A 44259-nucleotide genomic window follows, 5' to 3' on the forward strand; every position below is an offset into this window, starting at 1 on the left:
CCTCCTCTCCCCCCCCTCTCCCCCCCTCCCCCTCCCCCCCCCCCCCCCCACGCTGGGCCGCCCGGTGCAGTTCCGCAGCTCAATCGGCGCGGCCGGCAACGACCAGGCGCTGGACATCCTGCATACCGCCGCCATCGCGGCAGGCTTCGACAGCGTCGATTTCCTTGAGGAGCCCGCCGCCGCAGCGATGCATTACCACGCTGAAAGCGCACAGGAACACGACGCGGTGGTGGTCGACATCGGCGGCGGCACCACCGATGTCGCCCATGCGCGGGTCGGCGGGGTACAGGCTCCGAAAATCCATCGCGCCTGGGGTATCGCGCGCGGCGGTACCGATATCGACCTCGCCTTGAGCCTGGGCGCGTACATGCCGCTGTTCGGTCGCGGCCACAGTCGCGTGCCGGCACACCATTACGTAGAGGCGGCGATGGTGCAGGACATGACCCGCCAGCGCGATTTCCGCCAGCACAACTACCGTGAGGCCGAGGCGCCATGGGGCAAGCGCCTGCAGGCCCTGCAGGACACCGGCAACACCGCGCGCCTGTACCGCGAGGTGGAGCGCTGCAAGATCGCCCTGAGCAGCGCACCCACCCATGCAAGCGCACTGGACTTCATTGAACGCGACCTCGGCGTGGACGTTGACCCGTCCCGCCTGGAAGCCGCCGCCGGCAGCTATCTGGGCGAGCTGACCGGATTGCTGGAACAGGTCCGCGCCGATATCGGGCGCGATCCGGCGGCGATCTTCCTCACCGGCGGCATGTCGCGCGCCGGCTATCTGCAGGCGGCGGTGGCGGCTGCCTTCCCCGGCGCCACGCTGGTGCGCGGCAACCCATCGTTCGGCGTGGTGCACGGCCTGGCCCTGGCCGCCGCAGGCTGAGTCCGTAATCCCGAAGTCCTTGCGGCGCAAGGGATTCAGCCCGTGGAACCTTGGTATTAACAAAACGTTACGCCGAAAGCGCTATCATCTTTCCGCGTTGATGCGCAATGCGCATGTCGTACCCAGCCTCTTCGAGGCCATCATCCTCACCGATACCGCCGCCGTCCGGATCCGTCCGTGGCGCTGGGATCGTCTATCGCTGTGATCCGGCTCGTTCCCAGCACGCAGCATCCCTGAGCCGCCAAGAGAGATTCGATTGGGCGAAATCGCCAAGCCCGACCCCATCGACTGCCGCCGCTGCGACGCGGTCTGCTGCCGGCTGTCGGTCACTGTCATGCCCGACGATGCGGTACCCGGCTACCTGCTGGATACCGACGAAGCGGGCCGCACCGTGATGGCGCGCAACGACGAGGGTTGGTGCGCCGCGATCGACCCCTATCACCTGCGCTGCACGATTTATTCGCAGCGCCCTGCGATCTGCCGCCAGTTTGCGATGGGCGGCGATGACTGCCGCAGCGTGCGGCAGGACTACCGTCGACAACAGCATGATGCGTCGACGATTTTTTCCACGTTACACCCATGACAGGAGCATCCATGGCCCGTTCGCCAAAGACCTCCCCCAAGGCAGGCAACACCGTTCGCGTTGACCGCAAGCAGGGTTCCAATACCGCACTGAGCAGCGCCAGCATCGCTGCCGATCTGGCTGCATTCCGCAAGAGCGGCGGCAAGATCGAAGTACTCGGCAATACCCTGGCGCTGAAAAAGGCCGGCTGACGCCGCTGCCGTCCGCACCGGCCCCAGGCCGGTGCGGGGGCCGCACTCAGCGGCCGCCCAGAGACACCCGCACGTTGCCCGAATGGGCATTGATCGAAATATCGCCGTCGCCGCCCCCCAGGCGTGTGTCCAGGCTGCGACCCGGCCCGTAACGCGGCCGTTCTACCTGGCCGGCATCGGACTGGATGTCGCCACTGAAGGTCTTCACTGCCAGCCGCGCCGATACCTTGGCCGGCAAACGCAATGCGATCGACCCACTCACCGTCTGCAATGTCACCTTGCCGCCCGGCGCCAGGCCGGACGATGCAACCGTGAGGCTGCCCGACACTGCTTCGGCGGCCAGGCGCTGCACCTGCGCTGTGTCCAGGCGGATGCTGCCCGACACTGTCTCCGCCGACACCTCACCGGCTATGCCGCCGCCGGCCTGGATCGAGCCGCTGACCGCTCGCAGCGCCATGCGCTGGCTCTGTACCTGTGCGCGGATGTCGCCGCTGACGGTACTGAGGCTGGCTTCGGCAGTGCGACCGGCCGCCGAGATATCGCCGCTCACCGCGTTGGCCTGCAGCCGGCGCAGGTCCACCTCGGCCACGTCGATGTCGGCGCTGACCGAGCCCAGCTGCACTTCCACCGAGCGGGGCACGCGCAGTTCCAGCGTGGCGCTGCCATTGTTGCCATTGCGCGGGTAGATCACCTCCCAACGCACCCGGTTGGTGCTCTTGTCCTGCTGCAGGCGCAGGCCATCGGCCATGCTCCCGGTCAACGCCACTTCATTGCGATCCCACCCGCGCACGGTGACCTTGCCGGCGATATTGCTGACTTCAACGCGCCCGCCCGCCGCCAGCGGATGGCGCTCGTCGACGCGGGTGGCGGCCTGCGCGGCCAATGGCAGCAGCAGTGCCAGGGCAGCGGTGAAACGCAGGGTATTTCGCATGGAACTCTCCTTCAGGATGGCAGGCCAGCGGCGGTGACGGCCTGCTGGGTAAGTTCAAGACGCAGCGCGTAAGTGCGCTGCAGTTGGGCAAGCAGGTAACCCGAGCGCGGGTTTTCGGCGATGGCCGCGCGGATGTAAACGGCACTGGTATCCAGCTCATGCAGTGCGGGCTGCCAGTCCGCGCCGATCGGCACCTCGGGCAGCGTGGCCATCGCCTGCTGGTATTCGGCGGCGATCACGTCGGCCTGCCGCTGCAGGGGCGATGCGCGCGGCGCAGGCGGCGTGGAGGTGGGCACCACGGCCAGCAGCGTCAGCGCGGCGGCCAGGCCCAGGCCGACCCGCAGCGACCAACGGTGCGCGCGCGCAGCCGGCGCAGAGGCTGGCAGCGCAGCCACGCGCGGCGGAAGCTGCGCAGCGATCCGCTGCCAGGCATCCGCGGGCGGCAATCGTTCGGCAGGCAGCGCGCGCAGTCGCGACTGCAGATCGGAATCGAGGTCGTGGTTGTCGTTCATGCCGGTTCTCCCAGACGCGCGCGCAACAGGCCGCGCGCGCGGTGCAACTGTGCCTTGGAACTGCCCACCGCCATCTGCAGCTGGTCGGCAATCTCCTGGTGTTTCCATCCTTCGATGTCGTGCAGCACCAGCACCGCCCGGGCGCGCGGCGGCAGGGTCTCCAGCGCGCGCTCCAGGTCCAGGCTGGTCCCCGCGCAGCGATCCACTGCCGGCACTGCCGCCAGAAGGTCCCAACCTTCTTCGCCGCTGTCGCGCGCGTCGCGGGCGGCATTGGCGCGAAGCTCCATCAGTGCCGCATTCACCCCCAGCCGGTGCAGCCAGGTACCCAGGCTGCTGTCGAAGCGGAACCCGGGCAGTGCGCGCCAGGCCTGCAGGAACGCTTCCTGGAGCGCATCCTCGGCACGCGCCGCATGACCGCCGCACAGCCGCCACAACACCGCATACAGGCGCGGCGCGTGCCGGTGGTAGATGCGCTCGTAGGCGGCGGTGTCGCCGGCCACCGCCGCCCGCACCCACGCTGACTCGTCGCGGGTGTCGGCGTCGTTGGCGGTGCGGAGGGCGGACATGGTCGTATCGAGCATATCCCTTGGATGCGGCGGCGTTCGAAAAGGTTTAAACCCGCACGGTAAACTGCGCTTCCCCGAGATCACCGCTGCAAGGAACCGCGTATTCCATGAAAGAGCCTCTGCCCGCCTGGACCCATGAGTGGTTGCATTACGGGGTCCCTGCCCTGCAGATCCTGCTGACCCTGCTGGTGGCCTGGCTGCTGCGCCTGGTCGCACGCCGGCTGCTGCGCCGCGTCGGCGAGCACTACACGCTGCCGCCGGAAATGATCATGGGTGCCCGCCGGGTGTTCAGCTTCGTGGTCTATTTCGCCGTGCTGCTGGTGGTGCTGCAGATCATCGGCGTGCAGGCCAGCGTGCTGTGGACGGCCTTCACCGGCTTTGCCGCCGTGGGCGCAGTGGCGTTCTTCGCCGCATGGAGCGTATTGTCCAACATCTTCTGCACGCTGCTGATCTTCACCACCCGGCCGTTCCGGCTGCACGATTACATCGAAGTGCTGGAGAACGGCGAGAAGCCTGGACTGAAAGGGCGTGTGATCGACGTCAACCTGATCTACACCACGCTGCAGGAACACAACGGTGGCCACGAGGGCACGGTGCTGCAGATTCCAAACAACATGTTCTTCCAGCGCACGGTGCGCCGCTGGCGCGACCCTTCGCAGGCACCGGGCGGCATCCAGGGCGACGGTTGATCCCCCGACAGGCGATGACCGTTCGTCGTTGCGGATGAACCGTCAGCGCAGCTGACTGTCCTTGCTGCCGCGCCGGTTGTAGGTGCCGGCCTCCTGGTGTGCAGCGTCTTCGGCTTCCTGGCAGCGCACGCACAGGCGGACCCCAGGCACGGCACGGCGGCGCGCCTCCGGAATCGGTGCTCCGCATTCCTCGCAATGGGTGAGACCCGGACCTTGGCGCAGCTGCGCGCGGGCGCGCTGGATGGCGTCATCGACGGTCGCATCGATCTGGTCCTGGACGGCGCCGTCGCCTGCCCAACCTGTGGCCATGCCGCATCTCCCATGCCGTTGCCGGACCACCAGCATAGATCCGGCCGGGCGACGCCGGTTTACGGCGGGCTGAACACCCGCCGCCTGCGGTGAACCGTTCAGCCCGGCATCACCAGATCAGGTCGTCGGGCACCTGGAACTGCGCATAGTAGGCATCGTCCTCGGCATTGCCGGTACTGGGCTCGGCGGACGCAGCGCGATCCTTGCCGTTATCGAGCACGATCACGGCCGGATCGCGTTCACGGATCTTGTCGGCGGCCGCACGCGGTACCAGCTCGAAGCCCTCACCCAGCCGCACGATCACCAGGCTGCCCACGGCCAGTTGGCGGCGCAGCATCTCGTTGACCAGCATCGTGCGGATCAGGGTGCCGTCGTTGAAGCGGTACTCGCTTTCGCCTTCGCGCTTGACCCGGTTGCTGTCGATGATCTGGCGCACCTGGGCCTGCAGCTCCTGCAGGCGGTTCTTTTCCTTGCGCTCGGCTTCCAGCGCGCGGTCGCGCTCGGCTTTTTCCGCCCGCAGGCGCTCGGCCTCGCGCTGGCTGTCGGTGGGCGCCACCGGGGCCTTGCCGTGGCGGGCCTTCACCTGTTCTCGCGCGGCCTGGGACACCTGGGACTTTTTGACCAGCCCGGCCTTGAGCAGCTGTTCCTGCAGGGGATTTGCCTTCGCCATTGCCTTTGCATCTGTTGGTGCGGGATTCCAGGGGCCATCATACTGCCCCCACCGCTGCTCCCCAACCGCCGCATGACTGCCCTGAAGTACCTCGCCGGCTACCCCGACGCGCTGCAGCAGCAGGTGCGCGAGCTGATCGCTGCCGACCGCCTGGGACCTTGGCTGCAACGCCGCTACGCCGAGCTGCACACGGTGCGCAACGACCGTCAGTTGTACGACTACACCCAGGCGCTGAAGGAGCGCTATCTGCGCCAGTCAGTGCCGCTGTCCAAGGTGATCTATGACAGCCGGCTGCAGGTGCTCAAGCATGCGCTGGGCACGCATACGACCGTGTCGCGGGTGCAGGGCAGTCGGCTCAAGGCCAGCCGCGAGATCCGCATCGCCAGCGTGTTCCGCGAGGCGCCGGCGCCGTTCCTGAAGATGATCGTGGTGCACGAACTGGCGCACCTGAAGGAATCGGACCACAACAAGGCGTTCTACCAGCTGTGCACGCACATGGAAGCGGACTACCATCAGCTGGAGTTCGACCTGCGCCTGTACCTGACCCACCTGGAACGGGCAAGCGGCTGACGCGCTCGCGGCCCCGTCACGCGCAGGCCCGGCCCCGAGCCAGTACACTCCCCGCCCGCGTCCCGCTTTGTGCTGCCTGCCTGATGACCGATCCGATCCGACTCGACAAACGCCTGACCCGCCTGATCGGCTGCTCCCGGGGCGACGCCCAGCGCTACATCGAGGGGGGCTGGGTCACCGTCAATGGCGTGGTGGTCGAGCAACCACAGGCCATGGTCACCGATGAGGAGGTGGTACTGCGCGACAACGCCGAGGCCACCCGCGCCGAGACGGTCAGCATGCTGCTGCACAAGCCGGCCGGCATGCGTGCCGATGAACTCTGTGCGCTGGTGACCCCTGACAGCCGCAGCGAACTGGATGCCACCGGCGTGGCCCTGCTGCAGCGGCACTTCCACGCGCTGCAGCTGGTGATGCCGCTGGCCGACGAAGACAGCGGCCTGGTGGTGGTCAGCCAGGACGGCCGGGTGGTGTCGCATCTGAAGGACCGTGGCGCGACGCTGGAACAGGAATACCTGGTCGAGGTCAGCGGCGAGCTGGTGCCGTATGGGATGCAGCGGCTGGCCCACGGCCTGAGCTTCCGTAATTGGCCGCTGCCCCCGTGCAAGGTCAGCTGGCAGAACGAAACCCGGCTGCGCTTCGCGATCAAGCCGGTGGTCCCCGGCCAGCTGCGCGACATGTGCCGGCAGGTTGGGCTGGAGGCCGTGAGCGTGCGCCGCCTGCGCATCGGCCGGGTGGCGATGGGCAAGCTTTCCCCGGGCCAGTGGCGCTACCTTGCCCCGGACGAACGCTTCTGATCCGCACGCGGCCCCTGCACTCGCGGTGCACGCGCGGCCGGCTTAGGATCGCGGCATGACCAAGCAAAAATCCTTCTGGCGGCGCCTGGTGCGGGGCACGGGCATCCTGCTGGCGATCATGGTCCTGCTGGTTCTCAGCGGGCTGCTGCTGGGCGACCATCTCACCCCCAAGGCCATGGGGCCGCACAGCAGCGTGCTGCCCCTGCAACCAGCGCAGAGTGCGATCGACCGGGAGGTGGTGCGCCTGCAGGCTGGGCATCCCGACCAGTCCGGCGTTGCCTTCCTGTCCGAGGGCCTGGATGCGTATGCCGCCCGCGCGGTGATCACCCGGAATGCCGCGCGCAGCCTGGACCTGCAGTACTACATCTGGAAGGACGACCTGATCGGCCACCTGATGGCGCAGGAGCTGTACCAGGCGGCCGAGCGCGGCGTGCGCGTGCGTCTGCTGCTGGATGACATGAACGCGCAGGACAAGGATGCCCTGATGATGGCGCTCGATGAGCACCCCAACATCGAAATCCGCCTCTACAACCCGTTCCGCAACCGCGACGGCTTGTGGCGGCTGGTGGAGATGGTGCAGCGTTTCTTCAGCGTCAACCACCGCATGCACAACAAGCAGTGGATAGCCGATGGACGGGTCGCCATCGTGGGCGGACGCAACATCGGCGAGGAGTACTTCAGTGCCCGCAGCGATGTGAACTTCCGCGACCTGGACCTGATCGTGGCCGGCGAAGCCGTTGATCAGGCCAACACGATCTTCGATGCATACTGGAACAGCGAAGCGGCAGTACCCGTGGCCGCGCTGGCCTTCCACACCCCGGCCCAGCTGCGCCTGCTGATGCTTGAATCGGCGCACGAAGCCAAGCTGGAAGCCGCCAGACCCTACCTGGAGCGCGTCGAGCGTTCGCCCGCGGCGCGTTCGTTCTACACCGATGCGGTAGCCCTGCACTGGTCGCCACGCGTCGAGATCGTGTCCGATCCGGCGATGAAGCACCGCCGCGACGACCCCGCCAACTGGCTGGTCACCCGGCTGGTACGCGAGCTTGAAGCCACGCGCCGTAAAGCACTGTTGATCTCGCCCTACTTCGTGCCGGGCGAGGAAGGCACGCGCGGAATGGCTGCGATGGTGGAGCGTGGCGCCTACGTGGGCGTAGTCACCAACTCGCTGGCCGCCAATGACGTGGCCGCCGTGCACAGCGGCTACATGCATTACCGCGCTCCCCTGCTGCGCGATGGCGTGCACCTGTATGAGCTGCGCTCGCGCGGCGCGGGCGGTGGCAGCGGTGGCCTGTTCGGCAGCAGTGGCGCCAGCCTGCACACCAAGGCGTTCCTGATCGATGACCAGCGCGGTTTCGTCGGCTCGTTCAACCTGGACCCCCGTTCTGCGTATCTCAACACCGAGATGGGCGTGCTGTTCGATGATCGGGAACTGGCCGCGCAACTGCGCGCCGAATACCTGCGCCTGGCCGATCCAAAGCAGAGCTACTGGGTGACGCTTGGACAGGACGACCAGGTGCGCTGGCTGGACCGGGCGGAGCAGCCGCCGGCATTGCTGGACAAAGAGCCCGACACCTCATTCTGGCAGCGCGCCAGCGCGCGCGTCATCAGTTGGTTGCCGTTGGAATCACAGCTCTAGAAGCAGCCGCGCAAGCGGTGGCTCTACGCATCGGCCGGTTCGTCAGCCTCCAGCGTTTCCACGGCGCGCCCATGCAGACGCCGCCAGATCCACTGCAGCGCATGCGCGGGTGTGTCCTGCAACTGCTCCAGCAGTGCCAGCGCCTGGGCCTGGCTGATCCGGCCATGCCGGCACAGCAGGCTGGCCGATGCCGCTGCGCGGGCGAAGTGCAGGCTGGCGGCCAGTCCACCGCCGGGGGCGTCTGCATCGCGGAGCAGCGCCTCGTGCACCGACGTGGGAAGCTCCCAGGCGGCCGCGATGCGGCTGGCCACCGGCAGCGTCCACGCATCCAGCAGCGCGCTGGCCAACGGCGGCGATGGCGCTGCACCCTGGTCGCGGGCCACGTCAAGCAGGTGCCGCATCACCAGGGCCGCGCCCAGGCCCTGGGTGAGCCCCATCCACTGCGCGGCAAATCCGTCCTCATGGGTCACCAGGCGGGCGTGATCGGCTGCGGCCCGCGAGGCCAGCAACGCATGCTCCCAGACCACGGTACCGAACTGCGGAAAGGCGTCGCTGTGCAGTTGCATGACGGGCTGCACCAGCACCGCACTGATGATCTGGCGGATGCCATCGGTCCCCACCAGCGTGACCGCGCGCTGCAGGCTGTCCACCGGCTTGGCCTGCAGCCGGTACACCGGGCTGTTGGCGATGCGCAGCAGGTTACCGGTCAACACCGCGTCCTGGCCAATGATCGAGGCCATGCTGCGTGCCGACGCATCACTGTCGTTGACCGTCTGGATCAACTGCGGCAGGAGCTGCGGCCGGCGTGGCAGGTGCCGGGCCGACCAGTCCTGCGCGTCCAGCGCGGCGGTCACCGCCGCCAGCAGGGCCGTGTCCTGCACGCCCGTTGCCCGCGCGGTGCCGGCGCCCGGCAGCAGCGCCAGCGCATGCAGGCCTGCCTGGAGCACCTCCCCCCCATCGCCGTTCGGTGGCGCGGGCGAAGCAGCCTGCGGCTGCGCCCGGCTGCGGCTGCCGGCGGCACCCGGCACCGGCTGCGCCGCCCCCGCCCCCGCCGGGCGGCGATACAGTCCCCAGCCCAGAAACGCCAGGATCAGCACACCCGCCGCGCCGGCCAGGATCGCCATCATCGGGCCGCGCCCCTGCTGGTGCGGCCCCACAGCCACATTGTCGCCACTCCACCCACCTGTTCCGTCCTGGCTTGCCGGTACCGCGCACCGTTGCCACGGCATCGGCCCGGAACGGGCCAACTTTAGCGCGTCATGGTCACCCGGCCCTGACAACACCGTCCGGCGGAATGCACTAGAATGGCGCCGCGCGACCCGTCCTGCCGAACCGACGACGTCGCTTTTTTTATTTTGCACCCCTCTTTTTGCTGGTAAGTTCGCCGGCGTTTGCCGCCGTTCGCACCATCGGAGTCACCATGTTATTTGAAACCCTCGAAACGTCCGGCCATGAACAGGTGGTGTTCTGCCACAGCCGCGATGCCGGTCTGAGGGCCATCATCGCCATTCACAACACCACGCTGGGCCCGGCGCTCGGCGGCGTGCGCATGCGCCCGTATGCCAGCACCGACGACGCGCTGGCCGACGCCCTGCGGCTCAGCCGCACGATGACCTACAAGAACGCGCTGGCGGGCTTGAATGTCGGCGGCGGCAAGGCGGTGATCATCGGTGACCCGCGCAGGGACAAGACCGAGGTGTTGTTCCGCGCCTTCGGCCGTTACGTGGATTCGCTGGGCGGGCGCTACATCACCGCCGAGGATGTCGGCACCGATGTCAATGACATGGAGAACATCTACCTCGAAAGCGAGTACGTCACCGGCGTACACCAGGTACACGGCGGCTCGGGCGATCCTGCCCCGTTCACCGCCTATGGCGCGCTGCAGGCGCTCATGGCGGCCATGCAGCACAAGCTGGGACACGAGGAAGTAGGCAAGGTGAGCATCGCGGTGCAGGGCCTTGGCCACATCGGCATGGAACTGGTCAAGCTGTTGCGGGATCGTGGCGCCAAGCTGTTTGTCACCGACCTCGACGCTGCCCTGGTCGAACGTGCGGTGACCGAGTACGGCGCCGAGGCGGTCAAGCCCGATGACATCTACGATGTCAACGCCGATGTATTCGCGCCGTGCGCGCTGGAAGGCGCGATCAATGCGCAGACCGTGCCGCGCCTGAAGTGCAGGATCGTCTGCGGCACGGCCAACAACCAGCTTTCCACTCCAGAAATCGGCGATGAGCTGCACGCGCGCGGCATCCTCTACGCTCCGGACTACGCGGTCAACGCAGGCGGGGTCATGAACGTATCGCTGGAAATCGACGGTTACAACCGCGAGCGTGCGATGCGCCTGATCCGCAGCATCTATCACAACCTGGGCCGCGTCTTCGCGCTGTCCCAGCAGGAAGGCATCGCGCCACAGCGCGCGGCTGACCGCATCGCCGAAACCCGCATCCAGTCGATCGGCAAGCTGAAGATGCCGCTGGGCCGGGCGCGACCGCGACTGGGCACGCTGCGCGGCGGCTGATGCCAGCGGGTAGATGAAGAAAAAGGGCGCGATCATCCCGCGCCCTTTTTTGTTGCCTGTCGCGTCTGGATCAGAACGCGGCGGCGTACCGCAGCGCGACCTGGCTCAGGTCGCCTCGCGGGCCGAAGCGCTGGTCGTAGCCGAACGAGAGCTGCGAGTTGCGCGTCAGCCAGGACTGCACCGACAGGCCGAACAGGCCGCCGGAGCGCGCTGGCTGCAGCCCGGCCACCGGCGCCCAGGCATCCACGCCAACGAAGCTGGCATCGAATGCCAGGCCATCGCTGGACAATGTCTGCTGCCATTCGGCGTAGCCGCGCAGCGACCAGCCACGCAGGCGGGTTTCCGCACGCAGGCCGGCCAGCGCCTGGCTGCGGCTGGACGCGCGGCTGTGGGCGCGAAGGCCGAAGCCAAAACCGCCGTCTTCGCTGAAGCTGTCGCTGTCCAGGCGTGCGTAGTCCGCTCCCAGGTAAGGCGTCAACGAGGCCGCAGCGCCGCCGAAGCGGTAGCCCGATTCCACGCTGGCGGTACTGAAGTTGCCGCCGTAACGGGCATTGACCCCGTACTGCCCCGCGCCCAGCAGCAGCTGCCGGTCAATTTCGCGGGTGAACTGGCCGGCGCCCAGCTGCGCCAGCGTGTAAGCCGCACCGCTGTTCCAGCCCGCGTACAGCTGCGCCTGCGACTGGCGGTCACGACCGCTGTCGCCGCCCCACTCGCGGCTGCTGTTGCTGCGGGTTTCGCCAAAGGCAAAGCCCATGACGCCGTTGCTGCCCAGCGCCATGTCCTGGCCCATCATCCAGCCCTGGGTCTGGAAGCCACTGCCGGCAAAGCTGCCCTGACCGGCTTCGCCCAAGGCACTCTGCCACGCGCCGCGAAGGCGCGGCGCGGCGGACACGGCATCGAAGCGGGTGGACAGCGCGCGGCGATTCATGTCCAGGTTGTCGAAGGTCATGCCATTGGCGAGGCTGTGCGCCTTGCCGGACAGGCTTTCCAGGCTGGCGGCAAGCGCGGCCTGGCCCTGTACCCGCTGCAGATCGCCTGCGGCATCGGCAAACCCGGGCGCGCCGTTGCCGGTCCCCGTGTCGAGCAGGTCGAACGCCTGTTCCACGCGGAGGGCCGAGGCGGTCGAGATGGCATTGAGCCCTGCTGACATCGCCGCCGCGCTGACATTGACGCGATTGATGTTCAGCCACGCGGTGCTGGCGTCGTAGGACAGGGTCGCGTCCAGCAGCACCACGCTGCCGACATGCGAGTAGCTGTCGAAGGCACCCGTCAGCCCCTGACCGGCCACGATCAGCGCCTGCCGGGTACCGTCCTGCGGGACGTAACCGGCAACGGCCCGGTCGATGACCACGTCGCCGCCGTTGAGCGTGGCCTTGCCGGTTACCTGCAGCGCCTGCGCGCCGAGTGCGGTGTTGAAGAAACCATCGATTTCGTTGGTGTAGTTCCCCTCGATGACCGCATTGATGCCGCCTTCGAACAGGTAAAGCACGCCGTTGTTCACCACGTTGCCGGTGATGCGGGTGGTGCCGGGGCGGAACTGCAGTCCGCCGCCCTGGACCTGCACGTTGGACGTCAGCGAGGCCCCGCCACGCAGCGACAGCGCGCCTTGGCGGATGTCGGTCTGACCGGTGTAGGTGTTCCTGCCTGCCAGGACAAGCGTACCCGCGCCGGACTTCACCAGTCCGCCGGCACCGCTGATGTCGTTGTTCCAGACGCTTGGGGAAGACGACCCCGGAACGTTCACCACCATGTCGCCCCAATCAAACCGGCCAGGGCCGTTGATCGCCTTGCCGACGTTGAGCAGGCCGTATCCGAACACGCTGTCCACCCCGGCCGCGCCCAGGTCGGTGGCGGTGCCAAGCAGGGTCTGCCGCACCTGGTCGTTGCTGAAATACGGGTATTTCTGCCAGACCAGCGCGGCCGCGCCGGAAACGAGGGGCGCCGCATAGGACGTACCACCACCCCACAGATAGCTGGGCGTGCTGCTGGCAGTACTTTTTGGATCGACGAACACCGCTTCGCCTGGCGCGGCCAGGCAATAACTGGCTGCCACACCACAGGCATTGGCGTAGGACGCCAGGCTGTCGGGCTGGCTGGAATTGATCGCGGTCACCGCCAGCCAGCCACGCTCCAGGTCCGCAGCCGGACGGGAGCCGTTCGGACCGGCCTGACTCGGCAGCGCGGCCATGTTGGACGGGTCCGGCTTGCTTTCGTTGCCGGTGGCAAACACCACCAGGCCATTGTTGGAGGTGATGAAGGGTCGGTACTCTGCTGCGATGGAGGCGGTGGCGGCCGGGTTGGTCCAGTACAGTCCGCCCCAGGAATTGTTCATGACCTTCACGCCATCGGCGATCAGATCCTGGTGCACCTCGGCGAGACCGAGCGCGCCATCGACCTGGTTGCCGTTGCCGGTACCGTCATCGACCGGAGCCTTGTCGGCGATGATGCGCGCCGACACGATCTGCGCGTCGGTGGCAACGCCACCTGGCCAGCTGCCGAAGGCGCGGCCCGCGGCCAGCGACGCCACCGTGGTGCCATGCCCGACCACGTCGTCCACGGCCAGGTTGTTGGCGCCCGGATTCACATAGCTGTGGCTGGCGACGACCCGGCCGGCCAGGGTGGGATGAGCCCGGTTGACCCCGGAATCGACCACGCCGATCTTGACCCCCGCGCCGGTCAGACCCTGCCGGTCCTTGCCATTGATCAGGGAAAGATGCGCATCGATTGCCGGCTGCGTCGGCTTGACCGGAGGTGGCGTGACCGGCGGCGTCACAACCGGCGGGGTGACCGGCGGAACAACCGGCGCCACCGGAAGGTCCCCCCGCGTGTTGCCACCGCCGCCGCCCCCACAAGCGCTCAATGCCACGGCCAGCGCACCGGCCAACATGTTCCTGGCGAATATTGCCTGCTTCATCCCTGCTCCCCAAAACGTAATTGAAACCACGCGCGGCGTCCCGCCGTTTCGGCCGGCACCGGTGGCAAACCCCGACCCTCTATACTGGGCCACCCCCACGCAGTCTGCCGGGAAACGCGCCGCCATACCATGCCCAGCGTTTCCTTTTCGTAAATCGCTCACGCAATAACGAGATTGCCATGCCCAACATTGTCATCGCCGCTGCCAAGCGGACCGCCATCGGCTCCTTCCTCGGCCAGTTCAACGGCGTGCCCACCCCTACCCTCGGTGCCGTGGCCATTGCCGCCGCCCTGGAACAGTCCGGCGTGCCGGCGGCGGACGTCTCCGAAGTGATCATGGGCTGCGTGCTGCCGGCCAACCTGGGCCAGGCCCCGGCCCGCCAGGCTGCGGTTGCCGCAGGGATCCCCTACGCCACCGGCGCGACCACCCTGAACAAGGTCTGCGGGTCGGGCATGAAGGCCATCATGCTGGGCCACGACCTGATCAAGGCCGGCTCGGCCAGCATCGTGGTGGCCGGCGGCATGGAGTCGATGTCCAATGCCCCGCACCTGCTGCCCAACTCCCGCACCGGCAACCGCTTCGGCAACTTCCAGGCGGTGGACCACATGGCTCACGACGGCCTGGTCAATGCCTACGACGGCAAGGCCATGGGCGAATTCGCCGAATGCGCGGTGGACAAGTACCAGTTCAGCCGCGAGGAGCAGGACGCCTACGCGATCGAATCGGTACGCCGCGCGCAGGCCGCGCAGGCGTCCGGTGCCTTCGCCGACGAAATCGTCGCCGTGAAGGTCGCCGGTCGCAAGGGCGAGGTGGAGTACACCCAGGACGAACAGCCCGGCCGTTCGGATGTTGCCAAGATCCCGACCCTGCGTCCGGCTTTCAAGAAGGATGGCACGGTCACCGCGGCCAGCTCGTCGAGCATCTCCGACGGCGCCGCCGCGGTGGTGCTGCTGGCCGAAGACGCCGCCGCCGCCCGCGGCGTGCAGCCGCTGGCCCGGATCGTGGCCCACGCGACCCACTCGCAGGAACCGGAGTGGTTCACCACGGCCCCGATCGGCGCCATCCACAAGGTGCTGGACAAGGCCGGCTGGAGCCTGGACCAGGTGGACCTGTTCGAGATCAACGAGGCATTTGCCGTGGTCGCCATGGCGCCCATCCGCGAACTGGGCCTCGACCCGGCGAAGGTCAACGTCAACGGCGGCGCCTGCGCACTGGGCCACCCGATTGGCGCCTCGGGCGCCCGGCTGGTGGTGACGCTGGTCAATGCCTTGCGCAAGCGTGATGCAAAGCGCGGAATTGCTACACTGTGCATTGGTGGCGGGGAAGCAACGGCCATCGCCATCGAATTGATTTGATTGGTTTTAACACCCGTTTCGCAAAACTGAATGCGGGATCGCTTGACAGCCCAACGTGGCTTGTCATCATGTTGCCGGGCGCGCAATAGCGCGTTGCCTAATCTAACGACGAGGATTCACACAAATGAGCATCAACAAGCTGCTGATCGCAATGGCCCTGGGCCTGGCTCTGACCGCCTGCTCGAAGCAGGAGCAGGCTGCTGACGCCGCCGCTTCGGCCAACGAAGCTGCTGCCGACGCCCAGGTCGCTGCCGACCAGGCCGCTGCTGCTGGCGCCCAGACCGCCGACGCTGCCCAGGCTGCCGCCGACACCGCCACCACCGCTGCTGACGCTTCGGCTGACGCCGCTGCCCAGGCTGCTGGCGCTGCCACCGACGCAACCGCCGACGCTGCTGCCGACGCTGCCAAGGCCGGTGAAGCCACCGCCGAGCAGGCCAAGGACGCTGCTGAAGAAGCCAAGAAGTAATAACTTCTTTCTTCAAGCAAGTCTGAAGAAGCCGCTGGTTCGCCAGCGGCTTTTTCTTTGGCTTCACGTCTGGATGAATACGATCGGCCTCCCTGAGACCTGACGGAGAGCGCCATGAAGATTCGTTCGATCACCACCCCGCTGATGGCCGCCTCGCTGCTGCTGGCCCTGGCGGCCTGCAAGGGCCCGGAAGCCGAACAGGCGCGTGCCGATGCCGCGCAGGCCGCAGACAGCACCGGCGAAGCCGCCCGTGCCGCCGTGGACAAGGCGGCTGCGTCCACCCGCGATGCCGCCGATGAAGCAGCGGCCGCTTCCGAACGCGCCGCCGCCGACGTGCAGCCTGCGCTGGACCGTGCCGCCGACGCCAGTGCAGCGGCCGCAGCCGATGCCAAGGTTGCCGCGCGCGATGCGGCAGCGCATGCCAGCGAGGCGACGGCCAACGCCGCCGAGAAGGTGGCTGACAAGGCGCGCGACGTGGCCGAAGACGCCAAGCAGAACGCAGACGCCGCCAAGCGCTGAGACGTTGCGTAGCGCCGGGCCCTGCCCGGCGCTACGGCAACGCCCGCGCCAGCACCGCGCCGAGGTCTACCTCATCCGCCAGCGTCCCGAACGCCGCTCCATGCGCACCGCCCAGCCGCGAATGCGCGAATGCAGCCGCAACCGGGCTGCCCGCACGCAGCAGCACGGCGGCCTGCAGCAACAACGCCAGACGCTCGGTCACCACCCGCGCCTGGGCTTCAGATGGCGTAGCGGCGAGCAGCCCCCGCAATGAGGCCAATGCGCGGTCGTAGTCGGCATCGCGCCCGGCCACCGCGTCCAGCTCCGCATCCAGCACCGGCAGCACCTGCGGCTCACGCGCCAGCGCCCGGAGCACATCCAGGCACTGGATGTTGCCGCTCCCCTCCCAGATCGAATTCAACGGTGCCTGCCGGTACAGGCGTGGCAGGATGGACTCTTCCACGTAACCGGCCCCGCCCAGGCATTCCTGTGCCTCGTTGACGAACACCGCCGCGCGCTTGCAGATCCAGTATTTGCCCACCGCCGTTGCAATACGCGCAAACGCGGCTTCCTGCGCATTCTGCGATGCCTGGTCCACCGCGCGGGCCACGCGCATGGCGAAGGTAGTGGCTGCCTCGGATTCGATCGCCAGGTCGGCCAGCACGTTGGCCATCAACGGGTGTTCGCACAGGCGGCGCCCGAAGCTGCTGCGGTGGCGGGTGTGGTGCAGCGCCTGCGCCAAGGCCATGCGCATTTCCGCGGCCGCGCCCAGCATGCAGTCCAGCCGCGTCATCATCACCATCCCGATGATCGTCGCCACCCCACGCCCTTCGGCGCCGACCCTGCGCGCCCAGGCCCCGCACAGCTCAATCTCGCTGGAGGCATTGGACCAGTCGCCCAGCTTGTCCTTGAGCCGCATCAGGCGGAACGCGTTGCGGTTGCCATTGGCCAGCCGGCGCGGCATCAGGAAGCAGGTGAGTCCACCCGGCGCCTGCGCCAGCACCAGGAACGCATCGGACATCGGGGCAGAGAAGAACCACTTGTGTCCCACCAGTGCGTAGCTGCCGTCTTCGCGCAGCTCGGCGCGGGTGGTGTTGCTGCGTACGTCCGAGCCGCCCTGCTTCTCGGTCATGCCCATGCCCAGGGTGATGCCGGCTTTGTCGGCCATAGGCACGTCGCGCGGATCGTACACCGGCGCCGCGGCCTTTTCCGCCCACTCCGCCAGCAACGGGTCCTGGCGCAGTACCGCCACTGCGGCATGGGTCATGGTCAGCGGGCAGCTGGTGCCGGCGTCGGCCTGGTGGTGCAGGAAACTGAGTGCGGCGCGGGCCACGTGCGCGCCGTGGCCGCCCTGCTGCCAGGATAATCCTGCCACCCCATGTCGTTTGGCCGCCTCCATCAGTTGGTGGTACGCCGGATGGAATTCGACGGTGTCGATACGGTGCCCCTGCGCGTCATGCGTGCGCAGCCGTGGCCGGTCACGGTTGGCGTCAAAGCCCCACTGGTAAAGCGTGTCGCCCGCGATGGCGCCGTACGCCTGCAGCTGGCCGATGAATGCAGCACCGCCCTCGCGCTGCACGGCTTCACTCAACGCCACGTCGTCGGCCCACAGATTGCGCCCGCCGAACGGCGGGGGCTGGTTGGCCACCTCGTGGGTCTCGAATACAGGCAATACGGACGTCATCGTGCGGGCCTCCTGGCGGACCCGGCAATTCTGCCGCATCCGCATGCGGCGTGCTGTTCAGGCGGATTCTCACCTCGTGCACGAACGCGGCGGCACAGTACAGGCATGACGACGCGCTCTGCAAACGGTGACCTGGTAGTGCTCCGCCCCGAGGGCCTGTACTGCCCTGCCGGCGATTTCCATATCGACCCATGGCGCCCGGTGCCGCGCGCGGTGATCACCCACGGCCACGGCGACCATGCGCGCGGCGGCATGGGCCGATACTACTGCAGTACCGGCAGCGTGCCGATCCTGCGCTGGCGGTTGGGGGATGTGGAACTGGAGGCGCATGACTACGGTGAACGCTTCACGTTGGGCGGCGTGCAGGTATCGCTGCATTCAGCAGGTCATGTGCTGGGCTCGGCGCAGGTGCGCATCGACGACGGCCAGCAGGTGTGGGTGGCCTCTGGAGACTACAAACGTCAGTCAGACCCCACCTGCGACCCATTCGAGGTGGTGCCCTGCGATGTGTTCATCACTGAAGCGACGTTCGCCCTTCCGATTTACCGTTGGCAGGAGACCCGCGAGGTTGCCGCCGAGATCGTGGCATGGCGGCGCGAGTGCGAGCAGCGCGGGGAAGCGGCGATCCTGCTGTGTTACGCGCTGGGTAAAGCGCAACGGGTGCTGGCCGAATTGCTGCCGCTGGATGATCAGCCGGCCTGGCTGCACGGCGCCATCGCCAATGGGGTTGCGGTGTATCGGCAGGCCGGCGTCGCGATGCTGGAAACACGCACGGTGGCCGAACAGGGCCGCGAGCCCGATGCGGCGGGGAAATTGATCCTGGCACCGCCTTCTGCGGCAGGAACCACGTGGGTGCGCCGTTTCGGCAGGCATCAGCTGGGGTTCGCTTCAGGCTGGATGCGGCTGCGCGGCAACCGGCGGCGGCGCAACTACGACCGTGGCTTCGTGGTGTCCGACCACGCGGACTGGCCCGCACTGCTGCAGACGATCGAACAGACCGGTGCGCGCCGGGTCATCGCTACCCACGGCAACACCGATGCGCTGATTCCATTCCTGCGCGAACGTGGCGTTGCCGCAGAAGCCTTCCGTACCGATTTCGGGAGCGAAGAATGAAAGCGTTCGCCGCGCTCTACCAGCGTCTGGACCGCAGCACCGCTACATTGGACAAGCGCGCCGCGCTGGTGGCCTACTTCCGCGATGCGCGTCCGCATGATGCAGCGTGGGCGTTGTACCTGCTCAGCGGCGGCAAGGTGGGGGGCGCACGGCGGAAAATCGCAGCCAGCGGCGAGCTGCGTGCATGGATCGCCGAGGCCTCTGGCCTGCCGGCCTGGCTGGTCGCCGACAGTTACGACCAGGTCGGCGACCTGGCCGAAACCCTGACCCTGCTGCTGGATGATCCGGTCGGGAGCGCGGTGGACCGTCCCCTTGCAGAGTGGATCGAAGACCATCTGCTGGCCGTGGCCAACCAGCCCGAACCGGTACGTCGCGCTGCGGTGGAAGCGGGCTGGATGCAGCTGCCTGCCGCCGAGCGGCTGGTGTTCAACAAGCTGCTGACCGGCGCGCTGCGCGTCGGGGTGTCGCAGCGGCTGGTGCAGCAGGCGCTGGCTGAACTGTCGGGGATGGACATCGCCCGCATCGCGCAACGCATGCTGGGGGAATGGGTTCCCTCACCAGGGTTGCTTGCCGACCTGCTCAGCAAAGAGGAACGTCCTGAGGACCGGCAGCAGCCCTATCCGTTTTTCCTCGCATCGCCGCTGGAGGCAGAGGTCGACAGCCTCGGGCCCATCAGCGAGTGGACACTGGAATGGAAGTGGGATGGGATCCGCCTGCAGCTGCTGCGGCGCAAAGGCGAGGTTGCACTCTGGTCGCGCGGTGAAGAGCGGCTGGATGGCCGCTTTCCGGAAATCGAAGCAGCTGCAATGACCTTGCCGGACGGTACCGTGATCGATGGCGAGTTGCTGGCCTGGCGCGGGGACGATGCCCAACCGCTTCCGTTCACAGCCCTGCAGACCCGCATCCAGCGTCGCAAGCCCGGTCCGAAGACCCTGCGCGATACGCCGGTGCGCGTGCTCGCCTACGACCTGCTCGAGCTCGATGGCAACGATCTGCGCCAGCAGCCGCTGGCCGAACGACGCGCCCGCTTGGCCGAGGTACTCGCCACGCTCGACGACCCACGGGTGGTGCTGTCGCCCACCCTGGATGCGGCGGACTGGCACGAGGCGGCCGCGCAGCGGGCACTGGCGCGCGACCGCGGTGTGGAAGGGTTGATGCTCAAGCGCAGCGCCTCGGTGTACCAGAGCGGCCGTCGCCGCGGCGACTGGTGGAAGTGGAAGATCGAGCCGCTGACCATCGATGCAGTGATGATCTACGCGCAGGCCGGGCATGGCCGACGCAGCACGCTGTATACCGACTACACCTTCGGGGTATGGGATGGCGAACGGCTGGTGCCGGTGGCCAAGGCGTATTCGGGACTGGATGACAAGGAGATCATGGCGCTGGATCGCTGGATACGCGCACACACGATCGAACGTTTCGGGCCGGTGCGCAGCGTCCAGGGCAAGCAGGTCTTCGAACTCGGCTTTGAAGCGGTCAACCGCAGCAGCCGACACAAGTCGGGTATTGCCGTGCGCTTCCCGCGCATCCTGCGCTGGCGCCACGACAAGCCGGCCAGCGAAGCCGACACACTGGCCCAGCTGCAGGCGCTGGCGCGGTGACAAGACGCGAGGCGATGGCGCGCCTGGCCGCGTGGTTCGCCAGCCGCGGCTGGTCGCCCTTGCCGTTCCAGAAAACGATGTGGCGGCATTACCTGGCCGGCCAATCCGGACTGCTGCACACCCCTACCGGCAGCGGCAAGACGCTGGCAATGTTCGGCGGACCGCTGCTGCAGGCCATGGTCGATCCGTTGCCACGCACACCGGGCGCGCGCGCGGGCAAGACCGTGCCGGCCTTGCAGGTGCTGTGGATCACGCCGCTGCGCGCGCTGGCCAGCGATACAGCGCGTGCGCTGCGTGAACCGCTGGCGGCGCTTGGGCTGGACTGGCAGGTCGGGCTGCGCACCGGCGACGCGAGCGCGCGTGACAAACGCCTGGCCCGCGAAGGCCGGGTTGATGTGCTGGTCACCACGCCGGAGTCGCTGGCCCTGCTACTGAGCTATCCCGATACGCTCGAGCGGATGCGCAGGCTGCGCTGCGTGGTGGTGGATGAGTGGCATGAACTGCTCGGCAACAAGCGTGGCGTGCTGCTGCAGTTGAACCTGCGCCGCCTGCGCGATGCGTTGCCTGCGGTGCAGCTGTGGGGCCTGTCGGCCACGCTGGGCAACCTGGACGAAGCGCGCGGAGTTCTGCTGCCGGATGTGCCCGACGCGCCGACGGTGTCCGGGGTGCGACCGCGTCCGGTGCAGGTGGAAACACTCATTCCCGCGCACGGCGAACGCTTCCCGTGGGCGGGCCACCTGGGTCTGTCTCAGCTGCAGCGCGTGCAGCAGAAGCTGTTTGCGGTCGGCACCAGCCTGCTGTTCACCAACACCCGCGCGCAGGCCGAATTGTGGCACCAGGCATTGTCAGCGGTGTGGCCGGAAGACCCGGCCACGCTGGCCCTGCATCACGGCTCGCTGGATCCGGCCCAGCGCCGCATCGTCGAGCAGGGCCTGCGCGACGGCGCGTTGCGCTGCGTGGTGGCCACTTCCAGCCTCGACCTTGGGGTGGATTTCCCGGCCGTGGACCAGGTCCTGCAGATCGGCAGCCCGAAAGGCATCGCACGGCTGGTGCAGCGTGCCGGGCGCGCACGGCACCGCCCGGGCGAATCCGGCCACATCATCTGCGTGCCGTCGCACGCTCTGGAGCTGGTGGAGTACGCTGCGGCACGTCGCGCTCTGGCCGACGGCGTGATCGAGGCGCGGCGCCCGCTGCGGTTGTCGCTGGATGTACTGGCGCAGCACTGCGTGAGCTGTGCGTTGGGCGGCGGCTTCCATGCCGGGGCGCTGCTCGAACAGGTGCGTCGCACGCACGCATTTGCCTTGCTGGATGAGGCGCAGTGGCAGGGCGTGCTGGATTTCATCGTGCAGGGTGGCCAGGCGCTGGCGCAGTATCCGGACTTCCACAAGGTGGTGCGCGACGAGGATGGCGTCTACCGCGTACATGACCGACGTGTGGCGCTGCGCCACCGGCTGTCGATCGGCACGATCACCAGTGATGGCAGCGTCATGGTGCAGTTCATGCGCGGCGGCAGGCTTGGGAGCGTGGAGGAACAGTTCGTCGGCCGCCTGCGCCCCGGCGACCGCTTCCAGTTCGCCGGCCGGCTGCTGGAACTGGTGCGGCTGGAGAACCTCACCGCCTACGTCAAGATGGCACGTGGCGGTGACGGCGTGGTGCCGCGCTGGCAGGGCGGTCGACTGCCGCTGTCGGAGGCGCTGGGCCACGAAATGGAAACCGTGCTCGCATCTGCGCCCGACAGCCCGGAAATGCGGTGGCTGGCACCCCTGCTGCAGTTGCAGGCGCGCGTGTCCGCGCTGCCCGGCCCTTCATTGCTGCTGGTGGAAAGCGTGCGCCGCCGCGAAGGACAGTTCGTGTTCGTGTATCCGTTTGCCGGGCGCCAGGTCAACGAGGGGCTGGCCGCGCTCATGGCGATGCGATGGACCCGGGTACAGGCAAACACCTTCGGCTACGCCGCCAACGATTACGGGTTCGTGCTTGCGCCAGCACGCGCGGTCGAGGTGGATGCAGTGCAGGTTGCGGCGCTGCTGCGGCCGGATGGCCTGTTCGAGGACCTGCGCGAGAGCCTCAACCTTGGTGAGCTGGCGCGACGTCAGTTCCGCGACATCGCGCGCGTCTCCGGGCTGCTGATCCCGGCCCTGCCGGGGCGCACACCGCGCAGCCTGCGCCAGCTGCAGGCCTCGGCAGGCCTGCTGTATGACGTGCTGCGCCAGCATGATCCCGGGCACATCCTGCTCGGCCTGGCCGAGCGCGAGGTCATCCATGATCAGCTCGACCTGGCCTGCCTTGCCGACACGCTGCGCCGCTGCCAGTCACGCACGGTGTGCGTGCAGCACCCGGTTACCCTGGGCCCCTTGTCCTTCCCGCTGTGGGCCGAGCGCCTGCGCGGCCAGCTCAGCAACGAAGACTGGAAAACACGCGTTCTGCGCGCTGTTGGCCAGCTGGAGAAACGCCATGCCGATTGATGTCCCGGTCGCGCTCGCCGGAGAGCAGGTCCACCTGCTCGGCGCGCGCGCGTTGTATTGGCCGGCGCGCGAGGCGCTGCTGATTGCCGACCTGCACCTTGGCAAGGCCGATCTGTTCCGGCGCGCGGGCATCGGGTTGCCGAGCGGCGGCACCGGGGACGATCTGGCACGGCTGTCGAAACTGGTTGCCGAACGCCCGGTCCGCACGGTGCGGATCCTGGGCGACGTGCTGCATGGCCCCGCGCATCGGGCCGCGTGGTACCGGCAATGGCAGGCCTGGCGGGAGCAGCATCCACGGCTGGAGATAGGCGCAGTGGCCGGCAACCATGACCGCGTGCTGCCCAAGGCCGACCTGGGCATCACCCTGCTGGGCGAACGCGTGCAGGAAGGTCCGTTCCTGCTGCGGCATGATCCGCAGCCGCATCCCACCCTGCACGTCCTGTGCGGCCACCTGCATCCGCTTGCGCGACTGCCAGGCATGCAGCGGCGCTGGCCAGCCTTCTGGTTGCGCGAGCGCTTGACCGTGCTGCCAGCGTATTCGCGGTTCACCGCGGGCATTGCACCGGTCGTGGCGACCGGCGAGCAACTGGTCGCCTGCGTCGAAGACGACGCGATTGCGCTGCCGATACGTTGATGCCGGCAGGCGGGCGTATGGCGCTCAGGCTGCCGAAGGCAGCGCCTCCATCAGCAGGATTTCGGGGCCGTCGGGGTTACGCCGGACCGGGCCACGCTGCACCTCGACCAGCATGGAACGGGCCGCGGCGCGGATGCGGGCGTGGTGTTCAGGGGCGGCATGGGTGATCAGACTGGTGACATGGAAATCGAACACATCTTCCATGACATCCGGCTGATCCTCGTGGAGCATCTGCAGCAACCCGCGCAGTTTGCGGATTTCAGAATCGAGAACGTGGGCCGGAACCAGCATGTCTTTCTCCTTGGGGCAACAACTCAGCAGTCTTCTTGTGCCACATGCGGAGTGACCCTGCCGTCAATGGCGGCCATTCATGTACTCATCGCCGCTACGAAGCCGGGCGACAATCCCAGCCTGCCCCACCAGCCCTGCTGGGTTCCGCTGAGCACACGCAGCATGTGACCACGGCCGCCAGGCAGCCGCCCCATGGGCCGGAACAGCACATCGCGCGCGTGCGCCAGCAGGTCGCGCTCGGACTGGAATACCGGGGTAAGCCAGCGGCTCCAGAACTGATAGATGCCTACGTGCGCGCTGCGCTGCGCCTGATAGGCCTGCAGCGCGGCATCGGCGGCATCGTGCGCGCGCAGCGCATCGCGCAGCGCCAGCGCGTCCATCAGCGCCATGTTCACGCCCTGCCCCAGCTGTGGGCTCATCGCATGCGCCGCATCGCCGGCCAGCACCAGCCGGTCGCGGTACCAGCGCGTCATCACCGCATCGCGATAGCCGGCACGTGCCAGCTGCGCGCCGTCGCGCACGTCCTGCAGGCGCAGGTGGGCCTGCGGCCACAACGCGGCGATCTCCTCGAGCCACCGCTGCATGCCATCCCGTTCCCACTGGTCGAACTGCGCTCGCGGCAGGCTCCAGAAGAAGCTCAGGCGCGGCTGTGCATCGTCGGGGCGCGTGCCGGCCGGCAACAGCCCGATCATCTTGCGCGCCGCCACGTAGCGCTGCCGCAGCTCGTCAGGGTGTGGCCAGTCGCCGCGCGGCAACAGGCACCACAGCGCCCCCCAGGGATATTCGCGATCCAGTCGGGTGCCCTGCACCCGGGTGCGCAGCGACGATGCCGAGCCATCGGCGGCGATCACGAGGTCATACGGGCCGTGCCAGTGCCCACGTGCGTCGCGCACACGGCCCCGGACGGTATCCACGTCGACGATGGCGGTATCGGCCTGCAGGTTGTCCGGGTACTCCCAGGCCTGCGCCAACAGCGAGAACAACGCGCCGCGCTGCATGCCGATGCCATGCAGGTGCGCGTGCAGCGCCGCATAGCGCATGTCCATGACCGCACGCCCGCACGGCGTTTCACCGTACAGCCGGCGCACCGGCGCGCCGTACTGGAGCACGCCGGGCAGCAGGTCCATCTGCCACAGCACGTCCAGCCCGCTGGGCTGCAGCAGGAAGCCTGCACCCACCGGCCCGGGGTGGGCCGCGCGTTCGAACACATGCACATCGTGATGGTCACGTGAAAGAAGAATCGAGAGCGCCTGGCCCGCAGTGCCGTAGCCAACGATGGCGATCGTGCGTTTTTTCATCTGACGTCCTGTCCCGCATTAAAAAAAACCCCGCCGAAGCGGGGTTCTCCTTGCGCAGCGATGGAGATTACTCGACCGGCGCGATGTTCGAGGCCTGGGCGCCCTTCGGACCCTGGCTCACTTCATAAGTGACCTTCTGGCCTTCCTGCAGGCTGCGGAAGCCCTTGGAGTTGATCGCGGAGAAGTGCGCGAAGACATCAGCGCTGCCGTCATCCGGCGAGATAAAGCCAAATCCCTTGGCGTCGTTGAACCACTTGACGGTACCGTTCGGCATGGTAATGCAAGACCTTCTTCAATGAATGGGTGGTGTACGCTCAACCAGCGCACTGGCGGAGTATGCAAAGCTTGTCAGGCAATGACAATCATCCGCGTGCCAATTCGCCAATCAGTTCCGGCAATCCGGCGGAAGCCGCGTCAACATTGGCCAACACTTCGGCCATCGTGATCTCATCGCCGTCGCCGCAGCCGGCCGCCCAGTTGGCGACGATGGCCAGGCAGGCATAGTCCAGGCCCAGCTCGCGGGCCAGGCCTGCTTCGGGCATGCCGGTCATGCCGACCAGGTCACAGCCATCACGGCGCATCCGCGCGATTTCCGCGTTGGTCTCCAAGCGCGGGCCCTGCGTGGCGCCGTAACAACCGCCGTCGCGCAGGCGCACGCCGGTGACCTTGGCCGCCGCCAGTACCTTGCTGCGCAGCATCGGGGTGTACGGGTGGCCGAAGTCCACATGCAGCACCTCGGTGCCCGGCTCTTCGCTCAGGGTGGAGATCCTTCCCCAGGTGTAATCGATCAGCTGGTCCGGGCAGGCCAGCACACGCGGACCGAAGTGCTCGGTGATGCCGCCGACAGTGTTGAGCGCCAGCACGCGGGTGGCACCGATCTGCTGCAACGCAGCAAGATTGGCGCGGTAGTTGATCTTGTGCGGCGGCAGCGAATGCCCTTCGCCATGCCGGGCCAGGAACGCCACGCGCTGGCCGAGCAGCGTCCCGACCCGGATCGGGCCGGACGGTGTGCCGTAACGGGTTTCGACCGTGTGGCTGCTAACGTCATCGAGCTGGGCCAGCTTGTACACACCGGTGCCGCCGATGACGGCCAGGGCAATAGATTCCATGGTGCTGCTTATTCCTTCATCGCGTAGATGGCCGGCACGCCACGCAGCGCTTCATTGACGTCCATGCCGAAGCCGAACACGTAACGGTCCGGCAGTTCCACACCGGCGTAGTCAGCCTTGACGTCGGGCAGCGCGCGATCGTGCTTCTTCACCGTCATCGCCGCGATGCGCACGTCGGTGGCGCCCTGCTCCAGGCACCAGGTGCGCACGCCCTGCAGGGTGAACCCTTCATCCAGGATGTCGTCGACCAGCAGCACGCGGCGGCCGAACAGCGAGGTGGCCGGCTTGTGCTTCCAGACCAGATCGCCACCGGTGGTCTCACCGCGGTAACGGGTGGCGTGCAGGTAATCGAACTGCAGGTCCTGGCCGCGTGCGCCCAGTTCCAGCGCCAGCTGGCCGGCGAACGGCAGCGCGCCGTGCATGATCGACAGGAACAGCGGCACCTCGCCCTTGTAGTCGGCCGCAATGGCATCGGCGATGGCTGCGATGGCGGCATCGATGGTGGGACGGTCGACCAGCAGGTCGGCCTGGGCCAGGGCCTGGGAAATGGTGAGGTTGGGCATCAGACGGTTCTTCCAAGGGTGTCGAGCAAACGGGATTGGGAGGTGCCATGGCGGGCATCGGCCAGCAGGCCGTCCCAGCCGAGCGCGCCACGGCCGATCAGGCCGAGCAGCGCAGCAGTGTTGAGGGGGCGGCCGTCGACCGCGCGCAGCGCCTCATCGACCAGTTCCGGGTGGCAGACCAGCACCACGTCGCAGCCGGCATCCAGGTGCGCATGCACGCGTGCCTGCACGCCGCCGGCGGAGAACGAGGCGGCCATGCCGATGTCGTCGGAGAACACCACGCCACGGAAGCCCATCTCTCCGCGCAGGATCTGCTGGATCCAGCGCGACGAGTATCCGGCCGGTTCGGGTGCGACCTGCGGGTAGACCACGTGGGCCATCATCACCGCGTCGGCGCCCGCATCGATGCCCGCGGCAAACGGCACCAGATCCAGCGCGCGCAGCGCATCGAGGTCACGCGGGTCGCTGGCGGCCGCCACGTGGGTGTCTTCCAGCACGCTGCCATGGCCCGGGAAATGCTTGAGCGTGGCGGCCATGCCGACGCTGTGCATGCCGCGCACGTAGGCGCGGGTGAAGGCGGCCACCACCTGCGGGTCGGCACTGAAGGCGCGGTCGCCGATGGCGCGGTTGCCGCGGCCCAGGTCGACCACCGGGGCGAAACTGAGGTCTACCCCGCTGGCGCGTACTTCACTGGCCATCAGCCAGGCGTGCTGCTCGGCGAGCACAAGCGCGGCTTCAGGATCCTGCGCGTACAGCGCGTCGAAACCCTGCAGCGGCGGCAGTGCGGTGTAGCCCTCGCGGAAGCGCTGCACGCGTCCGCCCTCCTGGTCCACGCAGATCAACAGCGGGCGCGGCGCGGCAGCGCGGATCGCGGCCGACAGCTCGGCGACCTGCTGGCGCGAGGCGAAATTGCGCTTGAACAGGATGACGCCGGACACGGCGTCGTGCTGAAGCCAATCGCGTTCCTGGGCAGTAAGTTCGGTCCCGGCAACGCCGATCACGAGCATGGGTCGATCTCCAAAGCGGGGCGCCGTGATGGCGCACTGCCGCATTGTCGCAGAAGGCGCGTATCGGAGGCCACGGGCGCGGGCGGCGTATTCAGGGCCAGCGGTTGTAGGGGTTCGCGGCCAGGGCCAGGTTGTAGTACCGGGCCTGATCGGTCACCTCCTCGCCGATCCAGGAAGGCAGATCGATGGCCTGGTCGGCCTGGTCCAGTTCGACCTCGGCCACCACCAGCCCGGCGTTGTCGCCCAGGAACTCGTCCACTTCCCACAGCAGCCCGCCGTGGTGGACGAGGTGCCGCCGCTTGTCGATCAGGCCCCCTACGCACAGGGCCAGCAGCGCGCGGGCGTCCTCGACCGGGATCGGGTAGTCGAATTCCTGCCGCGTGTGCCCGATCTCGCGCGATTTCATGTTGAGAAACGCGTCGTCGCCCTGGATGCGCACCCGTACCGAGGCCTTCTGGGCACCGCTGTCGATCGAGGCAGCGTCGTTCATGTAGCCCTGTGCCATCGGAATCACCGCGTGCGCGGCAGCGCGCCAGCCATCGCCGGTCACCAGGAACTTGCGCTCGATCTCGATGCCCATCTCAACGCTTCTCGAAGACGGCGATGCTTTCGACGTGCGCGGTGTGCGGGAACATGTCCATCGCACCGGCCGACACCAGGGTGAAGCCCTGCTCGTTGACCAGATAGCCGGCGTCACGGGCCAGCGAGCCCGGGTGGCAGCTGACATAGACGATGCGCTTGAACTGTTTGAGTGGCAACTGCTGCAGCACTTCGATCGCGCCCGAGCGCGGCGGATCCAGCAACAGCTTGTCGAAGCCCTGGCGCATCCACGCGGTCTGGCGCTGGTCCTGGGTCAGGTCGGCGGCGAAGAACTGCGCGTTGTCCAGGCCGTTGCGTGCAGCGTTGTCCCTGGCCCGCGCCACCAGCCCGGCCTCGCCTTCGACGCCCACCACTTCGCGCACGGTGCGCGCCAGCGGCAGGGTGAAATTGCCCAGACCACAGAACAGATCGAGCACCCGCTCGTCCGGGCCGGCGTCGAGCAGCTCCAGCGCCAGGGCAATCATCTTTTCATTGAGGTTGGCGTTGACCTGGATGAAATCCAGCGGCCGGAACGCCAGCTCCACGTCCCAGGGCGCCAGCCGGAACGACAGCGGCACCTCGCCAGGCACCAGCGGGTGCACCGACTCGACCCCGCCGGGCTGCAGGAAGATCGCAAATCCGTGCTCGCCACCGAACGCGGCCCAAGCAGCCTTGTCGGCATCGCTGAGCGGCAGCATGTGGCGGATGGTCAGTACGATCGCGTCGTCGCCGGCAATGAACTCGACCTGCGGGATGTCGCGTTTGCCGTCCAGGGTTTCGATGAACGCCGACAGCGCCGACACCTTCAGCCCGATTTCCGGGATCACGGTCAGGCACTGGGTCAGATCCGCCACGAAGCGCGGATCCTGCTCGCGGAAGCCGACCAGGGTCTTGTCCTTCTTTTCCACCCGGCGCACGGAGAAGCGGCCCTTGCGACGGTAGCCCCAGCTTTCGCCGACCAGCGGGGGCAGCACCGTGCCCGGGCTGACGTGGCCGATCCGGGTCAGATTGTCGAGCAGCACGCGCTGCTTGGCCACGATCTGCTGGCTTTCTTCCAGGTGCTGCAGCACGCAGCCGGCGCAGACGCCGAAGTGCGGGCAGCGCGGGGTGACCCGCTGCGGCGAGGGCTGCAGGACCTCCACGGTCCGCGCCTCGTCGAAATGGCGGTTGCGGGCGGTGGGCTCGGCGCGCACCACTTCGCCCGGCAGGGCGCCGGAAATGAAGGTGACCTTGCCGCCCTCGCCTTCACGGCGGGCGACGCCGCGGCCGTCATGGCTGAGGTCGAGGATGGCGGTCTGGAACGGGGTCTTGTCGAGGCGGGAACGGGATCGGGCCACGTGGCAACAGGCTGCGGGCAAAAAGGGTGCGTATTGTCGCAGCTTGCAGGACGCCATATCGTGTTTAATATGCACATAGCTGACATGGAGGCAGCCGCAATGCAGATGACCCCGAGGGCTTCCATGCCCCGTTTCCTGCTCGTCGAGGACGACACCGTCAGCCGCGGCTTTTTCCGGGCCGCGCTGGAAACCCTGCCCGCGCAGGTGGACACCGCCGATTCGCTGGCCAGCGCCCTGGAACGGGGCCGCCACGGCGAACACGACCTGTGGCTGATCGACGTGAACCTGCCGGACGGCAATGGCAGCCAGCTGCTGCATGCCCTGCGCCTGTCGCGGCCGCACACGCCGGCACTGGCTCACACGGCCGATGGCGACACCAGCATCCACGCCCGCCTGCGTGATGACGGATTCAGCGAAACCCTGGTCAAGCCACTGAGCCGTGAGCAGCTGCTCCAGGCCGTGCGCCGTGCGCTGGTCAACAGCCCGGGCAGCGCGACCCCGGCGGCTGGTGCCGGTACCGATGGCGAGCGTGAAGACTGGGACGAAATCACCGCCCTGGCCGCCCTGAACGGGCAGCGGAACCACCTGATCGCCCTGCGTGAGCTGTTCCTGGCCGAGCTGCCCGGCGTCCGCGACGCGGTCGCCCAAGCCGTGCAGCAGCACGATGTGGGCACCTTGAAGGGCCAGCTGCACCGGCTCCAGGCCAGTTGCGGCTTCGTGGGCGCCGCCCGCCTGGCCCGCGCGGTGCGCCAGCTGCACCAGGCCCCGGAATCCAACGGCGCACACACCCAGTTCAAGGCGGCCGTAGAGTCCCTGTTGCATTAGGCACCCCGCAGACTCGCATGGCGGGTTCATGTGCGCAGGGGCATGGCTTTGACACGCATGGCGTGTCACTACGACCCTTGGTCGCCTGGGTTTGGGTCGAACGTTGCTGTTGGCTGCACCCGGTTCGTAGGGACACGCCGTGCGTGTGTGCGGGGTACCTTCATCACCGCCGCCGCGCTAGATCCTCCAGCATCTCCCACGATTTCAGGCCGCGCCCGCCCAGATGGTGCAGCAGCACCGCGCGCATGCCCCGGCGCAGGCTGGCCAGGTCATCCGGCCCGGGCAGTACGTCGTTGGCCAATGCCAACAGCGCGCTCCCGGTCGCCGTCCCCCGCCGCGGGTCCACGCCGCGCTCGCTGAGCAGCCGCCGCGGCCCCTCCTGGGGGTCCAGTTCATAGCGGGCAGCAGGGTCGATCGGCTCGCCATCGCTGCCATGTTCCAGATCGAACCCAAACCCCAGCGCCTCCAGCAGGTCGCGTTCGAACCGTCGCAGGGTCCAGGCCAAGGGCCCGGTGGCCCCCAGCCGCTGGCGCACCTGCGTGTAGTGGTCATACAGTTCGGGCAGCGGGTCCTGGCGGGGCGCGAGCCGCATCACCAGTTCATTGACATAGAAGCCGGCCAGCATCGCCTCGCCGCTCAGTCGCGGCGCGGCATCCAGCGCCTCGGCCCCGCGCAGCTGGGCCAGCTCGCCCCGCTGCACGGCCGCCAGGCGGATCCATTGCAGGGGCTGCAGGGCAGCGCGCAGCGCCTGGCTGCGCGGGCTGCTCACACCACGCGCCAGCACCCCGATCCGCCCATGCTGTTCGGTCAGGACCTCAACCAGCAGGCTGGTCTCCCGCCAGGAGCGGGCATGCAGCACGAAGGCCGGTTCGTCGTCGATACGCATGGCCAGGGGCGTTGAGCAGCAACCCTGCCGGGTTTACTCGTAGCCGAAGGCCTTCAGCGCGGCTTCGTCGTCCGACCAGCCTTCGCGCACGCGGACCCAGGTTTCCAGGAACACCTTGGCGTCGAACAGCCGCTCCATCTGCATGCGCGACTTGGCGCCGATGTCCTTCAGGCGGCTGCCGCCCTTGCCGATCACGATCGCCTTCTGGCCTTCGCGTTCGACCCAGATCACCGCGCCGATGCGCAGCAGGTTGCCGTCTTCAACGAACCGCTCGATCTCCACCGTGGTGGCGTACGGCAGCTCTTCACCGAGCTGGCGCATCAGCTGCTCGCGGACCAGTTCGCCGGCGAGGAAACGCTGGCTGCGGTCGGTGATTTCGTCTTCACCGAACATCGGCGGGGCTTCGGGCAGCAGCTTGAGCAGGTCGCGCACCAGCGCGTCCAGGCCGTTGCGCTTCTGCGCGGAAATGGGGTGTACGGCGGCGAAGGTACGACCTTCGGTGACCTGCTGCAGGAACGGCAGCAGGGCTGCCTTGTCCTTCAGGCGATCTACCTTGTTGACCACCAGCACCACCGGAACGCCGGCGTCGCTGAGGACGTTGAACGCCAGCGTGTCTTCTTCGTCCCAACGGCCGGCCTCGATCACCAGCATGCCCGCATCCACGCCCTCGAGCGAGCCGCGCGCGGCGCGGTTCATCACCCGGTTCATGGCGCGCTTCTGCACGCGGTGCAGGCCGGGGGTGTCCACCAGCACCAGCTGGCCTTCCGGATAGCTGGCAATGCCGAGCAACCGGTGGCGGGTGGTCTGCGGCCGGTTGGAGACGATGCTGACCTTGGCGCCCACCAGGGCGTTGGTCAGGGTCGACTTGCCGACGTTGGGGCGCCCGATGACGGCCACGCTGCCGCAATGATGGGGAATTGCTTCGCTCACTTGGAATCCAGTTGCTCGAGGGCGGCAGCTGCCGCCTGTTGTTCGGCCAGCCGTCGCGAGGCACCTTCGCCTTCGGTGCTGACAGCGGGATCGGCTACGCCGCAGCGCACCCGGAAGGTCTTGGCGTGATCGTCGCCTGATTCTGACACCAATTCGTACACCGGCAACGCCTTTTGTCGGCCCTGCAGCCATTCCTGCAGGCGGGTCTTGGGGTCTTTTTCGGGCTTGCCGGTAGCCGGCAGCGCCTCCATGGAAGGACCGAACCAGGGCAGTACCACGGCCTGGCAGGCGGCGAAGCCGGCATCCAGGTAGATCGCGGCCACCACAGCTTCCAGCGCGTCGGCCAGGATCGAGTCGCGCCGATGCCCCCCGGACTTCATTTCACCCGGGCCCAGCGTGAGCCGTTCGCCCAGCTCCAGTGCGCGGGCGATCACCGCCAGCGCGCCCTCGCGCACCAGCTCGGCGCGGGCGCGGGTCAGCGCCCCTTCGTCAGCCTTCGGCCAGCGCTGGTAGAGCGCCTGGGCAACCATCATGTTGACGATGCTGTCGCCGAGGAACTCCAGCCGCTCGTTGTTGGGCGTGCCGGCACTGCGATGCGTCAGGGCCTGCTGCAGCAGGCCCGGATCCTGGAAAGCGTGACCGATGCGGTCACCACGTTGATAGGTTTTAGTCGGCACCGCTGAGGGTCAATTCCTGGTGTGCTTCAAACTTTCCAACCACGTCGAGGTTGCCGATCAGCGGGCGACGGACTTCGTAGTTGACCTTCATGTTCCAACCACCACTGACGCGTTCGAACTTGACGTTGGACGGCTTCACGGTTTCGGAATAATTGATGTACAGGCGACGGAAGAACATTTCCTGTACCTGCCCCGGCTCCTTGTTGGCCACGCCCGGTTCCTGTGCCACGCCCTTCAGGGCAGACTTCACCGCATAGAACTCCGAGTACATCGGGAACAGCTTCATGCCGATGTACAGCACGAATCCGACCGCGCACAGCACGATCAGGAACGAGGTCAGGGTCATGCCACGCTGCGTGCTCATTCTCTTCATTGCGTTCTCCCCAGATACGCGGTTGTCATGGAATCAGTTGATGCCGGTGCCGATGCGGGACGGCTCGAAACCATCCTTGCAGAACCAGCCCGAGCAGTTCAGCCAGATCAGGAACGCCTTGCCGCGGAGATTTTCCTCCGGCAGCAGGCCCCAGAAACGGCCGTCATCGCTGTTGTCGCGGTTGTCGCCCATCACCAGGTACTTGCCCGGCGGCACGGTCCACTGGCCCTCGCCACGCGGGTAATCGGTCTCCAGCACGGTATGGGTGCGGCCCGGCAGGTGCTCCACCAGAAGTGAGGCGCCCTCCCCCTGGCCACGGTGCCCAGCATACAACCCCTTGCTCTCATACTTGAGCGGGGTGCCGTTGAGGATGACGCCATCGCCCTGGAAGGCGATCTCGTCACCCGGGATGCCGATCACACGCTTGATGAAATTCTCGCCCTTGTTGGGGTCGTTCTCCGCGTGGCCCGGGAAGTGGAACACCACCACGTCGCCGCGCGCCGGCTCGCCGATCGGGACGATCTTGGCATTGTTCAGCGGCAGGCGCAGGCCATAGGCGAACTTGTTGACCAGGATGAAATCGCCGATCAGCAGGTTCGGCATCATTGAACTGGACGGGATCTTGTACGGCTCTGCAATGAAGCTGCGCACCACCAGCACAATGGCCAGCACCGGGAAGAATGCCCGGGAGTAGTCCACCAGTACCGGTTCGCTGTCCAGAAGGCCGGCCCGCGCCGCGCGGCGCTTGGCGAAGTACAGCTTGTCGGCCAGCAGGATCAGGCCCGAGGCCAGCGTCAGTACGACCAGCAGGATTTCAAACAGTTTCATGCAGTGTCCTTGGGAACGGGAGCCTTACTTGTCCATCTGCAGCACGGCGAGGAAGGCTTCCTGCGGGATCTCCACGCGGCCCACCTGCTTCATGCGCTTCTTGCCTTCCTTCTGCTTCTCCAGCAGCTTCTTCTTGCGCGAAACGTCGCCACCATAGCACTTGGCCAGCACGTTCTTGCGCATGGCCTTGACCGTGGTGCGGGAGATGATCTGCGAGCCGACGGCGGCCTGGATGGCCACGTCGAACATCTGCCGCGGAATCAGTTCCTTCATCTTCTCGCACAGCTCGCGGCCGCGCCGGTCGGCATGGCTGCGGTGCACGATCAGCGACAGCGCATCGACCTTGTCACCGTTGATCAGCACGTCCACGCGGACGAACGGACCTGCGTCGAAACGCACGAAGTGGTAATCCAGCGAAGCATAGCCGCGGCTGACCGACTTGAGCTTGTCGAAGAAGTCCAGCACCACCTCGGCCATCGGCAGCTCGTAGCTGATCTGCACCTGGCTGCCCAGGTAGTTGATGCCGATCTGGCTGCCGCGCTTTTCCTCGCACAGCTTGATGATGTTGCCGATGTACTCCTCGGGAGTGAGCACGTTGGCGCGGATGATCGGCTCGCGGATCTCGGTCACCATGTTCACCGGCGGCAGCTTGGCCGGGTTGTCCATGTTGATGATGCTGCCGTCGGTCTTGAGGACCTCGTAGACCACGGTCGGCGCGGTGCTGATCAGGTCCAGGTTGTATTCGCGCTCCAGACGCTCCTGCACGATTTCCATGTGCAGCATGCCGAGGAAGCCGCAGCGGAAGCCGAAGCCCATCGCTTCGGAGCTTTCCGGCTCGAAGCGCAGCGCTGCGTCGTTCAGGCGCAGCTTGTCCAACGCTTCGCGCAGGTCCGGGTAGTCTTCGGCGTCGACCGGGAACAGGCCCGCGAACACGCGCGGCTGCATTTCCTGGAAGCCGGGCAGCGCCGCCGGGGCCGGGTCGGCGGCCAGGGTCAGGGTGTCACCCACGGGCGCGCCGTGCACGTCCTTGATGCTGGCAGTGACCCAGCCCACCTCGCCCGCACGCAGGGCCGGCAGGACCTTGCGCTTGGGGGTGAACACGCCCACGTTGTCGACCTGGTGGTTGCGGCCAGTAGACATCACCTGCAGCTTGTCACCGGCCTTGATCTGACCCTGCATCACGCGCACCAGCGAGACCACGCCCAGGTAGTTGTCAAACCAGGAATCGATGATCAGCGCCTGCAGCTTGTCGGTATCGCGCGGCTGCGGGGCCGGGATGCGATGCACGATGGCTTCCAGCACGTCCACCACGTTCAGGCCGGTCTTGGCGCTGACCGGCACCGCGTCGGTGGCGTCGATGCCGATCACGGCTTCGATTTCGGCCTTGGCGCGCTCGATGTCGGCGGTGGGCAGGTCGATCTTGTTGATCACCGGCACCACTTCCAGGCCCTGCTCCACAGCGGTGTAGCAGTTGGCGACCGACTGCGCTTCCACGCCCTGGGCGGCATCCACCACCAGCAGCGCACCTTCGCAGGCGGCCAGCGAGCGGCTGACTTCATAGGAGAAGTCGACGTGCCCGGGGGTGTCGATGAAGTTCAGGTGGTAGGTCTGGCCATCTTTGGCCACGTACGGCAGCGACACCGATTGGGCCTTGATGGTGATGCCGCGCTCGCGCTCGATCGGATTGGAGTCGAGCACCTGCGCCTCCATCTCGCGGGCCTGGAGGCCACCGCAAAGCTGGATGATGCGGTCGGCCAGCGTGGACTTGCCGTGGTCGACGTGGGCGATGATGGAGAAGTTGCGGATGTTCCGCATCGAATCAGAGGACATAGGTGGCGGCGGCGCGGCGCGTCGTCAGGATAACGGCACATTATCGCATGGCCGGCCCCTCCCCGCGTGCCGGCGGGCCAAATACGACCGGGCCCGCCGAAGCGGGCCCGGAAACGCAGCAGAGGCGGGGCCTACTGGCCGGTCTTGACCGCCACGAAGGCACTGCTGCCGCCGGCGCGAACCAGCAGCATCACCACATCGCCCTTCTTGTAGCCCCCCAGCGCCTTGTTCAGCGCGGCGACGCTGCCGACCGGGGTGCGCCCGACCTGCAGGATCACCATTCCCGGAGACAACCGGGCATCGCGGGCAGCCTCGCCCTTGACGTTGGTGATGCGCACGCCCTCGCCCGCGTCCAGCCCCAGCTGCTGGCGCTGCGGGGCGGTCAGGTCGGCCACGTCCAGGCCCAGCAGGGCATTGGCACCGGCCTGCGGCGCGGCGTCAGCCGCCGCCGGGGCGGCAGTGCCGCGCTGCGCGTCTTCGGCCAGCTCGGTCAGGGTCGCGGTGATCTCACGTTCGCGGCCGTCGCGCAGCACGCCCAGGCGGACCTTGCTGCCCGGGGCCTGGGCGCCGATCAGCGGCGGCAGGTCGCTGAAGGTGTTGATCGGGGTGCCATTGACCGAACGGATCACATCGCCGACTTCCAGCCCGGACTTGGCAGCAGCACTGCCCGGAACCAGTTCGTTGACCAGCGCGCCACGGCTGTCGGGCAGGTTGAAGCCCTGTGCCACGTCGCCCGTGATGGCGCCGACGATGGCGCCGAGCTGGCCACGGCTCACGCGCCCGTTCTTCTTGATCTGGTCGACCGCGCCCATGGCCAGGTCGATCGGGATCGCGAAGCTGATGCCCATGTAGCCGCCCGAGGCAGAGAAGATCTGCGAGTTGATGCCGACCACTTCACCGCGGGTGTTGAGCAGCGGGCCGCCCGAGTTGCCCTGGTTGATCGCCACGTCGGTCTGGATGAACGGTACGTAGCGCTGGTCCTGGCCGCCGGTGCTGCGCCCGACCGCACTGACCACGCCGGCGGTGACCGAGTGGTCCAGACCGAACGGCGAGCCGATCGCGACCACCCACTGGCCCGGCTTGAGCGTATTGGAATCGCCGACCCGCACGGTCGGCAGATTCTTCGCATCGATCTTCAGCAGGGCCACGTCGTACTGCTGGTCGCTGCCGATCACCTTGGCGGTGAATTCACGGCGGTCGCCCAGTTTGACCTTCACCTCGCCGGCGTCGGCCACCACATGGTGGTTGGTCAGCACGTAGCCGTCGGGCGAGATGATGAAGCCAGAGCCCATGCCACGGCCGCGGATGCTGGGGCCTTCATCGCCGCCGGGCTGGCCGGGCATCTGGAAGTCCGGCCCGAAGAACCGGCGGAAGAATTCCGGCATCTCGTCATCGCCGGGGCCGGGACCGGGGCCGCGCGCCTGGCGGTTGCTGCGCACGATGGTGGTTTCAATGTTGACCACGCCCGGCCCCACCTGTTCCACCAGGTTGGTGAAGTCAGGCAGGCCACTGACCAGCGGCGTGGCCGGCGCACGCGGAGCGGCGGCTACCGCGGCGGGGGCGCTCGGGCTGGGCGACTGGGCACAGGCCACCAAGGGAAGGGTGATGGCCAGCAGGGCCATGGCGTGCGTACGGATACGGGCGGTCATCAGACTCGAACCTCCGGGTCAGGAATATCAAGGGATGGGGGCGCTGCGCGTCGCATGCAGCGCCTGTATGGCGGAAATCGAGGCAAACGTCAGTCGCGTCCGCGGCGTGCCGGCGGCGTGCCGGACACCTCTTCCTGCAGGCGCGGCTCGAACGGATAGAACGCGGCCTGCGGCTCCTGCGGCGAGAAACTGGTATTGAGCGCGCCGCTGCTGCCGACCGTGGCGCGCGGCCATGGTCGCGCCTGCAGGGCGCCGACCTCACCAAACGGGAGGGCGCGCGCAGCGGCCGCCGGTACCACCGGGGCCAGTGCAGGCTGGCTGGCCAGTGCACGCACCGGTTCACTGCGGCTGGCCACGCGGCGAGTGGACACCTGCTGGGTGCGGGTGGCGCTGGCACGGCGCGCCGTCACGGCGGCCGCCGGCACGGCAGCCACGGCCACGGCGGCATCTGCCACCCCGCGGGTGTCCAGCGGCGCACGCGGCGGGGCCGGCGGGAGCTGCGCCTGGCTGGCAATGATCGTGGTGGGCTGCTCCAGCGGGGCCTGCCCGGGCAACTCCTGGCGGCTCATGAACAGCGCGATGGCGGCCACCGAGGCGGCCAGCGCGCCTCCGCCGCCCCAACGCAGCAGAGCGCCCCGGCGCCGGCGCGGCGCCGGCATTGCCGCGGCAACGGGGGCCGGCTCGGCCGCCACAGCCGCCTGGATCCGCTCGGCAAAGCCCTGCGGGGCCGGCGCACAGGCGCGCCCGCGCAGGACATCGCCCAGCAGCTGCCAGCGCTCCTGGCAGCCGGACAGGTCCTCGTCGTGCTCCAGCCGGCGCAGCAGGAACCGCGCCTCTTCCAGCGGCAGTTCCCCATCAATAAGCGCGGACAACTGCTGGCGGTGGTGGACATCGAATTTGTCAGGCATCTCGTGGCTCATACGCGGCTCTTCTCGCGGGTGGCGCTGCCAACATCCAGCAGCGGCCGAAGTTCAGTGTCGATCGCCTCGCGGGCGCGGAAAATCCGCGATCGCACGGTGCCGATCGGGCACCCCATCTTCTGCGCGATTTCCTCATAGCTCAGGCCCTCCACCTCGCGCAGGGTGATGGCCGATCTCAGTTCTTCCGGCAACGCCGATACCGCCTTCATCACCGTCTGCTCCAGCTCCTGGCGCATCAACTCGCGTTCGGGCGTGTCGGTATCGCGCAGGCGGGTGCCGCTGTCGAACTGTTCGGCGTCCCCGATCTCGATGTCATCGGTGGGCGGGCGGCGGTTGTGGGCGGCTAGATGGTTCTTGGCAGTATTCACGGCGATCCGGTGCAACCAGGTATAGAACTGGGCATCGCCCCGGAAACTGCCGATCGCGCGGTAAGCGCGTACGAACGTATCCTGGGCAACGTCCTGACATTCACTCCAGTCGGCGATGTAGCGCCCGATCAACGCGACGATCCGATGCTGGTACTTGCGCACCAGCACATCGAACGCCGCGCTTTCGCCGCGCTGCACGCGCCGGACCAGCTCCAGGTCCAGCTCCTGTGGTGTTTCAACCTCGGCCATGGGGGGCCGCACTCCTGTCAGCCCAACCGACGTCGGGCAATGAGACTGCCAATCCCGGGAAAAGTTCAGCGCCGATCACCGCACGCCGTACCAGCTTTTAACCACCGTTCCGTTAAGGTTGCAGATCACGGCCATGAACCGGGTGCACCTACCCCCAAGCTATAGGGATTTGACGGGGAGGAAACAACCTCTGGATCATAGCCCCCTTCTCCATACACAACCGGATGGAACGACTCCATGCTCTCAGGCTTCGATGGGCTCCGCTTCTCACATTGGCACCCCGAGATCCGTGACGATGGTGTCGTGGTGCTCAGCCTCGACCGCCACGACAGCAGCGTCAATGCGATGTCGCAGGACGTGCTGCTGGAACTGGGCGATCTGCTTGAACGCCTGGCGCTGGACCCGCCCAAGGCGGTGGTGGTGCAGTCGATCAAACCGGCCGGTTTCATCGCCGGCGCGGACCTGAAGGAATTCCAGGAATTCGATCGCCGCGGCACCGTCAACGACGCGATCCGCCGCGGCCAGGCCACATACCAGAAACTGTCCGAGCTGCCCTGCCCGACCGTGGCGGCCATCCACGGTCATTGCCTCGGCGGCGGCACCGAGCTTGCGTTGGCCTGCCGCTACCGGGTGGCCTCCAATGATCCCTCCACCCGGATCGGCCTTCCCGAAACCCAGCTCGGCATCTTCCCGGGCTGGGGTGGCAGCGCGCGCCTGCCCCACCTGGTTGGCGCCCCCGCCGCCATGGACATGATGCTGACCGGCCGCAACCTGTCGGCATCGGCCGCCCGTAACATCGGCCTGGTCGACAAGGTGGTTGCCCCGGCCGTGCTGCTCGATACCGCCGTCGCACTGGGCCTGTCCGGCACCACCCGTCCGTTCAGGCAGCGCCTGACCGCCTGGGCCACCAACACCTGGCTGGCTCGCAAGCTGCTCGCCCCGCAGATGGCCAAGCAGGTCGCGCGCAAGGCCAAAAAGGACCACTACCCGGCCCCGTATGCGCTGATCAACACCTGGGCACGCACGGGTGGCAGCAGCATCCAGGCCCGCCTGGACGCCGAACGCCGCGCCGTGGTCAAGCTGGCCGGCACCCCGACCGCACGCAACCTGATCCGCATCTTCTTCCTGACCGAGCGCCTCAAGGCGCTTGGCGGCAAGGATCACGGCATCCGCCACGTGCACGTGGTCGGCGCCGGCGTGATGGGCGGCGACATCGCCGCCTGGTCGGCCTACAAGGGCTTCGAGGTCACGCTGCAGGACCGCGAACAGCGCTTCATTGATCCGGCCATCGAACGCGCCCAGGCCCTGTTCGCCAAGAAGGTGCGGGACGAGAGCAAGCGCCCGGCCGTCGCCGCCCGCCTCAAGGGCGACCTCGCCGGTGACGGCGTGGCCGTGGCCGACCTGGTGATCGAAGCCATCATCGAAGACGCCGACGCCAAGCGTGGCCTGTACCAGACGCTCGAGCCGAACATGAAGGCCGACGCCCTGCTCACCACCAACACCTCCTCCATCCCGCTGGTGGAGCTGCGCGACCACATCCAGCGCCCGGCCCAGTTCGCCGGCCTGCACTACTTCAACCCGGTCGCGCAGATGCCGCTGGTCGAGATCATCCACCACGACGGCATGGCCCCGGAAACCGAACGCCGCCTCGCCTCCTTCTGCAAGGCCCTCGGCAAGTTCCCCGTGCCCGTCGCCGGTACCCCCGGCTTCCTGGTCAACCGCGTGCTGTTCCCGTACATGCTCGAAGCGGCGACCGCCTACGCCGAAGGCGTGCCCGGCCCGGTCATCGACAAAGCCGCCGTCAAGTTCGGCATGCCCATGGGCCCGATCGAACTGCTCGACACCGTCGGCCTGGACGTCGCCGCCGGGGTCGGCAAGGAACTGGCCCCGTTCCTGGGCCTGCAGATCCCCGCGGCCCTGCAGACCGTCGAACCGGGCAAGCGCGGCAAGAAGGATGGCCAGGGCATCTACACGTGGGACAACGGCCGCGCCCGGAAGCCCGACGTGCCCGCCAACTACCAGGCCCCGGCCGACCTGGAAGACCGCCTGATCCTGCCCCTGCTCAACGAAGCCGTCGCCTGCCTGCACGAAGGCGTGGTGGCCGATGCCGACCTGCTCGACGCCGGCGTCATCTTCGGCACCGGCTTCGCCCCGTTCCGCGGCGGCCCGATCCAGTACATCCGCGCGACCGGCGCCGACGCGCTGGTAGAACGCCTGAAGGCGCTCCAGCAGCGCCACGGCGACCGCTTCGCCCCGCGCCCGGGCTGGGACGCCGCGGTGCTGCGCGAACCGGTGATTTAAAAATCGATTGATGGAAGCGGAAACGCCACCGAAAGGTGGCGTTTTTGTATGGATGGGTTTACGGCGCCCCCCCGCAAACCCACCCCCGCCGGCCCAAGCCTGGGACACTCGCAGACCAGGGCCGTTCGCGTGATGCACGACTGCGCAAAGAGCAGTACCGACCAACGGTCGGTACATACCGGGGTCGTAACGCCACTGCAAACGAAACAACCTGTTACCCGAACGGGCCATGCATCGGGCCGACCCGCATGCCATCCTTTCGACCTGTCCCCGCCAGCGAGAAAGCCCGCATGTCGACCATCATCGCCCCGCGCGTCCACGACATCGGCGGCCTCGAAGTCCGCCGCGCCGTGCCCAGCATCCAGGCGCGCAGCGTTGGCCCATTCGTGTTCGTCGACCAGATGGGTCCCGCCGTCATGGGTGCCGGCGCCGGCATCGACGTCCGCCCGCACCCGCATATCGGCCTGGCCACCGTCACCTTCCTCTGGTCCGGCGCGATCGGCCACCGCGACACCCTTGGCTCCGACCAGGTGATCCGCCCCGGCGACGTCAACTGGATGACCGCTGGCCGCGGCATCGCCCACTCCGAACGCACCCCGCCGGTCGAACGCGAGCACGACCACCCCATCCACGGCATGCAGACCTGGGTCGCCCTGCCGAAGGAATTCGAAGAAACCGCACCCGCCTTCTACCACCATGCGGCCGCCACCCTGCCCGAGCAGCGCCGCAACGGTGCCTGGCTGCGCGTCATCGCCGGCCGCGCCTACGGCGAAGAGTCGCCGGTGAACGTGTTCGCCGACACCCTCAACGTCGCCATCGACCTCGACCCCGGCGCTGAACTGGATCTCGATACCGGCCACGTCGAACGTGCCCTCTACATCCTTGAAGGTGAGGCCCAGCTCGACGGCGTCGACCTGCCCGCCCAGCACCTGGTCATCCCCGAAGCCGGTGCCCGTGGCCGGTTGCGTGCCAAGACCCCGTTGAAGGCCATGCTGCTCGGTGGTGAACCCCTGGATGGACCGCGCCACCTCTGGTGGAATTTCGTCTCCAGTTCCAAGGAACGCATCGAGCAGGCCAAGCACGATTGGGAATCGGGAGTTTTCGGCACCATTCCCGGCGACGACAAGGAATTCATTCCACTGCCGGATCGCTGAGCGCGCGCCGCAACGTCCGATTTCCGACGTGATTCCCCCTGGGCATCCGTGGAGATCTTCAATGAGCATGGGCAAGCGTGTGGCCGCCGAATTCCTCGGCACCTTCTGGCTGGTCCTTGGCGGCTGTGGCAGCGCCGTCCTCGCCGCGAACTTCGGCGGGGAGGGCAACCCGCTGGGTATCGGCTTCCTCGGCGTCGCCCTGGCCTTCGGCCTGACGGTACTGACCGGCGCCTATGCCTTCGGGCACATCTCCGGCGCCCACTTCAACCCCGCTGTCAGCGTCGGCCTGTGGGCCGGCGGCCGCTTCCCCGCGCGCGACCTGCTGCCCTACGTCGTCGCCCAGGTGCTGGGCGGCCTGCTGGCCGCCTTCATCCTGCTGCAGATTGCCTCCGGCGCGCCCGGCTTCCAGATCGACGGCAGCCAGGCCGGTGCCTTTGCCAGCAACGGTTACGGCGCACTCTCCCCCGGAGGCTACAGCGTCGCGGCCGCCTTCCTGTGCGAGGTCGTGCTCACCGCCCTGTTCCTGGTCGTCATCATGGGGGCCACCCACGGCCGCGCGCCCGCCGGCTTCGCCCCGATCGCCATCGGCCTGGCCCTGACCCTGATCCACCTGATCAGCATCCCGGTCACCAACACGTCCGTGAACCCGGCCCGCTCCACCGCAGTGGCCGTGTTTGCCGGCAGCGGCGCGCTCGGCCAGCTGTGGTTGTTCTGGCTGGCCCCGCTGCTGGGCGGCCTGATCGGCGGCATCGCCTACAAGTGGATCGGCGCCGATCTCCCACCCCGCTAGCCGGATTCAGGAAAATTTGAAACGGTTATTTGAAGATCCGGTCACATTCCGTTAAGGTCGAAATCACCAGACCGTCACCTGACGGGTCCTTCCGGTACGCGCATGGGGCATGCGCAGCGCATCGGCCAGGGAACACTTGGCCACCGGAAGCGCCCGCAGGGAACGGCACGGCTACTTGCACACTTGGGGGAACGCATGAAGATCCTGCACGCTTTGATATTCCTTGGTTTGTCACTGACGGCCGGCATCGCCTCGGCGCAATCGGCGGCCAAATGCCCGACCCTGCCCGAAACCAGCGGCCTGCAATGGCAGGAACAGTCCGAGGCTACCTACGTGCTCTGCAAGGCGACCGCGGCAGACGGGCGCGAGGTCATGACGATGATGCTCACCGGGCGCGACCCGGATATTCCGCTGGCGCGTCCGCTACGCCAGGAAAAGGGCGCCTTCGCCGGTGAGTCCTTGTACTGGTACCAGCCCGACCTGGGCGGACAGCAGCCGCCGGGGTATGCCACCCGCCGGATGACCGTGGTGAAGTTCGACAAGAACCGTTATGCGCAGATTTCGCTGTACCCCGCCGACGCCAGCGAACTGCGGACGCTGCAGACGTTGTCGCAGGGGATGAACCTCAATCCGTCGGCGGTCGCTGCGGAGCGGTGACACCCGGTAGCGGGGGGGGGGGGGGGGGGAGAGGAAGAGGAGGGAAAGAAGAAAGAAGAAAAAAA

Annotated in this window: 45 protein-coding genes; 20 read left to right on the plus strand and 25 right to left on the minus strand. The window is 67.6% G+C overall.

What is annotated here, in order from left to right:
- The 3 genes from ACTJI4_RS16855 to ACTJI4_RS16865 form a co-directional block, all read left to right on the plus strand.
- Window positions 1-877 (plus strand): Hsp70 family protein (locus ACTJI4_RS16855; protein WP_440870013.1); only part of this gene is annotated, 877 nt, incomplete at its 5' end.
- Window positions 878-1160: 283 nt separating this feature from the next.
- Entirely contained in the window at window positions 1161-1460 is a 300-nt protein-coding gene (locus ACTJI4_RS16860) for a YkgJ family cysteine cluster protein (protein ID WP_392920968.1), read from the plus strand.
- 11 nt (window positions 1461-1471) lie between these two features.
- A complete protein-coding gene (locus ACTJI4_RS16865) occupies window positions 1472-1651 on the plus strand; it encodes a hypothetical protein (protein WP_068853593.1) in 180 nt (59 codons plus the stop codon).
- A 46-nt stretch (window positions 1652-1697) separates the two neighbouring features.
- On the opposite strand, the gene ACTJI4_RS16870 is transcribed toward ACTJI4_RS16865, so the two are convergent.
- Genes ACTJI4_RS16870 through ACTJI4_RS16880 form a run of 3 tightly spaced genes read right to left on the minus strand, consistent with a single transcriptional unit; the run spans window position 1698 to window position 3675 of the window.
- Window positions 1698-2582, minus strand: coding sequence for a DUF4097 family beta strand repeat-containing protein (locus tag ACTJI4_RS16870; RefSeq protein WP_440870014.1), 885 nt, complete (start codon window positions 2580-2582; stop codon window positions 1698-1700).
- A gap of 11 nt (window positions 2583-2593) precedes the next feature.
- Complete coding sequence (locus ACTJI4_RS16875; protein WP_392920393.1) at window positions 2594-3094, minus strand: hypothetical protein; 501 nt, start codon at window positions 3092-3094, stop codon at window positions 2594-2596.
- Window positions 3091-3675 (minus strand): RNA polymerase sigma factor, encoded by a 585-nt coding sequence (locus ACTJI4_RS16880; RefSeq protein WP_440870015.1) that lies wholly within the window; start codon window positions 3673-3675, stop codon window positions 3091-3093. The genes ACTJI4_RS16875 and ACTJI4_RS16880 overlap by 4 nt, the downstream gene beginning before the upstream one ends.
- Window positions 3676-3767: 92 nt before the next feature.
- On the opposite strand from ACTJI4_RS16880, the gene ACTJI4_RS16885 reads away from it, so the two are divergent.
- Window positions 3768-4349: a mechanosensitive ion channel domain-containing protein gene (locus tag ACTJI4_RS16885; protein ID WP_440870016.1), complete on the plus strand. Its 582-nt coding sequence runs from the start codon at window positions 3768-3770 to the stop codon at window positions 4347-4349.
- A 42-nt stretch (window positions 4350-4391) separates the two neighbouring features.
- Here the strand turns inward: ACTJI4_RS16885 and ACTJI4_RS16890 are convergent, their stop codons facing one another.
- Window positions 4392-4658, minus strand: coding sequence for a DksA/TraR family C4-type zinc finger protein (locus tag ACTJI4_RS16890; RefSeq protein WP_392920405.1), 267 nt, complete (start codon window positions 4656-4658; stop codon window positions 4392-4394).
- A gap of 109 nt (window positions 4659-4767) precedes the next feature.
- Window positions 4768-5328, minus strand: coding sequence for a DUF2058 domain-containing protein (locus ACTJI4_RS16895; protein ID WP_440870017.1), 561 nt, complete (start codon window positions 5326-5328; stop codon window positions 4768-4770).
- 72 nt (window positions 5329-5400) lie between these two features.
- On the opposite strand from ACTJI4_RS16895, the gene ACTJI4_RS16900 reads away from it, so the two are divergent.
- From ACTJI4_RS16900 to ACTJI4_RS16910, 3 genes are all read left to right on the plus strand, one after another.
- Window positions 5401-5898 carry a YgjP-like metallopeptidase domain-containing protein gene (locus ACTJI4_RS16900; protein ID WP_392920411.1) on the plus strand — a complete coding sequence of 166 codons (498 nt, stop codon included), beginning with the start codon at window positions 5401-5403 and terminating at the stop codon, window positions 5896-5898.
- Between the two features lie 83 nt (window positions 5899-5981).
- Entirely contained in the window at window positions 5982-6692 is a 711-nt protein-coding gene (locus tag ACTJI4_RS16905; RefSeq protein ID WP_392920414.1) for an rRNA pseudouridine synthase, read from the plus strand.
- A gap of 55 nt (window positions 6693-6747) precedes the next feature.
- Window positions 6748-8328 (plus strand): phospholipase D family protein, encoded by a 1581-nt coding sequence (locus tag ACTJI4_RS16910; protein WP_440870018.1) that lies wholly within the window; start codon window positions 6748-6750, stop codon window positions 8326-8328.
- A gap of 23 nt (window positions 8329-8351) precedes the next feature.
- Here the strand turns inward: ACTJI4_RS16910 and ACTJI4_RS16915 are convergent, their stop codons facing one another.
- Window positions 8352-9491, minus strand: a complete 1140-nt coding sequence (locus ACTJI4_RS16915; RefSeq protein WP_440870019.1) for an HDOD domain-containing protein — start codon at window positions 9489-9491, stop codon at window positions 8352-8354.
- 257 nt (window positions 9492-9748) lie between these two features.
- Here ACTJI4_RS16915 and ACTJI4_RS16920 point away from each other — a divergent pair, with 257 nt between their 5' ends.
- Entirely contained in the window at window positions 9749-10846 is a 1098-nt protein-coding gene (locus ACTJI4_RS16920) for a Glu/Leu/Phe/Val dehydrogenase dimerization domain-containing protein (protein WP_392920423.1), read from the plus strand.
- 70 nt (window positions 10847-10916) lie between these two features.
- Here the strand turns inward: ACTJI4_RS16920 and ACTJI4_RS16925 are convergent, their stop codons facing one another.
- Window positions 10917-13760, minus strand: a complete 2844-nt coding sequence (locus ACTJI4_RS16925; protein WP_392920426.1) for a S8 family serine peptidase — start codon at window positions 13758-13760, stop codon at window positions 10917-10919.
- A gap of 179 nt (window positions 13761-13939) precedes the next feature.
- Here ACTJI4_RS16925 and ACTJI4_RS16930 point away from each other — a divergent pair, with 179 nt between their 5' ends.
- The 3 genes from ACTJI4_RS16930 to ACTJI4_RS16940 all read left to right on the plus strand — a co-directional run bounded on the left by ACTJI4_RS16930 (window position 13940) and on the right by ACTJI4_RS16940 (window position 16100).
- Complete coding sequence (locus ACTJI4_RS16930) at window positions 13940-15115, plus strand: thiolase family protein (protein WP_392920430.1); 1176 nt, start codon at window positions 13940-13942, stop codon at window positions 15113-15115.
- 124 nt (window positions 15116-15239) lie between these two features.
- Window positions 15240-15581: a hypothetical protein gene (locus ACTJI4_RS16935; RefSeq protein WP_102944410.1), complete on the plus strand. Its 342-nt coding sequence runs from the start codon at window positions 15240-15242 to the stop codon at window positions 15579-15581.
- Between the two features lie 114 nt (window positions 15582-15695).
- Entirely contained in the window at window positions 15696-16100 is a 405-nt protein-coding gene (locus ACTJI4_RS16940) for a hypothetical protein (RefSeq protein ID WP_392920434.1), read from the plus strand.
- A gap of 31 nt (window positions 16101-16131) precedes the next feature.
- Here the strand turns inward: ACTJI4_RS16940 and ACTJI4_RS16945 are convergent, their stop codons facing one another.
- Complete coding sequence (locus ACTJI4_RS16945) at window positions 16132-17763, minus strand: acyl-CoA dehydrogenase family protein (RefSeq protein WP_440870020.1); 1632 nt, start codon at window positions 17761-17763, stop codon at window positions 16132-16134.
- A 105-nt stretch (window positions 17764-17868) separates the two neighbouring features.
- On the opposite strand from ACTJI4_RS16945, the gene ACTJI4_RS16950 reads away from it, so the two are divergent.
- Genes ACTJI4_RS16950 through pdeM form a run of 4 tightly spaced genes read left to right on the plus strand, consistent with a single transcriptional unit; the run spans window position 17869 to window position 23573 of the window.
- Entirely contained in the window at window positions 17869-18876 is a 1008-nt protein-coding gene (locus ACTJI4_RS16950; RefSeq protein ID WP_392920440.1) for a ligase-associated DNA damage response exonuclease, read from the plus strand.
- Entirely contained in the window at window positions 18873-20477 is a 1605-nt protein-coding gene (locus ACTJI4_RS16955; protein ID WP_440870021.1) for an ATP-dependent DNA ligase, read from the plus strand. The genes ACTJI4_RS16950 and ACTJI4_RS16955 overlap by 4 nt, the downstream gene beginning before the upstream one ends.
- A gap of 14 nt (window positions 20478-20491) precedes the next feature.
- Window positions 20492-22939, plus strand: coding sequence for a ligase-associated DNA damage response DEXH box helicase (locus ACTJI4_RS16960; protein WP_440870061.1), 2448 nt, complete (start codon window positions 20492-20494; stop codon window positions 22937-22939).
- Window positions 22929-23573 (plus strand): ligase-associated DNA damage response endonuclease PdeM, encoded by a 645-nt coding sequence (gene pdeM / locus ACTJI4_RS16965; protein ID WP_392920446.1) that lies wholly within the window; start codon window positions 22929-22931, stop codon window positions 23571-23573. The genes ACTJI4_RS16960 and pdeM overlap by 11 nt, the downstream gene beginning before the upstream one ends.
- Window positions 23574-23597: 24 nt before the next feature.
- Here pdeM and ACTJI4_RS16970 read toward each other — a convergent pair whose 3' ends face one another.
- The 8 genes from ACTJI4_RS16970 to rlmD all read right to left on the minus strand — a co-directional run bounded on the left by ACTJI4_RS16970 (window position 23598) and on the right by rlmD (window position 29757).
- The gene (locus ACTJI4_RS16970) at window positions 23598-23864 is read right to left on the minus strand and encodes a hypothetical protein (RefSeq protein ID WP_440870022.1); all 267 of its coding nucleotides are present in this window, start codon (window positions 23862-23864) and stop codon (window positions 23598-23600) included.
- Window positions 23865-23941: 77 nt separating this feature from the next.
- On the minus strand, window positions 23942-25162 hold the full coding sequence (locus ACTJI4_RS16975; RefSeq protein ID WP_440870023.1) for an FAD-dependent oxidoreductase: 1221 nt from the start codon (window positions 25160-25162) through the stop codon (window positions 23942-23944).
- Between the two features lie 67 nt (window positions 25163-25229).
- Entirely contained in the window at window positions 25230-25436 is a 207-nt protein-coding gene (locus ACTJI4_RS16980; RefSeq protein ID WP_392920454.1) for a cold-shock protein, read from the minus strand.
- An 88-nt stretch (window positions 25437-25524) separates the two neighbouring features.
- On the minus strand, window positions 25525-26271 hold the full coding sequence (locus ACTJI4_RS16985) for an S-methyl-5'-thioinosine phosphorylase (RefSeq protein WP_440870024.1): 747 nt from the start codon (window positions 26269-26271) through the stop codon (window positions 25525-25527).
- A gap of 8 nt (window positions 26272-26279) precedes the next feature.
- Entirely contained in the window at window positions 26280-26834 is a 555-nt protein-coding gene (locus ACTJI4_RS16990; protein WP_392920460.1) for a hypoxanthine-guanine phosphoribosyltransferase, read from the minus strand.
- On the minus strand, window positions 26834-27841 hold the full coding sequence (gene nagZ / locus ACTJI4_RS16995) for a beta-N-acetylhexosaminidase (protein WP_440870025.1): 1008 nt from the start codon (window positions 27839-27841) through the stop codon (window positions 26834-26836). The genes ACTJI4_RS16990 and nagZ overlap by 1 nt, the downstream gene beginning before the upstream one ends.
- Before the next feature lie 91 nt (window positions 27842-27932).
- The gene (locus ACTJI4_RS17000) at window positions 27933-28421 is read right to left on the minus strand and encodes a CYTH domain-containing protein (protein WP_392920466.1); all 489 of its coding nucleotides are present in this window, start codon (window positions 28419-28421) and stop codon (window positions 27933-27935) included.
- A gap of 1 nt (window position 28422) precedes the next feature.
- Window positions 28423-29757 (minus strand): 23S rRNA (uracil(1939)-C(5))-methyltransferase RlmD, encoded by a 1335-nt coding sequence (rlmD, locus tag ACTJI4_RS17005; protein ID WP_440870026.1) that lies wholly within the window; start codon window positions 29755-29757, stop codon window positions 28423-28425.
- Between the two features lie 99 nt (window positions 29758-29856).
- On the opposite strand from rlmD, the gene ACTJI4_RS17010 reads away from it, so the two are divergent.
- Complete coding sequence (locus tag ACTJI4_RS17010) at window positions 29857-30582, plus strand: Hpt domain-containing response regulator (RefSeq protein WP_440870027.1); 726 nt, start codon at window positions 29857-29859, stop codon at window positions 30580-30582.
- Window positions 30583-30745: 163 nt separating this feature from the next.
- Here the strand turns inward: ACTJI4_RS17010 and recO are convergent, their stop codons facing one another.
- From recO to rpoE, 9 genes are all read right to left on the minus strand, one after another.
- Window positions 30746-31468, minus strand: coding sequence for a DNA repair protein RecO (gene recO, locus ACTJI4_RS17015; protein WP_440870028.1), 723 nt, complete (start codon window positions 31466-31468; stop codon window positions 30746-30748).
- A gap of 33 nt (window positions 31469-31501) precedes the next feature.
- Window positions 31502-32398, minus strand: a complete 897-nt coding sequence (gene era, locus ACTJI4_RS17020; protein ID WP_392920478.1) for a GTPase Era — start codon at window positions 32396-32398, stop codon at window positions 31502-31504.
- Complete coding sequence (rnc, locus tag ACTJI4_RS17025) at window positions 32395-33075, minus strand: ribonuclease III (RefSeq protein ID WP_392920481.1); 681 nt, start codon at window positions 33073-33075, stop codon at window positions 32395-32397. The genes era and rnc overlap by 4 nt, the downstream gene beginning before the upstream one ends.
- Complete coding sequence (locus ACTJI4_RS17030; RefSeq protein ID WP_392920484.1) at window positions 33065-33448, minus strand: DUF4845 domain-containing protein; 384 nt, start codon at window positions 33446-33448, stop codon at window positions 33065-33067. The genes rnc and ACTJI4_RS17030 overlap by 11 nt, the downstream gene beginning before the upstream one ends.
- Before the next feature lie 33 nt (window positions 33449-33481).
- A complete protein-coding gene (gene lepB, locus ACTJI4_RS17035) occupies window positions 33482-34276 on the minus strand; it encodes a signal peptidase I (RefSeq protein WP_392920487.1) in 795 nt (264 codons plus the stop codon).
- A 24-nt stretch (window positions 34277-34300) separates the two neighbouring features.
- Window positions 34301-36091 (minus strand): translation elongation factor 4, encoded by a 1791-nt coding sequence (lepA, locus tag ACTJI4_RS17040; RefSeq protein WP_392920973.1) that lies wholly within the window; start codon window positions 36089-36091, stop codon window positions 34301-34303.
- A gap of 146 nt (window positions 36092-36237) precedes the next feature.
- Entirely contained in the window at window positions 36238-37755 is a 1518-nt protein-coding gene (locus ACTJI4_RS17045; protein WP_392920490.1) for a DegQ family serine endoprotease, read from the minus strand.
- An 89-nt stretch (window positions 37756-37844) separates the two neighbouring features.
- Window positions 37845-38663 carry a sigma-E factor negative regulatory protein gene (locus ACTJI4_RS17050; protein WP_440870029.1) on the minus strand — a complete coding sequence of 273 codons (819 nt, stop codon included), beginning with the start codon at window positions 38661-38663 and terminating at the stop codon, window positions 37845-37847.
- 8 nt (window positions 38664-38671) lie between these two features.
- Complete coding sequence (rpoE, locus tag ACTJI4_RS17055; RefSeq protein ID WP_068853630.1) at window positions 38672-39292, minus strand: RNA polymerase sigma factor RpoE; 621 nt, start codon at window positions 39290-39292, stop codon at window positions 38672-38674.
- A gap of 237 nt (window positions 39293-39529) precedes the next feature.
- Here rpoE and ACTJI4_RS17060 point away from each other — a divergent pair, with 237 nt between their 5' ends.
- The 4 genes from ACTJI4_RS17060 (at window position 39530) to ACTJI4_RS17075 (ending at window position 44194) form a co-directional block, all read left to right on the plus strand.
- Window positions 39530-41593 carry a 3-hydroxyacyl-CoA dehydrogenase NAD-binding domain-containing protein gene (locus ACTJI4_RS17060; protein WP_440870030.1) on the plus strand — a complete coding sequence of 688 codons (2064 nt, stop codon included), beginning with the start codon at window positions 39530-39532 and terminating at the stop codon, window positions 41591-41593.
- Between the two features lie 290 nt (window positions 41594-41883).
- Window positions 41884-42747 carry a pirin family protein gene (locus tag ACTJI4_RS17065; RefSeq protein ID WP_440870031.1) on the plus strand — a complete coding sequence of 288 codons (864 nt, stop codon included), beginning with the start codon at window positions 41884-41886 and terminating at the stop codon, window positions 42745-42747.
- A gap of 61 nt (window positions 42748-42808) precedes the next feature.
- Window positions 42809-43537 carry an aquaporin Z gene (aqpZ, locus tag ACTJI4_RS17070; protein WP_440870032.1) on the plus strand — a complete coding sequence of 243 codons (729 nt, stop codon included), beginning with the start codon at window positions 42809-42811 and terminating at the stop codon, window positions 43535-43537.
- 195 nt (window positions 43538-43732) lie between these two features.
- Entirely contained in the window at window positions 43733-44194 is a 462-nt protein-coding gene (locus ACTJI4_RS17075) for a hypothetical protein (RefSeq protein WP_440870062.1), read from the plus strand.
- The last annotated feature ends 65 nt before the right edge of the window (window positions 44195-44259 follow it).

The sequence above is a fragment of the Stenotrophomonas sp. 22385 genome (assembly GCF_052045085.1).
GTDB lineage: Bacteria > Pseudomonadota > Gammaproteobacteria > Xanthomonadales > Xanthomonadaceae > Stenotrophomonas.

What these genes read in the sequence shown, in the direction of transcription:
- ACTJI4_RS16865 (WP_068853593.1), top strand. Translation starts at nt 1,472, where the DNA reads ATGGCCCGTTCGCCAAAGACCTCCCCCAAGGCAGGCAACACCGTTCGC.
- ACTJI4_RS16870 (WP_440870014.1), bottom strand. Translation starts at nt 2,582, where the DNA reads ATGCGAAATACCCTGCGTTTCACCGCTGCCCTGGCACTGCTGCTGCCA.
- ACTJI4_RS16875 (WP_392920393.1), bottom strand. Translation starts at nt 3,094, where the DNA reads ATGAACGACAACCACGACCTCGATTCCGATCTGCAGTCGCGACTGCGC.
- ACTJI4_RS16880 (WP_440870015.1), bottom strand. Translation starts at nt 3,675, where the DNA reads ATGCTCGATACGACCATGTCCGCCCTCCGCACCGCCAACGACGCCGAC.
- ACTJI4_RS16885 (WP_440870016.1), top strand. Translation starts at nt 3,768, where the DNA reads ATGAAAGAGCCTCTGCCCGCCTGGACCCATGAGTGGTTGCATTACGGG.
- ACTJI4_RS16890 (WP_392920405.1), bottom strand. Translation starts at nt 4,658, where the DNA reads ATGGCCACAGGTTGGGCAGGCGACGGCGCCGTCCAGGACCAGATCGAT.
- ACTJI4_RS16895 (WP_440870017.1), bottom strand. Translation starts at nt 5,328, where the DNA reads ATGGCGAAGGCAAATCCCCTGCAGGAACAGCTGCTCAAGGCCGGGCTG.
- ACTJI4_RS16900 (WP_392920411.1), top strand. Translation starts at nt 5,401, where the DNA reads ATGACTGCCCTGAAGTACCTCGCCGGCTACCCCGACGCGCTGCAGCAG.
- ACTJI4_RS16905 (WP_392920414.1), top strand. Translation starts at nt 5,982, where the DNA reads ATGACCGATCCGATCCGACTCGACAAACGCCTGACCCGCCTGATCGGC.
- ACTJI4_RS16910 (WP_440870018.1), top strand. Translation starts at nt 6,748, where the DNA reads ATGACCAAGCAAAAATCCTTCTGGCGGCGCCTGGTGCGGGGCACGGGC.
- ACTJI4_RS16920 (WP_392920423.1), top strand. Translation starts at nt 9,749, where the DNA reads ATGTTATTTGAAACCCTCGAAACGTCCGGCCATGAACAGGTGGTGTTC.
- ACTJI4_RS16925 (WP_392920426.1), bottom strand. Translation starts at nt 13,760, where the DNA reads ATGAAGCAGGCAATATTCGCCAGGAACATGTTGGCCGGTGCGCTGGCC.
- ACTJI4_RS16930 (WP_392920430.1), top strand. Translation starts at nt 13,940, where the DNA reads ATGCCCAACATTGTCATCGCCGCTGCCAAGCGGACCGCCATCGGCTCC.
- ACTJI4_RS16935 (WP_102944410.1), top strand. Translation starts at nt 15,240, where the DNA reads ATGAGCATCAACAAGCTGCTGATCGCAATGGCCCTGGGCCTGGCTCTG.
- ACTJI4_RS16940 (WP_392920434.1), top strand. Translation starts at nt 15,696, where the DNA reads ATGAAGATTCGTTCGATCACCACCCCGCTGATGGCCGCCTCGCTGCTG.
- ACTJI4_RS16945 (WP_440870020.1), bottom strand. Translation starts at nt 17,763, where the DNA reads ATGACGTCCGTATTGCCTGTATTCGAGACCCACGAGGTGGCCAACCAG.
- ACTJI4_RS16950 (WP_392920440.1), top strand. Translation starts at nt 17,869, where the DNA reads ATGACGACGCGCTCTGCAAACGGTGACCTGGTAGTGCTCCGCCCCGAG.
- ACTJI4_RS16955 (WP_440870021.1), top strand. Translation starts at nt 18,873, where the DNA reads ATGAAAGCGTTCGCCGCGCTCTACCAGCGTCTGGACCGCAGCACCGCT.
- ACTJI4_RS16960 (WP_440870061.1), top strand. Translation starts at nt 20,492, where the DNA reads ATGGCGCGCCTGGCCGCGTGGTTCGCCAGCCGCGGCTGGTCGCCCTTG.
- pdeM (WP_392920446.1), top strand. Translation starts at nt 22,929, where the DNA reads ATGCCGATTGATGTCCCGGTCGCGCTCGCCGGAGAGCAGGTCCACCTG.
- ACTJI4_RS16970 (WP_440870022.1), bottom strand. Translation starts at nt 23,864, where the DNA reads ATGCTGGTTCCGGCCCACGTTCTCGATTCTGAAATCCGCAAACTGCGC.
- ACTJI4_RS16975 (WP_440870023.1), bottom strand. Translation starts at nt 25,162, where the DNA reads ATGAAAAAACGCACGATCGCCATCGTTGGCTACGGCACTGCGGGCCAG.
- ACTJI4_RS16980 (WP_392920454.1), bottom strand. Translation starts at nt 25,436, where the DNA reads ATGCCGAACGGTACCGTCAAGTGGTTCAACGACGCCAAGGGATTTGGC.
- ACTJI4_RS16985 (WP_440870024.1), bottom strand. Translation starts at nt 26,271, where the DNA reads ATGGAATCTATTGCCCTGGCCGTCATCGGCGGCACCGGTGTGTACAAG.
- ACTJI4_RS16990 (WP_392920460.1), bottom strand. Translation starts at nt 26,834, where the DNA reads ATGCCCAACCTCACCATTTCCCAGGCCCTGGCCCAGGCCGACCTGCTG.
- nagZ (WP_440870025.1), bottom strand. Translation starts at nt 27,841, where the DNA reads ATGCTCGTGATCGGCGTTGCCGGGACCGAACTTACTGCCCAGGAACGC.
- ACTJI4_RS17000 (WP_392920466.1), bottom strand. Translation starts at nt 28,421, where the DNA reads ATGGGCATCGAGATCGAGCGCAAGTTCCTGGTGACCGGCGATGGCTGG.
- ACTJI4_RS17010 (WP_440870027.1), top strand. Translation starts at nt 29,857, where the DNA reads ATGCAGATGACCCCGAGGGCTTCCATGCCCCGTTTCCTGCTCGTCGAG.
- recO (WP_440870028.1), bottom strand. Translation starts at nt 31,468, where the DNA reads ATGCGTATCGACGACGAACCGGCCTTCGTGCTGCATGCCCGCTCCTGG.
- ACTJI4_RS17030 (WP_392920484.1), bottom strand. Translation starts at nt 33,448, where the DNA reads ATGAAGAGAATGAGCACGCAGCGTGGCATGACCCTGACCTCGTTCCTG.
- lepB (WP_392920487.1), bottom strand. Translation starts at nt 34,276, where the DNA reads ATGAAACTGTTTGAAATCCTGCTGGTCGTACTGACGCTGGCCTCGGGC.
- lepA (WP_392920973.1), bottom strand. Translation starts at nt 36,091, where the DNA reads ATGCGGAACATCCGCAACTTCTCCATCATCGCCCACGTCGACCACGGC.
- ACTJI4_RS17045 (WP_392920490.1), bottom strand. Translation starts at nt 37,755, where the DNA reads ATGACCGCCCGTATCCGTACGCACGCCATGGCCCTGCTGGCCATCACC.
- ACTJI4_RS17050 (WP_440870029.1), bottom strand. Translation starts at nt 38,663, where the DNA reads ATGCCTGACAAATTCGATGTCCACCACCGCCAGCAGTTGTCCGCGCTT.
- rpoE (WP_068853630.1), bottom strand. Translation starts at nt 39,292, where the DNA reads ATGGCCGAGGTTGAAACACCACAGGAGCTGGACCTGGAGCTGGTCCGG.
- ACTJI4_RS17060 (WP_440870030.1), top strand. Translation starts at nt 39,530, where the DNA reads ATGCTCTCAGGCTTCGATGGGCTCCGCTTCTCACATTGGCACCCCGAG.
- ACTJI4_RS17065 (WP_440870031.1), top strand. Translation starts at nt 41,884, where the DNA reads ATGTCGACCATCATCGCCCCGCGCGTCCACGACATCGGCGGCCTCGAA.
- aqpZ (WP_440870032.1), top strand. Translation starts at nt 42,809, where the DNA reads ATGAGCATGGGCAAGCGTGTGGCCGCCGAATTCCTCGGCACCTTCTGG.
- ACTJI4_RS17075 (WP_440870062.1), top strand. Translation starts at nt 43,733, where the DNA reads ATGAAGATCCTGCACGCTTTGATATTCCTTGGTTTGTCACTGACGGCC.